This is a genomic window from Streptomyces sp. NBC_00820, from assembly GCF_036347055.1.
In the GTDB taxonomy this organism is placed as follows: domain Bacteria; phylum Actinomycetota; class Actinomycetes; order Streptomycetales; family Streptomycetaceae; genus Streptomyces.
Map to the genome: position 1 here is coordinate 7,261,850 of NZ_CP108882.1, position 56,963 is coordinate 7,318,812.

Genomic DNA, 56,963 nt, shown 5'->3' on the forward strand with positions numbered 1-56,963 from the left:
TTGCAAAATGATTAACTGGGCAAATGTTGAGGACTTCGGACTCCAACTCCAGCGCTATCGCAAAAGAGCGCAACTGAGCCAGAAGATCCTGGCCGACCTCTCCACAGTCAGTGTGCGCGCGGTGCGCAACCTGGAACTCGGCCAGGTCGCCGCCCCGCGCCGGGAAACCGTGCGGCTGCTCGCCGCCGCACTTCAGCTGACCACGCACGAGCGCCTCTCGTTCGAACTCGCGGCGGGCGGCGAGGTCGACGAGGCGCTCTTCGGGACCCTCAGTCTGCCGACCGACGTCCTGGCGCGCCCCCTCGTCGGGCGCAGCCGCGAACTCGACTCGCTCATGCGGCAGTTGCTGAACGACCAGCAGCGCATCACGGTCGTCTGCGGCTTCGCGGGCGTCGGCAAGACACATCTCGCGGTCGCGGCGGCGCGTTCCGTCCAGGCCACGACGGCCACGTCCGTCCTCTGGGTCCAGTTGCAGAAGAACGCCGACCGCGGACCGCTGCAGGCGGCGATCGCCGACCTGCTCGTCGGCGAGGGCGCCGGCGTCAACCGGCTCGCCCGGCAGATCGGTGACCGTGCCACACTGCTCGTCCTCGACGGCAACGACAGCGGCCAGGTCCGCCGTGAGACCGTGTGGACCCTCATCCGCGAGTGCCCCAACCTGAGCGTCCTGGAGACCAGCCGCGTCCCGCACGACGTCTCGGACCACCACAGGTTCCTGGTGGCGCCCCTCCCGCACTGGCGGACGGCAACCGCGCACAGCGACGCCCCGAGCGCGCCCGCGCTGGAGTTCCTGCTGCGGCGCTTCACCGACCTGCGGCCCAGCTTCCAGGCCGCGGACAGTGACGTGAAGAAGCTGGCGGAGGTATGCGGCAGGCTGGACGGCCTGCCGAGCGCACTCGAGTCCGCCGCCTCCTGGGCCACCGTGATCTCCGTCGACGAACTGGTGAGCATGGCCCGGGACGAGCCGGAAGCGCTCGCCAGCCACCCCGCGACGCGCACCGACCCCGTCTCGGTCGCACAGGGCGTACTGGGCCAGCAGACCCCCGTCACCCAGGACTTGGCACTCCTGCTCGCCGACTGGTCCGACGGATGGACCATCGACCAGGTCGTCCAGGAGTCGCGGCTCCCCAGGGCGCAGGCCGCCTGTGCCGTCCAGTCCCTGCTGCACGCCGGCCTGATCGTCGAACTGCCGTCGAAGCCGGGCGGCCCGGTCCGCTTCACCCTCCTCAACCTCGTCCGCGTCGCGCTGCGGGGCCGCTCTCCGCTCGTGCCCCGGCTCGCGCTCGCCGCGAGCTGACCACCGCCCGTCTTCCGCCGCAGAAAACGGAGTACACGCATGCGCTTTTGCACCATGTCCCTGGATGGCCAGGAGGACGTCGGAATCGCGGTCGACGGCGGGATCGTCCCGCTCGGCGTCCTCGCCGAACTGACCGGAACCACGCTCGGCCCCACGCTGCTCGACGTCATCGTGGGCGAGCAACTGGGGCGGATCCGGCAGGCGCTGGCCGATCCGGACATCCGGTCCAAGGCCGTACGGTCCACGGAGGCGGACTTCGGACCCATATACCGCCACCCGCCCAAGCTGTGGGGGGTCGGACTGAACTACCGGCGGCACGCCGACGACCTCGAGGTCGAACAGCCCACCGGCACCCCGGGGTCGTACCTGCGCCCGGACAACTGCGTCATCGGACATGGCGACGAGATCGTCCTGCCGGTCCAGTCGGAGCGTGTGACGGCGGAGGCCGAACTGGGTGTGGTGATCGGGCGGACCTGCCGTGACGTCGCACCGGAGGACGCCGAATCCGTCATCTTCGGCTACACGAGCCTCCTGGACATGACGGCGGAGGACGCGATCCGCATCAACCCGCGCTACATTCCCTGGTCCAAGGCGTTCGACACGTTCTGCAGCCTCGGCCCGTGGGTCGTGACCCCGGACGAGGTCGGGGAACTCTCCTCGATCCGCATCTCGACCGTGGTGAACGGCCGGACCATCGCCTCCAACCAGGTCTCGGCCATGATGCGCGACCCCTACTGGCAGGTCGCCCACTTCTCCGGCGGCATGAAACTCGACGCGGGGTCCGTCATCGCCACCGGGACCCCGGGGGCCGGCGTCATCCGGGACGGCGACGTCGTCGAAGCCGTCGTCGAACGGGTGGGGACCCTCCGGAACACCGTGCGCCAGGCCACCCGCTGACCGCAGGCACCGCAACCGGGCCGGCCGGTCGACTCCGCCCGGCCCGTGCCGTGTTCGGCCGCGCGCCCACCAGCCCGGCTGCGCGGCACCGGTCACTCGCGAGGCGACGAGCGGGCTACATCGGCTTTTCGTGACCGGGGCTGCCCGTGGCCGGGCCGGTGCGAGCCGAGGAAGCCGAGGAGGCGGAGGAGGAAGGCCTCTCCTCCTCGCCGCCGGGTGCCTCGGTGATGTCGAGGAACACGTGGTCGGCCTCCGGCCACTCGGCGCTGATCCGCCGCTTGAGCCGGACACAGACGAGCTCGACCTCCTCGCTGTCGAGCCCCGGAACCAGGTCGACGCGGGCGGCCACCAGTACCGAGTCCAGCCCCAGCCGCATCGTCAGCAGCGCGGCGACCTCGTCGATCTCGGACTGGGACGCCAGGAAGTCACCGATCCGGTCCCGCAGTTCCGTGTCGACCGCCTCGCCGATCAGCCGGTCCCGTGCCTCCCGGGCGAGCCGATAGGCCACGCACACCAACAGGATCCCGATGCCGATGGAGGCTCCCGCCTCCCACGCCACCTGCCCGGTCGCCATGTGCAGCGCGATACCGGCCGCCGCGAGGAGCACACCCGCCACGGCGGTCGCGTCCTCCGCGATCACCGTGCGCAGCGCCGGGTCCGACGTGGCCTCCCCGTGCCCGCGCGCCTGGTACAGGGCCCGGACCAGGGAGGCACCCTCGGCCAGCAGCGCGACCCCGAGCACCGCCAGCCCCGCCACGTACCCGTCGAACGACTCCTGCCGGTCCGCCCGCAGGGCCTGTACGCCCTGGTAGACCGAGAAGCAGCCACCCATGACGAAGATCCCCACCGCGGCCAGCAGCGCCCAGAAGTAGCGCTCCTTTCCGTATCCGAAGGGATGGCGGTCGTCGGCGGGGCGCTTGCTGCGGCGCACCGCGACAAGCAGGAACACCTCGTTCAGGCTGTCCGCGACCGAATGCGCCGCCTCCGAGAGCAGCGCGGGGGATCCGGCTAACAGTCCGGCCACCGCCTTGGCCGCGGCGATCAGGAGGTTGGCGCCGAGGGCGACCAGGACGGTGATCCGGGTACGTACGTCCCGGGCCGCGGAACTCCGCTCGTGTCGCTCGCCCGTCTCCGTCACCCGCGCAGCCCTCCAGCCTCCGGTACGGTCTTCAGCCCCCCGGTACGGTCTTCGCGTCCCGAGTCCCGCGTCCCGTGTCACGTCAGGGACGCGGCCATGTCCCGCGGTGCTCTCGGCCCATCGCTCCGGCGGGGAGCCGGCGCCGGCCGCCAGTGCCCCGCACCGGCCTCTCACCGCCGACTGCCCAGGTGGGCGCCGTTCATGCGGAGTCGCGGAACGGACCGCGGCCCGCCGGCGCCGACCCGCACCCACCGGGTCCGCCCGATTCCCATCGGTCGCGGTCCGGCCCGGGCGGTCCTTCCCGGGACCGGCGCGGGGAGGCCGCGGTGCGCGGGCGCGGCGTGAACGTGCGGGACCCTCACCGAGGGGAGAAACGCGGGAAGAGGCACACCGGCTCACCGCCGGCCGATCCGTCCTTTTTGCCGGCCGCACCATCGAGGGGGCCATCGAGGGGGAGTCCCTGTCCGCTCGGCGCACCCGCCTTGCCGCATCCGGAGCGGCCGCCCACCGGCCCAGCCGTTCCGCGGCGCGCACGCGCCCGCCGCGCGTCGGCACGCCGCGCTCGCCGTCGTCGGCGTGCGGCGGCGGACGGGTCCGCGGCGGGCCGGTCGGTGGCGGGCCCGACCGCGTCGCGCTCGGCGGTGTCCCGCAGCACCTCCTCGCGTATCCGGCGGCAGGACCGGCTGATCAGCCGCGACACGTGCATCTGCGAGATCCCGAACTCCTCGGCGATGCTGCTCTGGGACATGTCCTTGAAGAACCTCAGGTAGAGGATGGCGCGTTCGCGCTCGGGGAGCGCCGTCAGAAGGGGTTTGACGGCCTCGCGGTCCACGACGACGTCGAGGGCCGGGTCGGCCGTGCCGAGGCGGTCGCCGAGGCTCTGGCCGTCCACGCCGCGTGGCCCGACGTCGAGGGACAGCGCGCTGAAACTCTCCAGCGCTTCGAGACCGGCCCGGACGTCCTCCTCGCTCAGACGCGCGTGTTCGGCGATCTCGGCGACGCCGGGCAGCCGGTCCGAGACGCCCCCGGTCAGGTCCCGGCAGGCGGACCGCACGCGATTGCGCAGGTTCTGGACCCGGCGCGGCACGTGCAGGACCCACAGGTGGTCGCGGAAGTGCCGTTTGATCTCCCCGGTGACCGTGGGCACCGCGTAGCTCTCGAAGGCGTGGCCACGCCCGGGGTCGTAGCGGTCGACCGCCTTGACCAGGCCGAGTGCCGCGACCTGGCGCAGGTCCTCGTCGCTCTCACCGCGATCGCGGAACCGCCCGGCCAGCCGCTCGGCCATCGGCAGCCATGCCACGACGATGTCGTCGCGGAGCATGTCGCGTTGCCGGCCCTCGGGGAGCGAGGCGAGCCGGCGGAACGCCTCTTCCGTGTCGGGGGTGTCGTCGAACGGACGGCGATGCGCCGTCATACGGGTGCGCATGTGCCTCGCAACTCCTGTGCGTTGGGGTGAGCGGGCACCGCGGGAGTGCGGACGTGGTCCGGGCAGCCGTGTCCCGGCGACGCGTGCGTCGCTCCCACGGGCGTACCTGCTGTCGGCTGCCCTCGAAGGGGCGCCACAAACCCGCGACCGCGGTGCCGCACCGCGTTCCGGCGCGGCTTACCGTCCGTCCAGGTCGGCGACGAGAAGCCGGTAGCCGACGTCGAGTGTGCCGCGGTCGAGGAGGCCGGCGTGGCGTTCGTGCGCCGGATGCGGGAGGGCGCTCCTTGGCTGGGAGTGCGTGGACGCGGGCGGTGTTCTAGCGTCGAAGGTGAGGACAAGGCGGAACCGTGCCGAGCCGACCGGGCGTACGGCCCTCCGGCCGCCCCGTCGCGCCTGTCTGCTGCGACTGCCGCGCATGGCCGCGCGGCAGCCTCCCGCGCATGGCCCGGTGTCTCCCCTCGGTCCGTGCGCGACGATCGAGAGAGCAGGTGTGTCCCCATGCATCCGTCGGCTCGCGTCTCCAGCGCCCTCGCCGGACTGGCCTTCGCCCTCGGCGGCGTCTTCCTCGGCGCCCCCGCCGCCCACGCGGACATCCCCGCGTGCGAGAACCAGGTCGTGGCGGGCGGCGGCCAGATCACCGACGCCGTCCGGATGGCCTGCTACGTCGGCCTGGTCGGCGACTCCAGCAGGTGCGCCGAAGAGCTGACCCAGGCCGGAGTCGCGCCCGGCACCGCGGCCGACGCCTGCCGCCGGGCCGGCGAATAGGGCCACGGACGGTAGACGCGGGCTACGCGGGCGAAGGCGCGGGCGAGGCGGGAGACACCGAGGGCGAGACCGCGGGCGACACCGCGGACGAGACCGCGCGGACGAAGACGAGGGCCGCCGGGTGCGGCCCGGTCACGGCAGCGGCCGGTTCAGGCCTGGAACTCGGTGAGATCGATGGCGTGAACCTGCAGCGCGGTGCCGTACTCCGGGTGTACGGTCTCGCGCTCCGGCACCATGCCGAGCTTGCTGATGACGTTCTCGGAGGCGGTGTCCCCGAGCCGGCTGATGCTGATGACGCGGTCGAGGCCGCGGTCCTGGAGCGCGAACTCCAGTGTGGCCTGGGCGGCTTCGGACGCGTATCCCTGACCCCAGAACTGTGTGCCGAACCGCCAGCTGATCGCCACGTCGGGCATGACCTCCGGCAGGAACTCGGGCATGTACAGGCCCGTGAAGCCGGCCAGTTCACCCGAGGCCAGCAGCTCGACGGCGAAGAGCCCGAAGCCCTCCTCGTCCCACTCCTCCTCCCACCGCTCGATGTCCTCGGCCGTCTGGTCCAGGTCGCGCACCGAGCCGTCGTCGATCCAGTGCATGACCCGCGGGTCCGCGTTGATGTCCGCCATCGGCGCGAGGTCGTCGTCGCGCCAGCGACGGAGGAGGAGACGGGGGGTACGGATCTCGGTCATGACACCCATCCTGCCGCTGACAGGCGCTTTATCGGTAATCGGCGCCCGTCTCGCCGCGCGGCGGACAGGGTCGCCGCGCGGCGGAGCACGTCCCGGGGGACCGGCGCGCGGGGCCCGGTCCCCCGGTTTCGCGTTGCCCGCGGTCTACGGCTCGGTGCCCCAGACGAGGGTGCCGTTGACGTAGACGGTCACCTTGGGGGCGTCGGCGTAGGAGGTGCCGGTGCCGCGGCTGTAGTCGTCGGCCTCGCTGAAGCCGGACCAGTCCGACTTGGCCAGGCGCAGCTGGAGGTCACCGGTGCTCGCGCCGGCGCCCAGCGAGCCGGAGGCGAAGGTGACGTCGAGCGTGTGGTCGGCACCGGTGCGGGCGCTCGGCAGCGTCGTGACCGAAGTCCTCACGGCGGAGCAGCCGATCTGCGCGTAGTCGCACCACGTCTGGTATCCGGCGGACGCCGATTCACCGGTGAACCAGTAGCGGACGGTCACCTTGGTCAGGTCGACGGCGCCGGACCCCGAGTTGACGAGCTGGAGACCGGGCTTGATCTGGTTGTCGGTGGGGGAGGAGTCGTTGTTCTTGTACTGGGCCTTGAGGCCGTTGCCCCCTCCGCCCCCGCCTCCGCCGGAGGTCTTGGTGGTGGCGGAGACGGCCGTGGAGGCCGCCGATACGTTGCCGGCCGCGTCCTTGGCCTTGACGGTGTACGTGTAGGTGGTCGCCGCGGACAGGCCCGTGTCGGTGTACGAGGTACCCGTCGCGCTGCCGACCTTGGTGCCGCCGCGGTAGACGTCGTAGCCGGTCACACCGGTGTTGTCGGTGGCCGCGGTCCAGGTGAGGGAGACGCTGTCGGCCGTCGTCGCCGAGACGGTCAGGCCGGTGGGGGCGGTCGGGGCCTGGGTGTCGCCGCCTCCGCCGCCCGAACCGCTCAGGGGCGGGTAGGCGTTGGCGAGCAGCTGGCGGAACTGGGCCGAGAACCAGTGCCCCGCCAGAGGCGAGTTGGACAGGGCACCCGTCGGGTTGTTGCCGTTGCGCGCGTTGCCGGTGTACGTCGGGTCGCACATCCGGTCGAAGCCCTTGCCCTCGTCGTTGTCGACGGCCTGGCTGGCTCCGTCCGACTCGCCCGGCGGCTTGGCCCACACATAGGCGTCGATGCCGGTGTCGGGCGCGGTGGCGGGACGTTCACCGAGGCCGGCCCCGCTCTGGTTGCACCAGTTGCCGGCGTGGATGCGCCGGTCCACACGGCCGCCGTCGACGTAGGCGTCCACGCCGGTCGTCGGGCCGGGACCGGCCGGCCGGGCGGAGCCTCCCCAGCCGTTGCGGGAGGTGTCGATCAGCATGCCGGTGCCGCTGTCGAAACCCTGGGAGACGAGGGCGGAGCGCAGACCCTGCGCGTACGTCGTCTCGTCGTCGTACTGGTTCCAGTCGATCCACTTGGACTGGCGTACGGTCGTGCCGTTCACCGTGTCGGTGATCTTGACGTAGGGCTCGCGGGTGGGCGAGTAGTTGGCCGTGTTGACGATGAACCCCGTCACGTCGTTGACGGTTGCGCCACTGGTCGTCGCGGCCTTCTTGAACTCCTGGGCGGCCGGCACCAGGTTGCTGTCCCAGCCGAGCCAGCCGTGGTGGCCGGCGTCGATGTAGTTGTAGGCGTTGGACAGCGCGCCGAGCTTGTGCAGGGCGTAGCCGACGCCCTTCTCGTAGTTGCCGTTGGACTTCATGGTGGCGCACTGGGTCGTGGATCCCGCCGTGCCGCCGGCGTTGGTGACCAGGTTGGGGAGCGAGTCGGGCTCGATGAGGTTGACGATGCGCAGGCTCGCGTAGGCGGGGTCGGCGAGGATGGCGGCGATCGGGTCGATGTAGTCGGTCTCGTAGCGGCCCAGATCGTCGGGGCCCAGCTCGCCGTTGGAGGCGAGGGCCGCGCAGTCGCGCCCGGGCAGGTCGTAGATGACCAGCTGGACGAGGTTGGCGCCCTGGGCCTTGGCCGCGTCGAGGTGTGCCTTGAGCCCGCGCGCGTCGGAGGTGCCGGCGATCGCGGCGATGCGGTCGAGCCACACGAAGGTCGGCTGGTCGGCAACGGCCGAACCGCCCGGCTCCGCCGCGGCCCTGGCCGACCAGTCGGGGTTCACGTAGGGCTTGGCGCCTGCGTAGGGGTTGTCGAGCTTGGCGGCGGCCGACGCGGACTGCGGCAGCGTGGCCAGGGACAGCGCGCCGATCAGGGCGCCGGCGGCCAGCACGGCGGTCCGCCTCGGAGGGCGGCGGCGCGGGGCGGGATCGGGTCTGCGGGAAGGCATGGGGCGTCTCCTGGAAGTGACGGCGGGCGGGTGCGGATCGATGCGGATCGTGAGCACCTGGTCTTGCCCGGCGGGCCGGGATTCCGGCCCGCCGGGGACGAGCTGCGACCGTGCGTGAGAGACGTTCGACTGCGAAGGCCGTACGTGTGGGCCGGTGACGCGGCCGGGCAGGAGAGCGCCCGGCACCCGGGTACGGCCCGGAGATCGTCGTAGCGTCGCACCGACGGTGCCTGGCCGCGAACGTGAGCGGAGGACAGGGCACCTGTTTCATGGGAGCGCTCCCAAGGTGACGTGACCGCACGGGGCGTGTCAACACTCGTGTCAGCAGTGGCACTTCAGGAGGTGCGGCATCCCGGCCCGGCGCTTCCCGCGGGCCGCGGGACTTGCCGAGGTCAGGGCCATGATGCCGCCCCGGATGCCATCCGGACACCGCGCCGCCGCCGTATCGGCGTCACGCCGTCACGCCATTACCCGTCACGCCGTACCCGTCACGCCGTCACGCCGTCACCAAGGCGTCGGCTCCATCGAACCTTTCCCGTCAACTTCGCCCCTGCGGCCGGACCGTGACCGTAAGGGATTGACGTGTGCACGCATAGTGGCTTCCATGGGCGCAGTCCGGCTCTGACACGTCGGGCCCGCCCGGAGCGGGACACTCGGGGCCGGCCCGCGGGAGCGGTCACGCCGGACGACCACCGCGGAATCGACCCACGCGTACCGTGCATCCGCTCATGGGAGCGCTCCCATGCCGGGCGCGGTGCCGAGAAAGGACCTAGCCATGCGCCACCCGCCCGTACGCCGCCCCGGACACGCCCTGGTCCGGCGCCGGCCACTGGCACCTGTGCACGGGTGCCCCGAGCGGGTGGGCGGTGGGTGATCGGCTCGGTCAGTAGAGGCCGACGCTGTCCGGGTCGTACGTACTGTTCACGATGTCGTCGAGGAACGCGGAGAACCTCTTGGCCAGGACCAGGCCGACGCCGGATTCGTAGCGGAAGAGGCCGGGACGGAGGCTCTCGTCGAGACTGCTGTCGACGAAGAGGGCGTACGAGAAACGGTCGGGCGTGCGGCGAGAGCGGTCGGCCACCTGCCGGCGGACCCGGTGCGGCACCGCGGCGACGGGTGTCGCCGAGTCGCGCGTGAGGATCTCGATGGCGCACCCGAAGTTGACGATGAACCAGCCGGGTTCGGGGTCGATGGGCTGCCACCCGCCGTTCCGCCGCACCTCCAGCCCCGGTTCGAGTGAGCGCAGCACGGTGATCCAGCCGGATCTTTGTGTCTTCGCCGCACACACGAAGAGCCGATCAGCGATTCTCGGAACAGCGACTCGCCCGTATCGGAGCATGACGGAAAAGCCGCACTCCTGGTACGGCGAAAACACCCGGCCGAACTGGCTCAGTTGCCGCTACGGATGCTCGATCGCGTGTCGCCTCTTCTCCATGCGCGTAACCCGACAGCCAGTGCCGATCCGGAAACCAGGCACCCGGCCGCGGTTGTCAGCAGAACCGCCGTGGCGGTCGATCTCGCGGTGCCGGCATCGGTGCCGGCGACCTCTCCGGCGAACGCCACGCCCAGGCCGGCGGCCACCGTGATGATCGAGCATGGGCAGCGACACCGAGACGGCGCACAGCAAGGACGCGATGCCGAAGGTGACCAGCCCGAGAAACAGCACGCGACGTCTGCCGAACAGGTCGGCGAACCGGCCCGCGCCCAGCATGAGCGTCCCCGAGGAGAACAGGTAGGCGCTCACGATCCAGCCCAGGGACGGCCCCTGCGCGTCGAGGTCCTGACCGATACGGGGGAGTGCCAGGTTCAGGGCGAACCCCTCGAACAGCACGCAGAAGACGCCCAGGGTGACAGCGAAGAGTGCCATGCGCTCACTGCCGAGACCGACGGCGGGCTTGTCCGTCACCATGCGTGCCTCCTCGTGTGGGCGGTCTTTGTCGCTGCTCCCCGTCTTTCCGGTCCATGACTTCCGCGGCGAAGCCGGCCACGTCTTTCGGTGAGAGGCTCGCCAGATCCGCCCGCGCGCCCCACAGCGTGGGATCGATCTCCGCCGCGAACGAGGTGGCGCAGACGTCCACATCGGCCAGCGCGACCTGCTGGGCGAAGGCCGTGCTGATCGTGTGGTGCCGGGGTGATCCGGTCACCCACTTCAGCGGACTGAAGACGTTGTGCAGACCGATGACCTGCGGCCCCGAGCCGTCTGCTCGAACAGTGAGCGCCGCCAGGTGAGTGAGGCCGGTGTCGTTTCCGATGACGAGCCCCGCACCGCCGAAGAGGTCGACGCAGTCCGCGGCGTCGACCCCCAACGCCACCTCGACCGGAAGGGCCGCCGGAAGGTCCGCGGCCGCACGCCGGTCATTGGTGAGCAGGGTGAGGCGCAGGTCCGTGCCCGTCCGCTCCCTCAGCTCGCGGGCGACTCGGAAGAAGTTGCCCACGCCGTAGTCCTTGATGTCCGGTTTGCTGCTCGTGGCCACCAGCACGACGTGGCGGTCGTCGCCGTATCGGGACCGTGAGCGGTACCGCGGTGCGACGTCGCCGTCGCGGGGAAGGCGGACGCCCAGGTCCTGCTCCAGTTGGAGATAGTGCCGCATGGGCACATCGGCGTGAACGCGGACGCCCTCCTCGGTCTGGTCGAGCCACGCCGGCAGTGTGACCATCCGCCGGTCCGGCCTCTCGGCGACGTCACGCCACCGGGGAGGCACGACAGGACGAGCCTCCAGCGGCACGGGATGGGCCCCCGCGGTGGAGACGCCGGTCCCGGTGTGGTCGCCCGGGACGATCTCGAACTCCATCTCGCTTCGTTCCATGAGCCGCCCGTACGGACCGCGGTAGCGCACCGGCCCCGGTGCGGCACCGCCGCTTTCACAGGCCTCCAGCAGGGCGCGGACCACGGTCATCGACAGCAGGAAGTCACCCAGGAGAACCCGTTCCTCGGGGTGGAACGACGGCTGCCTGATGCGACTCAGGAACTCGACCGTCCAGCCCTCGGTGAGCACGCGCTCCAGCAGAGCGGTGGGACCGGCGGGCCCTTCCCCGGCCGAGCGGCGGTAGGGCAGCCGACGTCCCAGCGGCAGTACGTGCGCAGGAAGGTTCCGGGACCCCCCGCGCCGGCGGAACGGGCCGGCGGCCGACCGCTCCTCACTCTCCATGACGGCCCTCCCCGTACGACTTGAGGGTCAGCCAGCGTGGGATGCGCCGGAGCCCGCCCTCCACCTCGCCCACGAGCACGTCGTACGCGTCCGCGAGCTGGCGCAGCTGGTGTCCCGCGAGCTGGGCGCGTCGCTCGCAGTCGTCCAGCCGGGAGATCTGATCGGCGCGGACCCAGGCGATGCAGATCCGGTCGATGACGGATCCGAGCGTCTCCGTGTGGAGCACGCCCACCGGTTCCCGTGGAAGGCGCGGGGCGAGCTGGGCGTCGAGCTCGTCGATCAAGCGGGCGCGTGCGGTGTTCAGCCGGTCGATGCGGCGCTTGACAGCCGCCAGCACGTGATCGTCGCCGACCGCGGTCCTGGACAGGTCCTCGGCTTGCCACTGCTCGGCGTGCTGTCGGCGCAGGCGGTCCGCGACGGTCAGCACGGGGTCGTTGTCCGGGCCGCTGTCCGGGCCGCTGTGCGGGTCGGACCCGGACGAGGCGAACCGATCCATGAAACGCGACGACAGCGGGATACCGATGTCGGTCTTGACGCCCTTCTCGGGCATGAGGTCCTCCTTCGGGTGAGCGCGAGGGCACCTGCGGGGGAGGGGGGAACTGGTGAAAGACCGAAGATCGCGAGAGGAACGATCCCGCCGGAGTGACGGCGCCTGAACGGCTGCCGGAGAATCGGTGGACTGTGTCCGACCGAGGCGAACGGGCCACTGGAGCGGCTGTCGTCCCGCGATGCGCGCCGAGCGCGCCCGGGGAGCTCCAGGACTCGGCACGATGCTGGAGGCGAAGGCCCGCGGTGTCGACCGGTCGGTGCCCGCCAGTCACGACCTGGACGTGGTCCACCATGACGGACGGACCCCGGCTCACGTCCATGAGGCGAAGCCGTGCCCCTGACGGGCGCGGACGAGAAGGGCCCGGTCTTCCGCTGCCGCGGTCGGGTCGCCTGGCCGCCTGCGGTCAGCGCACTGACGGGCGCTCGTGAACGGCCCAGTGTTCGTCGGCGGTGAGGCCCATCAGCACGACGTCGTGGTAGCCGCCCGCGAAGAACTCGTGCTGTCGCAGTCGTCCTTCTTCGACGAAGCCGAGCTTGCGATAGAGGGCGAGCGAGGCGTCGTTGAACGCGTGGATCTCGACCTCGCACTTGTTGTACCGCTGTTCGGCGAACATATAGGTGAGGATCAGCGCGGTCGCTTCCGTGGCGTAGCCGTTGCCGCGACGGTCGCGGGCGATGACTGTCCCTGTCCTGAACCGTCCTGCGCGGGGGTCGGTCTCCCCGACCGTCACGGATCCGGCGAAGGCCTGATCGGCCACTGTCTCGATGACCAGCCGGAAGGCTTCGCCTCCTGGCGCGCGTCCGGCACGGTCGGCGGTCCAGGACCGGAAACCCTCCGCCGAGCGCGGTGGCTCGACGAGATCGGCGTTGCGCACGTCGACGGTGTGCTGGGCAAGCGCGCGGAAGCCTTCCCAGTCGTCCGGTTCGACGCCCCGCAGGCGCACCTTCCCGCCCACCCACATGTCGTTCATGACGCCCCCGATGCCTCCGTCGATGTGCCGGCCCCGGTGGCCGTGCACTACCGATGCGCCACGGCAGAGCCGTGCCCCGGCTCGGATGGTAAATGACCTTCGACAGGGGCGACTTGGCAACAGGAAGCGTGTCGGGAAAGTCCGCCGGCCGCGGGCACACCTGCTCGGACGACCCGCGACCCGATGTGCCACACTCACTGATCGTCAGGATCTATCGGCCACCATCGCGCGACGGAGTCCGCCATGACGACCGGCACCCCCATCCCCCGGCAGATCGACACCAGCACGGCTCACCCGGCGCGTGTCTACGACTGGCTCCTCGGAGGCAAGGACAACTACCCCGTCGACGAGGCGGTCGGAGGGAAGCTTCCCCCCGAGGCCCGTGACGCGGCCCGGCAGAACCGCGAGTTCATGCACCGCGCGGTCGCCTGGCTAGCCTCCCAGGGCGTCGACCAGTTCCTCGACATCGGTACGGGCATACCCACCGAGCCGAACCTCCACCAGATCGTCCAGCGGGTCCTGCCGACGGCCCGGGTCGTCTACACCGACAACGATCCGATCGTGCTGCGGCACGCGGAGGCGCTCCTCGTCGGCACGACGGACTACGTGGAGGCCGACGTCCGGAGCCCTGCCGGCATCATCGAACGCGCCCGGCAGACACTCGACTTCAGCCGGCCCATCGCCCTGTCCCTGATCGCGCTGATGCACTTCATCGGCGACGACCAGGAACCCCACACCCTCGTCCGGGACCTGCTGGCCGTCCTGCCCTCGGGCAGCTACCTCGTGCTCTCCCACGCGTCCTCCGACATCTACCCGGAGCTGGCGGAACAGGTCACGGCCGAGTACGCCAAGGGCGGCATCCGGCTGGGCTTCCGGGACCGCGCCGGTGTGCTGCGTTTCTTCGAGGGCCTGGAACTGGTCGGGCCCGGACTGGTGACCGCTCCGGAGTGGTACGGGGACGCCCCCGCTCCCGCCCCCGAGGGCAGCGGCATCTACGCGGCCGTCGCGCGCATCCCGTAGTCGCGGCGGATTCCGGGGCGACGGCGACAGACGTGCCGTCGCCTCTGCCAGGACAGTGCAACTCCGTTTCCGTACGCCGACGGTGCCTGCCATTTTGGTGCCGTGCGCCGAGGGTGTCCGTCATCGCGTGACGGGCGGGGTGGGGCCGGTGCGCCCCACTGTATTGACGTGAGCACGCCCGGTAGCTACGTTGCGACAGTGCTCCGGTCGGTCTGGTGTCCAGCGGCGGGAGCGGCGAGAAGGTTTCCGAGTTCACTGCAACGCTCACCGGGTCGAATGACCTCCGGTCACGGTCGGACAACGTTGTCACAATAGTGATCTCCGCATGAGCCGTCCCCTGGCTCGCCGGAGAGAACGAGTCGTGGGACAACGTTGTCGCGGTGCTCCGCGACGTGACGTACGCGGCGTGCCCTCTGCCGCCCGGACGCGCCATGTCCCCCCGGAGTCAAGGCTGTTGTCCCCGTCGCGGCACCCCGGCCCCTCGGTGTGCGAGTCGTCGGGCATCGGCGTGGAGCCCGTCCGTTTCGTACTGGCGTCCCGTCGAGTTCGGTGCACTGCCCGGTATTTCCCGCACACCCCACAGGAGGCAGATCGCCATGTCCTGGACCCCGGTCGGCGGTCGCCGGCCCGGCACACGCGGACGGCCGTCCCACGGCCGCCGTCTCCGTACGGCCCTGGGTGCCGCCGCGGGCGTCACGCTCCTCGGTGCGTACGCGTTCCCCGCTCCCGCCGCCTGGGCCGCGCCCGCGCGGGCGGCCGAACTCGTGTCGTCACCCGCGGACCTGGTCAACCCCTTCATCGGCACGTCCAACGACGCCAACGACTTCCCCGGCGCGGACGTCCCCTTCGGCATGGTGCAGTGGAGCCCCGACACCCCGTCACGGCCGCCGGGCGGCGGATACGAGTACAAGGACTCCTCGATCACGGGGTTCAGCCTCACCCACATCGCCGGACCGGGGTGCGGCGCCGCGGGTGACATCCCGGTGCTGCCCACGGTGGGAGCGGTGAACAACTCGGCGACGGACACCTTCTCGCACGCCAACGAGTCCGCCACGGCGGGCTCGTACAAGGTCGCCCTCGACAACAAGGTGACCACCGAACTCGCCACCACCACACGCAGCGGCATGGCGCGCTTCACCTTCCCCGCCACCTCCCAGGCCAATCTGCTCTTCAAGCTGACGAACAGTCAGAACGGAGGCAGCGCGACACAGTTCAACGTGGTCTCCTCCACCGAGGTCAGCGGACAGGTCACCAGCGGGAGATTCTGCGGCGCCGGGAACACGTACACCGTCTACTTCGACATGGTCTTCGACCGGCCGTTCGCCACCAGCGGCAGCTCGCTCGCCTCCGGCGCAAAGCGGCCCGCGCCGAGCGCCGCACCGGCCGGGAAGAACGCCGTGGACAAGCCCAACCACCCACGCCTGCACGGAACATCGCCGAAGCCGCGCACGGGGGCGGCGAAGTCCCGTACGGCCGCCCCCGCCGCCGCCTCGAACGGCCACGTCACCTTCGACACGACCGCCAACCAGGTCGTCCAGGCCAAGGTCGGCGTCTCCTACGTCTCCGTCGCGAACGCGGCAGCCAACCGCGGCGCCGAGAACCCCGGCTGGAACTTCGACAGCGTGCGCACCGCCGCCCACGACGCCTGGAACACCACTCTGGGCAAGGTGCTGATCGGCGGCGGAACGGGGGACCAGCAGAAGATCTTCTACACCGCCCTCTATCACTCCCTGCTGCACCCGAACGTCATCAGCGACACGAACGGCCAGTACTACGGCTTCGACGGCAGGACGCACCAGGTCGACGCCGGGCACGACGCCGCCTACGCCAACTACTCCGGCTGGGACATCTACCGCTCCCAGGCCCAGTTGGAAGCGCTGGTGAGCCCGCAGGTCGCCTCCGACACTGCCCAGTCGATGACCGACGACTACACCCAGACCGGGATCTTCCCCAAGTGGTCGGAGAACAACGGCGAGTCCTACGTCATGGTCGGCGACCCGGCCGCCGCGATCATCGCCGACTACTACGCCTTCGGGGCACGGAACTTCGACACCTCGACGGCGCTGGCCGGACTGCTGAAGCAGGCGAGCACCACGAACAACGACCGGCCGGGCCTGAACTACCTGGACAACCCCGGCTACGAACCCCACGACGGCAGCTACGGCTGCTGCAACTTCTACGGCCCGGTGGCCACGACCCTGGAGTACGACACCGCGGACTTCGCCCTCTCCGCCTTCGCCGGCGCCCTCGGTGACAGCCGCAGCCAGTCGACGTACGCCCATCGGGCGCAGGACTGGCGGGGCGTCCTCAACCCGGCCTCCGGATTCGTGCAGCCCCGCAACGCGGGCGGCACCTGGACCGGCGGCTTCGACCCCACCAGCGGCACGGACATGGTGGAGGCCGACTCCTGGATCTACACCGGGATGGTCCCCTTCAACGTGGCCGGCCTCGCCACCGCCAAGGGCGGCAACAAGGTGATGGGCGACTACCTCGACACCGTGCTGCGCAGTTACACCGGCGCCAACGGCTACGCCTGGGTCGGCAACGAGCCGAGCATCGAACTGCCCTGGGAGTACGACTACATCGGGATGCCCTACAAGACCCAGGCGGCCGTGCGCTCGGTCCAGGACCAGATCTGGTCGAACACCCCCGCGGGCCTCGCCGACGGCAACGACGACCTCGGCGCGATGAGCTCCTGGTACGTCTGGTCGGCGCTCGGCATGTATCCCATGACGCCCGGCACGTCCGATCTCGCCCTGGGCTCACCGCTGTTCACCCAGGCTGTGATCACGCTGCCCTCCGGCAGGACCTTGACGGTCAACGGCTCCGGCGCCGCCGACAACGCCCCGTACGTCCAGTCCGCCACGTTCAACGGGGCCGCGTGGAACAACGCCTACGCGCCCACGAGTGCGCTGACCTCCGGGGGAACCCTCGGCTTTACGCTCGGCACCACCGCCGACACCGGTTGGGCCACCGGCGCGTCGGCCGCGCCGCCCTCGTACCCCGGTGACACGGCCGCCCCCTCGAAACCGCGGGTGGGCCCGGTCACGTCCCAGGTGAGTTCCTCGCTGTGCGTCGACGACGCCAACTCGGGCACGGACGACCACACCGCGATCCGGCTGTGGACGTGCAACGGCACCTACGCCCAGGACTGGACGGTGGCGTCGGACGGCACCCTGCGCACGCTCGGCAAGTGCCTCGACGTGACGAACAGCGGGACGGCCGACGGCACCCTCGTCCAGCTGTACGCCTGCAACGGCACCGGTGCCCAGAAGTGGACGATCGGCACGGGCGGCTCGCTGACGAACACCAACTCCGGCCTGTGCCTGGACGATCCCAACTCGTCCACCACGGAGGGCACCCGCCTCCAGATCTACACGTGCAACGGCACCGCCGCGCAGAAGTGGACGCTCCCGCCGGCCTGACCCCCCGGCGGGCCCGCGCCGAAGCGCGCGCGTGGCACCGCGAACCCGCACCGCGAACCCGCACCGCGAACCCGCACCGCGAACCCGCACCGTGCACCCGCGGCCCCGCCCACCGGTGGGGCCGCCCCGGTGTCCGGTCAGCGCTCCAGGATGCGGCGGGCCGCCTCGGCCTCGGCCGCCGGCGGGGACAGCTCGTCGAGGGTGTCGAGCTCGGTGTCCGCTTCCAGCTCCCGTTCCCAGGCCGCCGCGAGCTGTTCCTGCTCCTCGCGCGGCATGGCGCCGATGGTCTTCCGGTGATCCGGGTCCAGGGCCGCGAGGAAACGTCCGACGGAATCCGTCACCATGTCGTGCTCCTTGTCGCCGGGAAACGCGTCACGTCCCCTTTCGGCCCAGCATGGCCAATTCCACCCCTCCGGGACGCCCGACACGGCTGAGGGACACCCGGACGTCCCATACGGCCCCGTCGGGACCGCAGTGGGGGGTGGAGCGGGGATGGAGCGGGAGGAGTGGTGCGCGGGCCAGGCGGCCGACGCGGCGCACGTCAGGCCGTGGGCAGCCATTGCGGGCGCTGGGAGCCGCGCGGGACGAGGAGTACACCTGTACGTTCCCTGCACACCCGCGCCCCCCGTCGGAGGTCTCGTTTCATGGACACCATGCTCGCCGGACGCCTTCACGTGCCCAGCGGAACGTTCCGCGTCGAAGAGGTTTCCGTGCCCGTCCCCGGACCGGGGGAGGTGCTGATCGAGGTCAAGGCCGCCGGAGTGTGCCTGTCGGACGTGCACCTGATCGACGGCAGCCTGAGGCCGTTCGGGGCCGCCGAGGAGCTGACCCTCGGTCACGAGGTCGCCGGTGTGATCCACACCCTCGGCCCGGGCCTCCTCGGCGACTGGGCCCCGGGCACGCGCGTGGCCCTGCAGGCCGGCCAGAGCTGCGGGGAATGCGCCGACTGCCGTCGTCGCCGTACACCGTGCCTGCGTTCCCGCACCCGCGGCGTCGACTACGACGGCGGCTGGGCCCAGTACGCGATCGCCCGCGAGGACACCCTCGCCCCGATCCCCGACCACCTGCCGTTCGACCAGGCCGCGATCATTCCGGACGCGGTCTCCACCCCGTACGCCGCCATCGTGGCCACCGGGGAGGTACGCCCGGCCCACGCCGTGGGCATCTGGGGCGCGGGCGGCCTGGGCGCGCACGGCATCAAGCTCGCCCGGCTGGCCGGAGCCGCACCGGTCGTCGCCGTCGACCCCCTGCCCGGCGCCCGCGAGCGCGCCCTCGCCTTCGGCGCCGACCTCGCTCTGGACCCGGCCGCCCCCGGCTTCGCCGAGTCGGTGCTCCGGGCCACCGAGGGCCGCGGCCTGGACGTCGCCTTCGACTTCGCCGGTGTGCCGGCCGTACGGGAACAGGCGGCCGGCGTACTGGCCCGGGGCGGCATCATGGTCCTGGCCGGGCTCACCCCCCAGCCGCTCACCGTCACCGGCGGCACCCGGTTCAGCTGGAACCGCAACCAGATCCGCGGTCACTACGGCTCCGCGCCCGAGCATGTCGAGCAGTTGATCCGCCTGGCCTCCGTCGGCCGCCTCGACCTGGCCGCGTCCGTCAGCGACCACCTTCCGCTGGCCGACGCGGCGGAAGCGGTGCGCCGGCTGGAGAACAAGGTCGGCGACCCGATCCGCCTGGTGCTCGTCCCCTGAGCGCGCACGCCCCGCTCGTGTGCCCTGTACACGGGCCGCTCGCGCGAGAAGACTGTGCCCTGCCGGTCGGCAGCATGGCCGGAATCGCCGTTCCCGTGTCACCTTTCGAGGAAGGCAGGTTCACCGCCGTGCTCTTGCGTCTGCCGACGTCCATATCCGAAGCACAGGCATGTCTCGCGGAGGGAGCCGTGCCGATCGGCGGGGCGACGCTCGTCTGGGCCACCTGGCAACGGGACGGCTTTCCCGAACTGGCCATGTCGTTGCGGGACGTACCCGAGGCCAACGTCGTCGGCCGTGAGACGCTCGGCGCCGCCGTGGTCCTGAACCGTGTCGACGAGCGGGTGCCGGACGTGCTGCGCCTGGCGGCCGGCACCGTCGGCACCGGTGCCGTGCGCCGGACGGCGACAGTGGGCGGCAACCTCGTCGGCAGCACGCTGCGCTGCCTGCTGCCCGCGGCGCTCGTCCTGGGCGTCAGGGCTACGGTGCTGGAACCGGACGGCGTCCACGAGACGGACCTGGCCGAAGTCGTGGCCAAGCGTCCCCTGTTGCTCAGCCTCCGCTGGCAGGAGCCGCTCGCGTGCGCGTACCGCAAACTGCCCGCCGACGCGGGCGGACCGCCGCCCCTCGTCGTCGCCTCGGCCCTGCACGCCGGCGACGGCACGGGTGACGGTCCTCGCCTTCGTGTCGCCGTGCGCGACGGCTACGACGTGCTCAGCGGCGACGCCACCTGTGGCACCGCCGCCGGTACGGACGCCGACACCGACGCCGAGCGGGTTCTTGACTCGCTGCGCGCCACGGCCCTCGGCGACCTGCCGGCCACCGCGTGGGAAATCGTCCGCGCTCAGGTCACCGGCCTCTTGGACGCCCGCGGCGAGGGCTGAGCGGCCAGGCACCGGGCACCGCCGCCGGGAGTGCCTGCGGTCACCCCCGGCACCGCCGTCGGGAGTGCCCGCGGGCGCGGTCACCACGGACCCCGACCCCACAGGCATGGTCTCCACAGACATGGTCTCCACGGAGCCGGCGAGAGCCCGCACAGGGCCGCCGGGTCCGTGGAGCGAACGTCCGTGGAGCGAACGTCCGTGGACGGCAGCGGGCGTCACATGAAGTTGCGGGTGTGCAGCGCGGAGAGCTCGGCCGCCTCGTCGTCGGGGAACCCCAGCCGCGACAGCCGGTGGCGGCGCCCCTCGTCCATGTCCGCCTGCAGCAGTCGTACCGCCTGCCAGCCCCGCGCGATCGCCGCGGGCTCCCACGATCCGGCGGCCAGCAGCACCAGGGCGTCGAAGACGTCCCGGTTGAGGCCGGCCGTCCCGATCAGCGCGTCGTGCCGCCGTTCCACCGCGGCCCGCAGCCGGCCCCGCAGCCCGGGGTCGACGCCCGCCCGGTGCTCCAGGTGACCGACCCCGAACGCGACATGCCGTGCCTCGTCCTGCCGGACCAGATGACTGATGCGGCGGGTGACCGGGTCCGGGGCGTGCCGCTCCAGGAACGACAGCAGGTTCAGGAAGCTTCCCTCGCCCAGCACCGACAGCAGGAACGAGGCGATGGAGAAGTCCGGTTCGGTCAGCAGGGTCGCGAGCGACGCCCTGCCGCCGACCGAGGAGGTGCCCATCGCGCCGTCGCGCAGCAGTGCCCGCTGGGTGAAGACCTCCACGTGCCGTGCCTCGTCGGCGGCCTGCACCGCGAGGAGCTGCAGCACCTCGCGGAAGTGCGGATGCACCTGCACCAGCAGCCGCCCGGGGATCACCAGGGCGGCCTGCTCGTTCTCCACCAGGTACGTCATGACCTGGACGACGGCCGCCTCCACCTCGTCCGGCAGGGTGAAGTCGGCGTCCCAGTCCACCGCCGCCCGCGGGTCCCACTGCGAGGCGGTCGCCTGCCGGTACAGGCGCGGCGCCAGATCCGTCCACGCGACGTCCCGGTCGACCACCGCGAACGGAACCTCGGGACCGCCCGCCTCCACCAGCGCCCCGCGCGCCGCGAGGCCCCAGTGGAGCGGGGCACGGTCGGCGATCTGCGCGGCCGCCGGGCCGCCGGCACGTTCCGCGCCGTGCAGACGGGCCCCCGCGAGGGGGCCCGCCCGCACGTACGCCACCACCGGCGCGGCCGACGGGTCCGCGGCCTCCAGCCGGTGCCCCTCGTGGCGGCACCAGGCGGCCAGGTGCGGCAGGAGCGCCGGATCCGTCCCGAGCACCTCGACCCCGCCGCCGGACGGTGTCTGCCGCAGGGCACGGCCGAGCAGCAGGTGTGCGCCCTGCTCGAAGCCCAGAGCGCCGAGGTCGACCCGCGCCGTGCCGGAGGTCATGGCCGATAGTCCTCGACGGTGATCCGGCCGCCCGCGTCGTAGAAACCCGTGGCGTCGACGGCCGCGGTCAGCTGTCCGAAGCCGGTCTCCCGTCCGGGCACCCACTGGGTGAGCCCCTCCAGGTCCAGCAGTCGGCGGACCTCCGGATCGCTGTACGACATGGAGAGCAGCAACTGGGTGAGCCGCTCGCCCGCTGCGGGGTCCAGGGCGGGGCCCGCCGCCAGCACGCAGTGGTCGTAGGGAGCCGTGCGCGTCAGCAGCCGGGTGCCGCCCGGGGGCAGGATGCCCTCCTGCCCGAACAGCAGGTGGTTCGCGTCGATCATGCACGCGGCGGCCGCTTCGCCCGCCATCAGGGCGCGTGCCGCGTCCCGCTCGCCGCCGATGTGGTCCCCGTGCAGCCCCACCCCGGTGTCGTGCCGGCGCACCTCGAAGTCGGTGCCCGCGACCAGGCCGAGGTCGGCCAGGTGCTGCAGCGGGATGAGGGTCGACTGCGGCGAGTCGACGGCGCCGACGGCCACCGTCCTGTTCTTGAGGTCGGCCGGCGAGCGCACCTCGCCGTCGGCCCGGACGACGACCACCGAGGTCAGGTCGCGGTCCGTGTCCCGCATGACCAGCGGCCGTACCGTCACTCCGGCCGCCTCGGCCAGCCTGCGGGTGCGCAGCCAGGCCAGCGGCGAGTGCCAGGCCGCGTCGATCCGGCCGTCGACCAGATCCTGCGCCTGCCGCTCGTACTGGGAGTAGAGCACGAAGTCGAAGGGCAGACCCTGCGCGAGCAACCAGGACCGGAAGCCGGACCAGATGGTCACGACCTTCGGGTCGTACGCGACGGCTCCAAGGACCAGTGGCCTCATCAGGCCTCCTCGAAGAGCGGCAGGCCCAGCTGCACGCGGCCGCAGAAGTCGTGCAGCGCCTCGGTGGTCGGGGCCATCACGCGGGCGGCGAGCGCGTCACGGAAGCGCCGCTCCACGCCCGTGTCGCGGCGGAAGGCGGAGCCGCCGCACAGCCGCATCGCGCCGTCCGCCACCTCGGCGGCGGTCTCCGCGGCGAGGGCCTTGATCTGCAGCACCCGCAGCGTGGCGTCGGGGCGCCCGTTCTCCATCGCGGAGAGCGTGTCCCGCAGCATGGCGCGCAGCGCGTCGGCGCGGAGCCGGAGCTCGGCGAAGCGGTTGCGCGTCATCGGCTGCTGGGCCAGCGTCTGGTCCAGGTGCTCCAGCCGGGTGTCCCGCAGGTGGGCGGCGGTGAGGTCGAGCAGTGTCTCGGTCACGCCGAGCGAGAACGCCGCGCTCAGCACCAGGAACGCCGGCAGCACCACTTCGAGAGCGGTGGTCAGACCCGCCCCGTCGGTGCCCAGCAGGGCGCTCACGGGGACGGCGACGGCCTTCGCGGTCATGGGGCTGGAGGCGTTGCCGCGCAGCCCGAACCCGTCGTAGTCGCCCCGCACTTCGAGTCCGGCGCCGCCACCGGACACCAGCCACAGCGACATCACGCCGTCCGTCCGCAACGGCTTGCTCGACCACACGTAGCTGTCGGCCTCGCCCGCCGAGGTGACCCACGACTTCTGGGCGTCCAGGCGTACCCCGTCCTGGCCGTCCGGCGTCGCGGTGCCCACCGGGGCCCAGAAGTGGCTGCGGGAGCCGCGCTCGGAGAACGCCAGCGTGCTCAGGTGCCGGCCCGCGGCGATGTCACGCCGCACCTCCTCGGGCGCGTGGCGGTCGAGGACGGTCACGGCCGAGTAGTGCATGAGCAGCACCATGGCCGTCGAACCGCACGCGCCCGCGAGCCGCTCGATCAACTGGGCGGCCTCGCGCAGTCCGGCGCCCGCCCCGCCGCTCTCCGGCGAGCTGAGCAGGCCCAGCAGCCCGGCCTCACCCAGCGCCCGGACTCCTTCCCTGGGGAAGCGCCCGGCGCGGTCCACCTCGTCGGCGAGCGGCCCGACGACGTCGTGGACCACGGCGTCGAGCGCGTCGGTCAGGAGGGTCGGGGATGCCACCACGGACGGTTGTGCGAGATCGTCCTTTGAATCGAACGAGTTCTTGAATGCCACCTTCAGCCCCTGGATTGGTTCTTGAATGCCACCTTTGATCCAGTGAAGCACTCCGATTCGCGTAGCGGGAGAAGCGCGCGCCATTGCGGCAAAGGAGTGAAGATCGGACGAATGCAGCGCCGCCTCGGCGACCTTGTCCCACCTCACCTTGCTCCCAGGTCACGCCCGTTGTCCCACCCGATGTCCCGCCCGTTGTGCGGCTGCGGCGGTCGCCCGCATCGAGGGCGCGCAAAGGCTGGTATAAGTGCTCAATTCGCTGCAATTCGTCCACAATGCGTACGGAGTTCCGCCCGGCGCGCATGCGCGGTGGCGCCGGGTCCCCGGCCCGTGGGCCCTTGACGCGCCGGCCCCCGACCCCGTCCGCCAAGGAAGGTGCAGGCCCCCCATGAACATGCCGGCGAGCCCGGTCCAGGACGGCGATCCGGTGTACCTGGACCACAACGCCACCACTCCCGTCGACCCCCGGGTGGTGAAGGCGATGCTGCCCTTCCTGACGAGCGGCTTCGGCAATCCGTCCAGTGAACACGCCTACGCCACCGGGCCCCGGGCGGCGCTGGCCCGGGCCCGCCGGCAGGTCGCCGCGCTCGTCGGGGCGGACGCCGAGGAGATCGTCTTCACCGGTTCCGGCTCCGAGGCGAACAACCTCGCGCTGCGCGGCGCCGTGCTCGCCGCGGGCGACCGCAGACGACGGGTGATCACACAGGTCACCGAGCACCCGGCCGTGCTGGAGACATGCCGCGCGCTGCACCGCCTGCACGGGGCGGAGGTGACGTACCTGCCGGTCGACGAGCGGGGCCTGGTCGATCCCGCCGACCTGGTCGAGGCGCTGGACGACCGTACGGCCGTGGTCTCCGTCATGGCCGCCAACAACGAGACCGGCACGCTGCAGCCGGTCGCCGATCTGGCCCGCCTCGCCCACGACCACGGCGCGCTCTTCCACTGCGACGCGGCCCAGGCGGCCGGCAAGGTCCCGGTGGACGCGCGTGCGCTCGGCGCGGACCTGCTGACCCTGGTGGGCCACAAGATGTACGCCCCGAAGGGCGTCGCCGCCCTCCTCGTCCGGACCGGCGTCCGCCTGGAACCCCTGGTGTACGGCGGTGGCCAGGAGCGCGGGCTCCGCGCCGGCACCGAGAGCGTCGCCCTCGCCGTGGCGCTGGGCACCGCCGCCGCACTCGCCGCCGAGGAGCTCGCGGACGGCGGCGCGCGGCAGGTCGGGGAACTGCGCGACCGCCTGCACCGAAGGCTCGCCCAGGAGTTTCCCGGGCGGGTCCACCTCAACGGATGCGACCGCCGCCGTCTGCCCAACACCCTCAACATCAGCATCGACGGCACCACGGGGCACGGCCTGCTGGCCGCCGCGCCGGCCCTCGCGGCCTCCACCGGCTCGGCCTGCCACAGCGGGGCCACCACGCCCTCGCCCGTGCTGAGCGCGATGGGCCTGGACGACACCCGGGCGCTGGCCGCCGTACGGCTGTCGCTCGGGCGCTGGACGACCCCGGCGGACGTCGACAGGGCGGCCGGGGCGCTGATCGACGCCGTGCACGCGCTCGCCCCGGCGGGGGCCGACGGCCACGGGGCCGGCCACGGGCCGGGCCGTGCGTCCGGCCACGAGGTCGGTCACGGGGCCGGCTACTGGTCCGCGACCCTCTGATTTGCGCTGCGTCTGCCTCGAGTTGCGGTGCGTCTGCGGGCCGGTAGCGTCGGGTGAAGGTGGGGGCCCTTGCGCGAAGGAGCGGGCGGATGGGCGTGAAAACTGGTGTGAAGCGGCTGCTGGAGATGTGGCCGATCTACCGGCAGGTCACCGGTGCCGACTGGCTGGGCCGCGGCCTGGCCGTGCAGTCGAAGCGGTCGAGGACGCTGCGGCCGCGCACCGAGGAGGCGGACCGGGTCGCACACTCGGTCTGCCCCTACTGCGCCGTCGGCTGCTCGCAGAACGTCTTCGTGAAGGACGAGAAGGTCATCCAGATCGAGGGCAACCCGAACAGCCCGGTCAATCGCGGCCGCCTGTGCCCCAAGGGGTCCTGCAGCAAGCAGCTCGTCACCGGACCGCAGCGGGAGAACCACGTCCTCTACCGTCCTCCGTTCGCCACCGAGTGGCAGCGCATGGACATGGACACGGCCATGGACATGGTGGCCGACCGGGTGCTCGACGCCCGGCGCCGGGGCTGGCAGGACACCGACGAACAGGGCAGGGTGCTCCGACGCACCCTCGGCTTCGCGGGTCTCGGCGGCGCGGCGCTGGACAACGAGGAGAACTACCTCATCAAGAAGTTGTTCACCGCCCTAGGCGCCATCCAGATCGAGAACCAGGCGCGTATTTGACACTCCGCCACCGTTCCCGGTCTGGGAACCTCGGTCGGTCGTGGCGGCGCTACCAACTACCCGGAGGACCTCACCAACTCCGACTGCATCATCATCATGGGCTCGAACATGGCCGAAGCCCATCCGGTGGCCTTCCAGTGGGTCACCGAGGCCAAGGTGCAGGGGACGAAGATCATCCACATCGACCCCCGCTTCACCCGCACCAGCGCGCACTCCAGCCAGCACGTGCGGATCAGGGTGGGCAGCGACATCGCCTTCCTCGGCGGAGTGGTCAACTACATCCTCTCCAACAACCTGCAGTTCGAGGAGTACGTGAAGGCGTACACCAACGCCACGTTCATGGTGAACGAGGACTACAGGGACACCGAGGACCTGGACGGCCTGTTCAGCGGCTACGACCCCGAGACCGGCAGCTACGACAGCACCAGCTGGGCGTACGAGACCGTGGAGAAGGGCACCGACGGACGCCAGGGCAGCACCCTCATCTCCGCGACGCCCGCGCAGGCGCGCGGCGGTCACGAAGCGCCCCCCGGACCGGTCGGCAAGATCGCGACCGATCCCACCATGACGCATCCGCGCTGCGTGCTCCAGATCCTCAAGCGGCACTACTCCCGGTACACGCCGGAGATGGTCGAGAAGGTCTGCGGCATCACCCAGCAGCAGTTCCTCGACGTGTGCCGCGCCTGGACCGAGAACTCGGGCCGCGAGCGCACCACCGCGCTCGTCTACAGCGTGGGCTGGACGCAGCACACCGTCGGCGCGCAGTACATCCGGGCCGGTTCCATCGTCCAGATGCTGACCGGCAACCTCGGGCGCCCCGGCAGCGGCGTCTTCGCCCTGCGCGGCCACGCGAGCATCCAGGGTTCGACCGACATCCCGACCCTGTACAACCTGCTCCCCGGCTACATGCCGATGCCCAACGTCACCCACCACACCCTGGAAAAGTTCGTGGACGACGTGCGCCACGTCTACCGCAAGGGCTACTGGTGGAACGCCGACGCCTACATGGTCTCCCTGCTCAAGGAGTACTGGGGCGACGTGGCCACCGCGGAGAACGACTTCTGCTACGACTACCTGCCACGCATCGACGGCGACCACGCGACCTACGCCACCGCCATGGACATGCTCGCGGGCAAGGTCTACGGCTACTTCCTGATGGGCCAGAACCCCGCGGTCGGCTCCGCGCACGGACAGCTGCAGCGGCTCGCCATCTCCAAGCTGGAGTGGCTGGTCGTCCGCGACCTCGCCATGATCGAGAGCGCGACCGTCTGGAAGGACTCCCCGGAGATCGAGCGGGGCGAGATCTCCACCGAGACCTGCCCCACCGAGGTGTTCTTCTTCCCCGCCGCCTCCCACGTGGAGAAGTGCGGCACCTTCACCCAGACCCAGCGCATGGTGCAGTGGCGCGACGTGGCCGTCGAACCCATCGACGACCGCCGCTCCGACCTGTGGTTCTTCTACCACCTGGGCCGGATCGTCCGCGAGAAACTGGCGAACTCCACGGACGAGCGCGACCGTCCGATCCTCGACATGTTCTGGGACTACGAGATGGAGCACGGCGACGAGCCCTCGGCCGCGGACGTCCTGCGCCACATCAACGGCATCGACCTGACCACCGGACGCACGGTGAGCAGCTACGAGGACCTCAAGAACGACGGCACCACCGCGTGCGGCTGCTGGATCTACACCGGCGTCTACGCGGACGAGCACAACCTCGCCAGGCGCCGCAACTCCCGCTTCGAGCACCCGATCTCGGACGGCGAGTGGGCCTTCGTGTGGCCGCTGAACCGGAGGATCCTCTACAACCGCGCCTCCGCCGACCCCCAGGGCAGGCCGTGGAGCGAGCGCAAGGCCCTCATGTGGTGGGACGAGGAGAACGGCGTGTGGGCCGGCGACGACATCGTCGACTTCCAGCGGCACAAGCCGCCGGACTTCCAGCCGGCGCCGGACGCGCACGGCCCGGCAGCGCTGGCGGGCGACGACGCGTTCATCATGATGGGCGACGGAAAGGCGGCGCTGTTCACGCCGACCGGCCTCGTCGACGGGCCCCTGCCCACCCACTACGAACCGGAGGAGTCGCCGGTCCGCAACGCCCTGTACGGGCAGCAGTCCAACCCGACCCGGACGATCTACAAGCGGTCCTACAACCCGTACAACCCCTCGCCGCCCCAGCCCCTCGGCGACACCTTCCCGTACGTGTTCACCGCGTCCCGCTACACCGAGCACCACACGGCCGGCGCGATGAGCCGCACCCTGCCCTACCTCTCGGAGCTGCAGCCCGGTCTGACCGTGGAGGTCTCCCCGGAGCTCGCCGCCGAGCGGGGCCTGCACCACATGGACTGGGCGCATGTGATCACCAGCCGGACCGCGGTGGAGGCCAAGGTGGTCGTCACCGACCGGCTGGCGCCACTGAACCTGGAGGGCCGCACGGTGCACCAGCTCTGGATGCCCATCCACTGGGGCAACCTCGGGATCACCACGGGCGACGTGACCAACGACCTGATCGGCCTGGTGCTCGACTCCAACGTGCTGATCCAGGAGAGCAAGGTGATCACCTGCGACATCCAGCCCGGCCGTCGCCCCCGCGGTCCCGAACTCCTGGCGTACGTCGACGAGTACCGGCGCCGCGCCGGCATCACCCTGGACACCGGAACCCACGAGCTGACGGTCGAAGATCCCGACGTGCCACCGCTGGGAACCGACGTGCATCCCCGGGGCACCGGCCACCCGGCCGCCCCGGACGGGCCGGAGGACTCCTCATGACCACAGAGAAGACAGCGAAGACAGAGAAGACCGAAGAGACGGAGACGAACGACAACAGTCTCTTCGGCCCGCTGGACGACCCGGCCGGTGACGCCGGCTACCCCGAGGACCACCCGCCGCGGATGGGGTTCTTCACCGACACCTCCATCTGCATCGGCTGCAAGGCCTGCGAGGTGGCCTGCAAGGAGTGGAACGGCGTACCGGCGGACGGCTTCCAGCTCCTGGGCATGTCCTACGACAACACCGGATCGCTCGGCGCCAGCAGTTGGCGGCACGTCGCCTTCATCGAGCAGGACCTGAAACTGGGCAGCCAGGACGCCGGTCTGGAAGGCCTGCCCACCGGGCCCTCCGGCGCCGGAACGGCGGCGCAGACGGTCGCCGGGGCGATCAGCAAGGGCCACCGGGCCGGCGGCGAACTGGGCACCGAGCCGGTGGACCTGGGCTTCCCCAGCTTCGACCTGCCCGGCGCCGGGAGCGGCGCGGAGACCCGCCAGGACTTCCGCTGGCTGATGTCCTCCGACGTGTGCAAGCACTGCACCCACGCCGGCTGCCTCGACGTCTGCCCCACCGGCGCGCTCTTCCGCACCGAGTTCGGCACCGTCGTCGTCCAGCCCGACATCTGCAACGGCTGCGGCTACTGCGTCTCCGCCTGCCCCTACGGCGTCATCGACCGGCGCCCCGACGACGGCAGGGCCTGGAAGTGCACCCTGTGCTACGACCGGCTCAAGGGCGGCCTGGAGCCGGCCTGCGCCAAGGCCTGCCCGACCGACTCCATCCAGTTCGGCGTGCTCGACGAACTGCGGGAGCGGGCGGACCTCCGCCTGGAGCAGATGCACGAGGCGGGCTTCGACTCGGCCCAGCTGTACGGCCGTGACCCCGAGGACGGCGTCGGCGGCGACGGCGCCTTCTTCCTGCTCCTCGACGAGCCCGAGGTCTACGGACTGCCGCCCGACCCGATCGTCACCACCCGGGACGTGGTGTCCATGTGGAAGCACGCCGGCGCGGCCGGTGCGCTCATGGTGGCGGCGACCGCCGCCGTGTTCTTCAAGGGAGTACGTCGATGACCAAGGGCGACGGCGCGCACGGCGAGCCGCACCACGGGCCGGGGGACGCCGACCCCACGGCCACGTTCTCCGCGCACGGCAAGGGCCACAAGGGCCGCAAAGGCCGTAAGGGGCACGGCGGCGAGGAGCTGATGGTCCCGGACGCCGACTTCAAGTCGTACTACGGGCGCCCCGTCCTCAAGCCGCCGGTCTGGGAGTGGATGGTCCCCGCCTACCTCCTCACCGGCGGACTCTCCGCGGCCACCATCATGCTGTCGGTGGGCGCCGACCTGACCGACCGCCCCGCCATGTGCCGGTCCTGCCGCATCGGCAGCTTCGGCGCGCTGCTCGCCAGCAGCTACCTCCTCATCGGCGACCTCGGCCGGCCGTTGCGCTTCCACCACATGATGCGCGTGGCGAAGCCGACCTCCCCGATGTCGATGGGCACCTGGATCCTGATGTCCTTCGGCCCGGGCAGTTCCCTGGCCGGCATCGTCGAACTCCTGCCGAAGTCCTGGCGCACCCGGGGCGCCCTCGGCACCACCCTCAAGTGGGTGGCCCGGGTGAGCGGCATCTCCGCGGCCGTCGTCGGCCCCGCGCTCGCCTCGTACACCGCCGTCCTTCTCGCCGACACCGCCGTGCCCGCCTGGCACGAGGCCTACCGCGAGCTGCCGTTCGTCTTCACCGGCTCCGCCGCCGCCAGCGGCGCGGGCCTGGCGATGATCTTCTCGCCGGTGTCGGAGGCGGGCCCGGCCCGCCGGCTGGCCGTCGTCGGCGCCGCGATCGAGATCGCGGCGGCCCTGCGCATCGACCACAAGCCGGAGTTCGAGCTCTCGACGTACACCCACGGCGAGCCGCACCACCTGCGCAAGCTGTCCGAGTACTTCACCATCGGCGGCGCGCTCACCGCGCTCACCTTCGCCCGGCGCAGCCGGGTCGTCGCCGCGCTCGGCGGCGTGGCCCTCCTCGTGGGCAGCGGATTCCAGCGCTTCGGCACCTTCGAGGCGGGCGTGGAGTCCACGAAGGACCCGATCTACGTGGTCAAGCCACAGCGTGAACGCCTCGACGCCCGCCGCAGGGAGCAGGAGGAGCGAGCACAGGCCGAGCGCGCGGCGCAGGAGGGACACGCGGAGCGGGGAGAGCAGGCGGAACAGTGACCTCGCTCCGGCGCGCGCACGGCTGACGTACGACCCCTTCACGGCCCGCGGAACCAGGCCTGTCAGGCCGCCCTCCGCGGGCCGTTCTCGGTGTGGCGCGGGTGACGGCGGGCGCCGGCCGTCCTAGCCTGGCAGGGGCTTCAGCCGACAAGGCCGGAACGAGGGTGCCCGAGATGGACCGCGACCACATCTCCGCCGCGGACGCCGCCTCGCCCGTCGACGAGCGGCGGCGGCTGCCACGCACCGACGTGCTCCTGGCCGACCCCCGGCTCGACGCGGCGGCCCACCGGCTGGGACGGGACCTCGTCAAGGACGTGGTTGCCCGGGTGCAGGCACGGGCCCGCGCCGGCGAGGTGCCCGTCGCCGAGATCGCCGACCGTGCCGTCGCCGCGCTGCCGGCCACCGCGTCGGCCCTGCGCCCGGTCATCAACGCCACCGGAGTGCTGCTCCACACCAACCTCGGCCGGGCCCCGCTCTCGGCGGCGGCCCGCGACGCCGTGCTGGCCGCCGCCGGCACCACGGACGTGGAACTCGACCTCGCCACCGGAGCCCGTTCCCGGCGGGGCCGTTCCACGCTCGACGCGCTGCTGCGTGCCGTGCCGGCCGCCGAGGCCGCCCACGTGGTCAACAACGGCGCGGCGGCGCTCGTCCTGGCCGCCACCGCGCTCGCCCAGGGGCGGGAGATCATCGTCAGCCGCGGCGAGATGGTGGAGATCGGGGACGGATTCCGCCTGCCCGACCTGCTGGTCTCCACCGGCGCCCGGCTGCGCGAGGTCGGCACCACCAACCGCACCACCCCCGCCGACTACGCCGCGGCCGTGGGCCCGGACACCGGCTTCATCCTGAAGGTCCACCCCTCCAACTTCCGCGTCACCGGCTTCACCCGGGAGGCGTCCGTGAGCGAACTGGCCCCGCTCGGCGTGCCCGTGGTCGCGGACATCGGCTCGGGGCTGCTCACCCCGGAGCCCGCGCTGCCCGCGGAGCCCGACGCGACGAGCCGGCTGCGCGCCGGGGCGTCCCTGGTCACCGCCAGCGGCGACAAACTGCTCGGCGGACCGCAGTGCGGGCTCGTGCTGGGCGACGCCGAGCTGGTACGGCGGCTGGCCCGGCACCCGCTGGCCCGCGCGCTGCGCGTGGACAAGCTGACCCTCGCGGCCCTGGAGGCGACCGTGCGCGGCCCCGTCCCCCCGACCCGCACCGCCCTCCACGCCGACGCCGCGGAGCTGAGACAGCGCGCCGAACGGCTCGCCGAGAAGCTGCGGGCGGACGGGCTCGACAGCCGTGCCGTCGACACCGAGTCGGTCGTCGGAGGCGGCGGAGCGCCGGGGGTGACCCTGCCGAGCGCCGCGGTCTCCCTGCCCGCCGCGTACGCGGCCCTGCTGCGCGGCGCGGACCCCGCCGTGCTGGCCCGCGTCGAGGACGGCCGCTGCCTGCTCGACCTGCGGGCGGTCCCGGTGGACGCCGACCCGCTACTGGCGGAGGCGGTGAGCCGGGTCGTACCGCCGCGGGAGCGGGCCGTACCAGCACGGGATCCGGCCGGGCCGGGAACGGGGAGCTGACCATGCACGTCATCGCCACCGCGGGACACGTCGACCACGGCAAGTCCGCGCTGCTGCGCGCCCTGACCGGCATGGAGCCCGACCGCTGGGCGGAGGAGCGGCGCCGGGGCATGACGCTCGACCTGGGCTTCGTGTGGACGCGGCTGCCCGAGGCGGGAGACCTCGCCTTCGTGGACGTACCGGGACACGAACGCCTCGTGGGCAACATGCTGGCCGGGGTCGGCCCGGTACCCGCCGTCCTCTTCGTCGTCGCCGCCGACCAGGGCTGGCAACCGCAGTCCGAGGAGCACCTGTCCGTCCTCGACGCGCTCGGAGTGCGGCACGGCGTCCTCGCCGTCACCCGCTGCGACCTCGCCGACCCGGACGAGGCACGCGCGCAGGCACTCGACCGGATCGCCGAGTCCTCCCTCGGCAAACCGCCGAGCGTGGCCGTCAGCGCGGTGACCGGCGAAGGCCTCGACGCGTTGCGTACGGCGCTGGTCCGGCTCACCGGCGAACTGCCCGCCCCGGACCCTGACGCGGACGTGCGGCTGTGGGTGGACCGCGCGTTCACGGTGCGCGGCCACGGCACGGTCGTCACCGGCACCCTGGGCGCGGGCACCCTGCGCGTCGGTGCCCGGCTCCAACTCGCCCGTGACGGTACGGTGTTGCGGGTGCGCGGTCTCGAATGCCTCAAGGAGTCACGGCAGGAGGCCGAAGCGGTCGCCCGGGTGGCGGTCAACGTGACCGGGCCGGGCGCCGCGAGCCTGTGCCGAGGCGACGCGCTGCTCACCCCGGACCGCTGGCTGACCACCGACACCGTGGACGTAAGGCTGCGGGGCGACCCGGCCCCTGATCTGCCGCGCGAGCTCACGCTGCACGCGGGATCGGCGGCGGCCGCGGTGACGGTGCGCCCGCTCGGCGAGGACACCGCGCGCCTGCGGCTGTCCGCGCCCCTCCCGCTGCGCGTCGGCGACACCGCGCTGCTGCGCGATCCCGGCCGGCACCGCGTTCCGGCCGGGATCACCGTGCTCGACGTCCGCCCCCCGCGGCTGACCCGGCGCGGCGCGGCGGCGGCCCGGGACCGCGAGCTGAGCCTGACGCCGGAACGCGCCGACGGGTCCGTGGAACTGCGCCGCCGCGGCCTGATCCGCCGCTCGGAGCTGCTCGCCATGGGCGTACGGCCGCCCGCCGAACCGGTCGCGGGGGAGTGGCTGGCGGACCCGGCCCACTGGGCGGCCCTGCGCGAGCGCCTCGGCGACGTGGTCGAGGAGCACGCCGCCCGCCACCCCCTGGAGCCCGGCATGCCCCTGGAAGCGGCCCGTCAGGCACTCGGACTGCCGGAACGCGGCCTCGTCGACGCGCTGCTGGCACAGACGCCCGGGCTGCGGCAGAGCGAGGGCAGGCTCTACGGCAGCCACGCCGGCCCCACGCTCCCGCCCCGGGCCGAGGCCGCCGTGGAAGCCGTACGCACGGGCCTCGCCCGCGCGCCGTTCCATGCCCCGCAGGCCGATCGCCTGCACGAACTGGGCCTCACACCCAAACTGCTGGCGGCAGCCGAAGCCGCGGGGGCACTCCTGCGGATCGGCAACGGCATCGTGCTGCTCCCGGGAGCGGACGCGCAGGCCGCGGCGGTGCTCGCCCGGCTGGAGCAGCCGTTCACCGCGAGCCAGGCCTGCCGGGCCCTGGACACCACGCGCCGGGTCGCCATCCCGCTGCTGGAGTACCTGGACCGGCACGGCCACACCGTCCGCGTGGACGGCGCGCTGCGCCGCTGCCCGGCCGACGACCGGGACGCGCGATGACGCGGCGCGGCGTGCGGCGGGGACGCTGCGTTCGGCGAAGACGCGGGGTTTGGCGGAGACGGATGGGAATCGAACCCACCTGCCCGAGTTGCTCGGACACCTCGGTTTTGAAGACCGGGAGGGCCACCAGGCACCCTTACGCCTCCCCGCGGACCCTTTGGGGCGATGCCCCGGCCACACGGCCATCGAACCGCTGCCCCGCGCGCGAGTCAACGCACCACACCACGCTTCCCTCCACAGACAAGGATCGATACGGCCATGACGGATACACGCACCGATGTCCGGCGGGAGCGGGAGACCGTCCGGCTCACGCAGTACGCCCACGGCGGCGGCTGCGCCTGCAAGATCCCCCCGGGCGAACTCGAGGAGATCGTGGCCGGACTGACGCCCTCGGGAGCGGCCGCCAGGGCCACGGGCGACCTGCTCGTGGGTCTCGACCACGGTGACGACGCGGCGGTCGTCCGGCTGCCGGGCGGCCCCGGCATGCCCGCAGCCGTCGCCACCGCGGACTTCTTCACCCCGGTGGTCGACGACCCCTACGACTGGGGCCGCATCGCCGCCGCCAACGCGCTCTCCGACGTCTACGCCATGGGCGGAACCCCGCTCGTCGCGGTCAACCTCCTGTGCTGGCCCCGCGACGTGCTGCCGTTCGCCCTGGCCACGGAGGTGCTGCGGGGCGGGATGGACGTCGCCGCGGAGGCGGGCTGCGTGGTGGGCGGCGGCCACAGCGTGGACGATCCGGAGCCCAAGTACGGCATGGCGGTGACCGGCACCGTCGACCCGGACCGTCTGCTGCGCAACGACGCGGGGCGGGCGGGGGTCCCCCTGTCGCTGACGAAGCCCCTGGGTCTGGGCGTGCTCAACAACCGGCACAAGACGACCGGCGAGGTCTTCCCGCAGGCGGTCGAGACCATGGTCGAGCTCAACCGCGACGCCGCGCGGGCCGCGCTGGCGGCGGGCGCGGTCTGCGCCACCGACGTCACCGGGTTCGGTCTGCTGGGGCACCTGTACAAGATGGCGCGGGCCTCGGGGGTGACCGCCGTCGTCGACTCCGCCGCGGTCCCGTTCCTCGACGGTGCCTGGGACGCCGCCCGGGCCGGACACATCAGCGGCGGAACCCGCCGCAACCTCGAATGGGTCTCCCCGCACACGGACTTCGGCGCCACCGACGAACTGACCCGGCTCCTCCTGGCCGACGCCCAGACCTCCGGCGGCCTCCTCGTTGCCGGCGAGGTGCCGGGCGCTCCGGTGATCGGGGAGCTGGTGCCGGCGGGGCCGCACCGGCTGGTCGTCCGCTGACAGGTGCTCAAGTCCCGCGTACTGCGGGAGTCCTAGGTACAAGGTCCCCTTTCCCGCCCCCGGCCGGCCTGTGATCCTTTCGAGCATGGCGGTGGTCTTCACCGACCGGGCGCACCGTGCGCCGCGTCGGGAAGTGGCCGTGAGGCAGCCACCACGGAACTCCACAGGCGGCAGGCGGTCGGATGAACTTCGCACAGCAACGGGTCGTCATCACGGGCGCCTCCCGCGACTTCGGCCGGACTCTCGCGATCCGGTTCGCCCAGCGGGGCGCCGAGGTCTTCGTGACCTCCCGCAGCCTGGAGGCGTCACGACGGGTGAGGGCCGAGATACGTGAACTCGGCCACGAACACGTGCACGCCTTCGCGTGCGACCTCTCCGAAGCGGCCTCGATCCGGCGGTTCGCCGCCGAGGTGGCGGAGCGCACCGACCAGGTGGACGTGCTGGTCAACAACGGCGCCCGCTGGCTGGAGGGACCGGAACTCCGCTCCGCCACCGACGAGGACGTGATCGACACCATAGCCACCGGAGCCACCGGAACCGTCCTGACGGTGAAGCACCTTCTGCCGCTGCTGCTCGCATCCGACAGGCCGGACGTGGTGAACCTGATCTCCGCCGCCGGACTTCCGGGCCACCACCGCTCCGACGCGCATGACGCCTTCTACGCGGCGAAGAGCGCACAGGCCGGCTTCGCCGAGATCCTCTCCAGGCGACTGCGGCCGCGCGGAGTGCGGGTGATCTCCCTCTACCCGCCGGACTTCCGCAACCCGGACCCCCTGTGCCCGGAGTGGGACGACACTCCTCGCGGCTCCGGGGACATGCTGACGGCCCACTCCGTGGCGGAGTGCGTCTTCTTCGCGCTCGGCCAGCCCCGGGACTGCTTCATCAAGTCGTTCCACTTCGAACAGGCCCCCTGACAGGGGGAGTCGGCGCAACGGCGAAGGTGTCCGTGCCCCTCGAGGGCCTTGTGAAGGGTCTTGTTCCGCCGGACGCCCCGGCGTTAGAGTTTGAGCGATTGCTCAAACCTCGCATCGGACACGCGCTCCAAAGCGGCACGGGAGCACACGCCGTACGGGGTCCGCTTTCCTCGTCCCCCGAGGAGGACGAATGACACGCGACGTCCGGCCGTGGTTCTGCGCCTGGTTCACCGTGGGCGCACTCGCCTCGTTCAGCCTTCTGAGCATCCTCACCGTGGGCCTCTACCTGTTGCCCGTCACCCTCGCGGCAACCGCCCTCCTGGCCTCCCGGCGCCGGTCCTCGGCCGGACTTGCGGGCCTGGTCTCCGGGACCGGAGTACCGCTTCTGTACGTGGCCTTCCTCAACCGGGGCGGCCCGGGGACGGTGTGCACCACGACGGCCGCCAGCCAGTCGTGCGTGGACGAGTACAACCCCTGGGTGTGGCTGGCGGCGGGGACGGCCCTCCTCCTCGCCGGGATCTTGCTCGGCGCGATCCGGCAGCGCGGCAGCGACAGCCGCTGACCGGCGGCGCGCTCACCTCGCGCGCGGAAGCCCGGCGCGGAAGACCGCTCCCTCGCCGGGAGCCCCGCCGACGGCGAGGGAACCGCCGTGCCGTCGGACCACGTCACGGGCGATGGCGAGTCCGAGACCGGCACCGCCCGAGTCCCGGCTCCGGGCCTCGTCGAGGCGGACGAACCGCTCGAAGACCCGCTCCCGGTCCTGCGGAGTGACACCGGGCCCGTCGTCGCGGACGGTGAGGACGACGTCGTCGCCCTCCACGGCCACGGTCACCGCGACGGCGCCCGCCGCGTGCCGTTGCGCATTGTCGCTTCCGTACGCCCGTGCCGCGGAAACGGCGGTCGGGGCGGTGACGCCGCCGTCGACAACCAGGTAGCCGTGGGAAACGGCATCTGACGGGCGAAGCAGCCCGACAGGCCTTGAGCACACCGGCGGAACACGCCGGATGACGGCATCGAGGGGCGGCTCGACCCGAGCCGCCCCTCAACCATGCGCCGAGCCCGCGTCCCTACCGTGTCCGGCCGAGGGAGCGCCGCGACCGGGCACCGCCATGTGCGGGAAGCACGGGACCGGTCGGGGCAACCCGATCGGTGGCCGGGGAATCCACCAGGCTCACAGCAGGACAGCCGAACATCCCCGTCAGCACACGTCGCTGACGCTCCGTCAGCGGTGCCAGAAAGACCGCCGCGTCGGCATCGGTACGCACACAGAGCGCGGCCGCTTCGCGCGCCTTCCCGTGGCTCAGAAGGGTCCGCGACGAATAGGGGAGGGCCATCTTCCCGGCGCCGCCGTCCGAGACACCCCGCCGCTGCACGATCCGGCCCACGACCCGCGCACCACGCCTCGTCATCTCCCGCGCCGCCGCGTCCATCAGCGCGGCGAAGTCCTTCTGCTTGCCCGAGAAGTAGCCGACGATCACGACATCGGCCCCCTCGACCACTGGGGCGGCCCGGGGCGCGGCCCGTACCGGCCCCACGCGACGGGCGGGGCGCCGGTCGCGCCTTCGGTCCTGCTGCATGGCTCAGAGGCTAGGGGGTGTCGTTTGGATCAGCTCGGGTCCGCGACGCCCGGCACGGCACCTCGCCGCGTTGTCGGATCAGCCGAGTACGTCCAGTACGCGGCAGATCCTCCGCCTTGCGAGGCACCGCACCGGACGCCGCGGCCTGATCCGACCTGATCCAAACGACACCCCCCAGCCGCGCCGCCACCCGCGGCGACACCCGTTATTCGCCTCCCCCTACCGCGCGCCCTCGCCGTCATCGTCTTGCCAGCGCCCGTTCGAGCGCGGTGACCGCGCAGGCGAAGGGACGGCGCGAGCCGAGTGCCGCCCGAGCGGCGTTGGCGCCGGGAGCGCCGTGGACGCCGCCGCCGGGGTGCGCGGAGGCCGAGGCCAGGTAGAGGCCGTGAATCGGTGTCTCGGGGCGGCCGGTGCCGGGGACGGGGCGGAAGACTGCCTGCTGGTGGAGGTTGGTGGTGCCGCCGTTGATGGCTCCCTCGTCCAGGTTGGCGTCGGCGGCCTGGAGGCCGGGCGGCGCCAGGACACGCCGGCTCAGGACCCGGTCGCGGAAACCTGGGGCGTACCGCTCGACCTGCTGCCCGACTGCCATGCTCGCTCTCCTCCTCCCGGCCGCGGCGGGTCACCTCACGCGGCCCTCGTCCGGTGCGGGCTCCTCCTCGTCGGGGAGGTGGACGTCGTCGACGGCGATGTTCACCTCGACGACCTCGAGGCCCGTCATCCGCTCCACCGCGCCGATCACGTTGGTGCGCACGTCAGCCGCCACGTCGACGATGGAGACGCCGTACTCGACGACGACGTCCAGGTCGATGGCGGCTTGGCGCTCACCGACCTCGACCTTCACTCCCCGGGTGACGGCGCCGCCGCTGCCGGGAACGTGTTCCCGCACGGCACCGAAGGCGCGCCCCATCCCCACCCCGCCCAGTGAGTGGATGCCCGGAATCTCGCGGGCGGCCATGCCCGCGATCTTGGCCACCACGCCGTCCGCGATGGTGGTCCTCCCCCTGGTCTCCGCCGGAGCCCCCGCTCCGGTACGGCCCTTCAGCGCGCTCACGCCCGCATCGGGACGGTTGCCCCGGCCGATGCTGGTGCTGTTCTCCGTCATGGCGGTTCGCCTCGATCGACAGGTGGGACACCGTGTGATGCCCGTCGGAAACGTGGACACTCTCCTGCGACCCCGGGAGCCGGCTCCTCCATACGCACACACGAGAGGCCACGCGTGCCGGGTGACGCACCTCGGGTACCCGTACGCCGGTGTCCGTGAACGGAGCCGCACGGCTCGCCCGGCCGCCGTACTCCACGCGATCACGAATCACCCGACCGTCCTCACGCTGGGTTCACGCCGGACTCACGCTGAGTTCCGATGGGTGGCCGTACATCCAAGTCCGGCCGGAGCGTCCCGACGCGGCACCTCGCCGCGTGCGGTCGCAGTCCGGTCGAGCGGGTGTTTGGCTGCTTACGGGGTCTTGTGACGGGGGTGGGGTCTTGTGACGGGGGTGCGGTGGACGGCCCGGTGCTCGACGGAGGTGGGCCGGCCGTCGCCGGTGAAAGGCTGAGGAGTCCGTGATGGCATCGCAGGGAAAGACGCTGGAAGGGAAGGCCGCCCTGGTCACGGGGTCGTCCAAGGGGCTGGGCCGGGCGATCGCACTGCGTCTGGCGGAGCGCGGCGCGGACGTCGTCGTGAACTACTCGCGCGACAAGGACGCGGCCGACGCGGTCGAGGCCCAGGCCAGAGAGCTCGGCGCGCGCACCCTCAGCGTGCAGGCGGCCGTCTCGGACCTCGCCTCCATCGAGGAGCTGTTCCGGAAGACCATCGAGACCTTCGGGAAGATCGACATCGTGGTGGCCAACGCCGGCAAGGAGAAGGTCAACATCCCGGTGACCGACGTCACCGAGGAGGACTTCGACGAACTCTTCCGCATCAACACCAAGGGGCCGTTCTTCGTGATGCAGGCCGCGGTCCGCCACATCGCCGACGGCGGCCGGATCATCAACATCGCCTCCAGCTCCACCTCACGCCCCCAGCCGGGCCTCGGCCTGTACGGCACCAGCAAGTCCGCGCCCAAGTACCTGGTCCGCGTCCTGGCCCAGGAGATCGCCCACCGCGGGGTCACGGTCAACTCGCTGGTGCCCGGCCCGATCGACGGCGCGGGGATTTTCACCGGTGTCGGTGACGACGACCCGTTCAAGAAGTCGCTGCTGGAAACCGCCCCGTTGGGCCGGCTGGCCACCCCGCAGGACGTCGCGGACGTCGCGGAGTTCCTGGCCAGCGACGGGTCGTTCTTCATCACTGGGGAGGAGATCCTGATGAACGGCGGCTCGAGCAACTGACCACCTGCGCCCGGGAATCGGCGTACGCGGGCACGGGCACGGGCAGCGGTGCGTGTGCGAGGACAGGCGCAGGCAGAGGCACAGGCGCAGGGAACACAGGGGCACGGGCAGGCACAGGCGCAGGCACCCGCTCGTGGTCAACGACTGCGCGGTGTCACGCAGGGGCGACGATTGGGTAGCTTCGGTCATGAGGACGGGCTCTGGCTCAACCTCCCTGACGTGGGCAAAGGGTGAGCGAAGGCTCGGAGGGCGGGTACGGCGTGGACGCGGCAGTGGCGGTCAGTCTGATCCGCATGGTCGCCGCAGACCGGGCCGCGGCGGCACCGTGGCAGCGTCCTTCCCAAGCCCGACTGGTGGAGCTGGGCCTGGACGCCCTGATGGCCGGCGTGGAGGCTCCCTCGCTTCCGTGGCTGGCCGGGCTCGGGCGCAATGAGTACTGGCAGGCCCCCGAGCTGTTCGACCTTGTGGTGGAGGAGTTGGGCCTGCTGCCGTCGGACTCAGCCGATCTTGCCGCGGCGCGATGGACCGCGGCCCGTTGGTGGGCCGGTCAGGTCGTGACGCGCCGGCTCGATCCGGTACGCGGAGCCGGCCTCATCTGGCTCGAAGCCGCAGCCGAACTCGACTACCCCGATGCCCTGCGACCCCTCGTCGATCTGGCGACGGCGATCGAGCCGGCGGACGACGAACCGCCACCGCCGTCCCGGCAGCAGGTCCAGGAAGCCGACATCATCGCCGCGGCACGAGACTTCCTCTCGACGGAAGCGCGTCCGGAACACGGCGTCTGATCCCGCTCAGCTGACGGGCGGACGGCGACCGGTCCAGGGGTGTGCGAGTTCGAGGGCGCGAGACACCTGGAGCAGAAGGTCCTCCCGCCACGGCGCGGCGACGAGCTGGACGCCGACAGGCAGACCGGTGCTGTCGTCGTGGTGGACGGGGAGCGAGATCGCCGGCTGGCCCGTCACGTTGAACACCGACGTGAACACCCCCATCGGGTAGCTGTTCCGCAGGGCCGCCAGGGGATCGACGTCGGTGCCCGGCCGCCAGGCGCCGACGAGCGGCGGGAGACAGGCCATCGCGGGCGTGACCAGGAGGTCGAAGCCCTCGACGAAGCCCTCGACCACGCGCCGCGACAACTGCTGGGTCTTCCTCACCCCTTGCGCGTAGGACCACGAGTCGATCGAACGTGCCGCAGCGCGCAAGGCACGGTTGTGGGGCTCGACACGGTCCGGGTCCGCGAGTGCGATCCCGCTGCCGCCGACGTTCCAGATGGTCGTGAACGCCGCCACCAGCTCGTCGGCCCGGGGAAGCGGCAGCCGAGTGTCGACGATGTGGTGACCGGCCGATTCGAGCGTCCGGAGCGTGACGGTGACGGCTTCGACGCACGCCGGGTGCACGTGAATCCCCTCGATCGGAGAGTCGGTGAGCGCACCGATCCGCAGCCCGGTCGGCGGGTCCGCCTTCATCGCGGCGGCGAAGGACCCGCGCGGGGCAGGGGGCGACCACCACGCGGCCGGATCGTGACGCGCGAGCACATCGAGGACGGCCGCGGTGTCCGCCACCGTACGGGTGAGCACACCGCTTGTGGCGAGACCTTCCGCGCAGACGGTCGCGTTGGTGACCAGACCGCGGGTGGGCTTGAGCCCGACGAGACCGTTGCACGAGGCGGGGATGCGGATCGACCCGCCGCCGTCCTCGGCGTGGGCGATGGGCGCCATCCCGGCGGCGACGGCAGCGCCCGCCCCGCTCGACGACCCGCCCGGCGTGCGATCCGGGTCCCAGGGGCTGCGCGAGATGCCCAGGGCCTCGCTCTCGGTGAAGGGCAGCGCACCGAACTCGGAGGTGGTGGTCTTGCCGAGCGGGATGAACCCCGCGTCCACGAACCGTCGTACGACCAGGTCCGAAGCCGCGGCAGGCTCATGACCGGCACCGGCGGACCCGTGGGTGGTGGGCCATCCGGCCACGTCGAGCAGGTCCTTGACCGGCAGCGGGACCCCGTGGAACGGCGGGAGGTCCTCGGCCGACCGGGCCCGCATGCCGGTCAAGCTACGCGACATTCGTCCAAGACGCGATGCCGCGTCCGCGACGACACTGACGGCCCGGTGATGCGGGGGACAACGGGGCGGTCATCTCGAAATGATCCTCTCGGTTCGCTGCCGGCCGGCCAACGCGTCCGGAGCGGCTGGTCGAAGTGACTGGTCGAGGCGGCCGATCGAAGCGGCCGGTCGAAGCGGCCGGTCGAAGCGGCCGGTCGAAGCGGCCGTCACGTTTCGGAGTGCCGGCCGGAGTCCGGGGACGGTGGGTCAGTCGCTGCCGGAAGTACGGGGATGCTCCATGCGGGCGAGCCACGTCGTCAGCAGCGTTTCCAGTGCCGCGGCCTCGGGGGGCGTCACCAGATCCAGCAGGCGCCGTTCGTTGCGCATGTGCTCGGTGAACGCCCGGTCGATCAGCTCCAGTCCGGGGCTGGTGAGGGCGATGATGCGGCCTCGTTGGTCGTTGCCGGACCGGCGGCGGGTGACGAGGCCGGCTCGCTCCAGACGATCGATTCTCTTCGTCATCGCACCGGTGGTGACCATGGTGTGCACGGCAAGCTCGCCGGGTGCGCGTTCATACGGCTCGCCCGCGCGTCGCAGGGCGCACAGGACGTCGAACTCGCCCTCGCTCAAGCCGTAGTGGCCGTAGACGAGACGGAGTTCTTCGCCCAGTCGGTCTGCCAGACGATGCAACCGGCCGATCACTCCTTGCGGGGTGACGTCGATGTCGGGTCTCTCGCGGCGCCACTCGGCCTGGATGCGGGCCACGTGGTCCGTCGTCGGTCGCCGTTCTTCCATGACCGACATAATAGCTTCCCGGGAAGCTATATTGCCTTCCGTGGAAGCTGACACGCGTTGGACAGTGCTGACGGCGGTCGCGCCGGTGGCCTGGGGGGCCAACTACTTCGTCACCCGTGAGTTCCTCCCGCCGGACCGCCCGCTGTACGGGGCAGCTCTGCGGGCGCTGCCCGCGGGGCTCGCCCTGCTGGCCCTGCGCCGGCGACGGCCTCGTGGAGTGTGGTGGTGGCGGTCCGCCGTACTGGGACTGCTCAATGTGAGCGTGTTCTTCGTCCTGGTCTATGCCGCCTCCCAACTGCTGCCGACGAGCGTCGCGTCGACGGTCATGGCGGCGTCTCCGCTGGCGATGATGTTCATCGCATGGCCCCTGGTGTCTGAACGGCCCCGGGGCGAGCACGTGTCCGGTGCCGTGATCGGACTCGCCGGTGTGTGCCTCATGTTGCTCACGGGGGCAGGGGCGACAAGCGTGCCGGGGATCCTTGCCTCGGCGGCGGCCGTACTGGTGTCGTCCTTCGGTCACGTCCTCACCAAGCGGTGGAGCGGGGACGCGACCGGCGCCGACATGCTCGCCTTGACCGCCTGGCAGCTCACCGCGGGAGGACTGTTCCTGCTGCCGGTCGCCGCAGTCGTGGAGGGCACTCCGCCCGCGCTCTCCACGCCTGTGTGCGTCGCGTTCTGCTACGTCTCCCTGGTGGCCACCGCGCTGGCCTTCACTGCCTGGTTCACCGGACTGCGGCATCTGCCCGCGGGCACCGTGGGACTGATCGGACTCCTCAACCCATCACCGGCGTACTGCTCGGCACGGTACTCGCCGCAGAGGCGCTGACTGTTCAGCAGGTGTGCGGACTGGGCATGGTCCTCGCGGGCGTCGCCCTGGGACGCCCCAGGCGCGCCGGCCGACGTGCCGGCCGACGTGCCGGCCGAGGTGCCGGTCATCTGGTGTTGGGCAGCGGGAACGGCGGGAACGGCAACTCCTCCCGTCCGAAACGGACTTCCTCCACGGCCTCGAAGGGTCAGTCCTGTCGACTGGAGTGAACGGCCGACAGGGGTGTGTCGACGAGGGCTGCCTGTGGCCGGAGCCGGTCGCAGACTGATCGCCGACGGGGGACGGGCGACTTCCGTGGCATGACGGTGGAGGGGCCGTGACTCCCACGGCCGGAACAGCGCAGGGTCCTCGTACCGAGAGGGAGGGACCGCCGCGACAGCCGACGGCCGCCCCGGCGGGCGGCAGCCCCGGGCCGCGCGGGCGCGGGGGACGCCCACGGGCGATCCGGGTGCCGGGGCCGCGCCCGGGCCGGCGGGACGTGGCCACGCGGGTCGCTCTGCGCCGCCACTTGCGGGCCACGGTGCCAGCGCGGCCGTACCTTCTGCGCGCGGCCACGTTTCCGCTCGCCGCCGCCGCCGCCGCCGCCGCCGTCGCGGCGCCGCTGGGCCCGCGGGTCGTAAGAGCCCCGTCAAGACCGTGGCGGTGGCCGTAAGGGGGCCGTCAACGAGTGGCCGTATCCGGCGGGCCAGGCGGTTTCCTTTAATCGTCCCTGTTTCGCACCCGAACCTCTTCAGGAGTTCACGATGGCCGATCTGGCCTTCGTCGTCATCACGCTCGCGGGCTTCGCGTTGGTGGCCCTTGTCGCCAAGGGGGTGACGAAGCTGTGACCGCCGAGAACATCGTCGGCCTCGCGGTGGCTGTCGCCCTGCTGGGCTATCTCGTCCTCGCCCTCGTCTTCCCGGAGAGGTTCTGAGAGCGGATATGGGTCCCGTACTCGCAGGCTTCCTCCAGCTGCTCGCCCTGACAGGCGCGCTGGCGCTCGCCTACGTACCCGTCGGCACCTGCATGGCCCGGGTCTACTCCTCGAAGAAGCACCTGCGGGTGGAGAGGTGGATCTACAAGGGCATCGGTGCCGACCCCGATGCCGAGATGACCTGGCCCGCCTACCTGCGTGGTGTCCTCGCCTTCTCGGCCGTCGGTGTCGTCTTCCTCTACCTGCTCCAGCGGCTCCAGGGCGTCCTGCCCGGCTCGATGGGCTTCGCCTCGGTCGACCCGGCGCAGTCGTTCGACACGGCCGTCTCCTTCGTGACGAACACGAACTGGCAGTCGTACTACGGCGAGCAGACCATGGGGCACGTCGTACAGACCGCCGGCCTGGCCGTGCAGAACTTCGTCTCCGCGGCCGTCGGTATCGCCGTCGCCGTGGCGCTGGTGCGGGGCTTCGCTCGCTCGCGTACCGGTGAACTGGGTAACTTCTGGGCCGACCTGGTGCGGGGCACCGTACGGATCCTGGTGCCGGGCGCCGTGATCGCCGCGGTGATCCTGGTCGCGTGCGGCGCCATCCAGAACTTCTCCGGCATTCATGAGGTCGGGCAATTCCTGAATGGGCACAGCGTGGGCGGCTCGCAGCAGTGGAACGGCGGTGCGGTCGCCTCGCAGGAGGCCATCAAGGAGCTGGGCACCAACGGCGGCGGCTACTTCAACGCCAACAGCGCCCACCCGTTCGAGAACCCGACGCCCTTCACCAACCTCTTCGAGATCTTCCTGATCCTCGTCATCCCCTTCTCGCTGACCCGCACCTTCGGTGTGATGGTCGGCTCGGTGAAGCAGGGGTACGCGATCCTCGCGACGATGTTCACGATCTGGCTCGGCTTCGTCGTCCTGATGATGTGGACCGAGTTCGCCCACCACGGCCCGGCGCTCCAGGCGGCCGGCGGCGCGATGGAGGGCAAGGAGACCCGCTTCGGGGTCGGCGCTTCCTCGATCTTCGCCGTCTCCACGACCCTCACCTCGACCGGCGCGGTGGACTCCTTCCACTCGTCCTTCACCGGACTGGGCGGCGGCATCACGCTGCTGGGCATGATGCTGGGCGAGATCGCGCCCGGCGGCACCGGCTCCGGCCTCTACGGCATGCTGATCATGGCCGTGATCGCGGTGTTCATCGCCGGTCTGATGGTCGGCCGCACGCCCGAGTACCTGGGCAAGAAGATCGGCGCCCGCGAGATGAAGCTCGCCGCCTGCTACATCCTGGTCACCCCGGCGCTGGTGCTCGTCCTCACGGCCGCCTCCATGGCTCTGCCGACCCCGCCGCACTCCATGCTCAACTCCGGCGCGCACGGCTTCTCCGAGGTGCTGTACGCCTTCACCTCCGCGGCGAACAACAACGGCTCGGCCTTCGCCGGACTGAACGCGAACACCGACTGGTTCAACACCATGACCGGACTCGCGATGCTGCTCGGCCGGTTCCTGCCGATGGTGTTCGTCCTGGCGCTGGCCGGCTCGCTCGCCGGGCAGCGGCCCGTCCCGGTCACGGCCGGCACCCTGCGCACCGAGAAGCCGCTCTTCACCGGCCTGTTGACCGGCGCGATCCTGATCATCACCGGTCTGACGTACTTCCCGGCCCTGGCACTGGGCCCGCTCGCCGAGGGGCTGGCGTCATGACCACCCGAACGGAAGACCACGAGGACTCGATGTCCACAGCCACTCCCGCCCGGGCGCCGCACAGCGACGTACCCACCGGGCACAAGCCCGCCGAAGGACGCGTCGGCGCGGGCCTGTTCGACCCGGCGCAGCTGATCAGGTCGCTGCCGGACGCCTTCCGGAAGCTCGACCCGCGGGTGATGGTCAAGTCGCCCGTGATGTTCGTGGTGTGGATCGGTTCCGTCCTGACCACCGTGTTCTCCTTCAAGGACCCCGGCGACTGGTTCGGCTGGGGCATCAGCGCCTGGCTGTGGCTCACCGTGATCTTCGCCAACCTGGCGGAGGCGGTCGCCGAGGGCCGCGGAAAGGCCCAGGCGGACACCCTGCGCAGGGCCAAGACCGACACGGTCGCCCGGCGTCTGGCGGGCGACACCGAGGAGCGGGTGCCCGGCACCGAGCTGAGGATCGGCGACCTCGTGGTCTGCGAGGCCGGCGACGTCATCCCGGGCGACGGCGACGTCGTCGAGGGAGTCGCCTCGGTCGACGAGTCCGCGATCACCGGTGAGTCGGCGCCCGTCATCCGCGAGTCCGGCGGCGACCGCTCCGCCGTGACGGGCGGCACGAAGGTGCTGTCCGACCGGATCGTCGTCCAGGTCACGACGAGGCCCGGCGAGACCTTCATCGACCGGATGATCAGCCTCGTCGAGGGCGCGGCGCGGCAGAAGACGCCGAACGAGATCGCCCTGAACATCCTGCTGGCGTCCCTGACGATCGTGTTCCTGCTGGCGTGTGCCACGCTGCCGCCGTTCGCGGACTACGCGGGCACCCACCTGACCATGGTCGTGCTGGTGGCCCTGCTGGTCTGCCTGATACCCACGACGATCGGCGCGCTGCTCTCCGCGATCGGCATCGCCGGCATGGACCGCCTGGTCCAGCGCAACGTCCTGGCCATGTCCGGCCGCGCGGTCGAGGCCGCCGGCGACGTCTCCACCCTGCTGCTGGACAAGACCGGCACCATCACCCTCGGCAACCGCCAGGCCTCGGAGTTCGTACCCGTACGCGGCACCACCGAGGCCGAGGTCGCCGACGCCGCCCAGCTGTCCTCGCTCGCCGACGAGACTCCCGAGGGCCGCTCCATCGTCGTCCTGGCGAAGGAGAGGTACGGGCTGCGCGAACGCCACCAGGGCGAACTGGCCGGCGCCGAGTGGATCGCCTTCACCGCCCAGACCCGCATGTCCGGCGTGGACGTGGACGGCCGCAGGATCCGCAAGGGCGCGGCAGGTTCGGTCATCGCCTGGGTCGAGGAGCGCGGCGGCACGGTGGCCGGGGACGTGGACCAGGTCGCCGACCGCATGGCCGAGGCCGGTGGCACCCCGCTGCTCGTCGCCGTCGAGGACGCGGACGGTGCGCGAGTCCTCGGGGTGATCCACCTCAAGGACATCGTCAAGGACGGCATGCGGGAGCGCTTCGAGGAGCTGCGCCGCATGGGCATCCGAACGGTCATGATCACCGGCGACAATCCGCTGACCGCCAAGGCGATCGCCGAGGAGGCGGGCGTCGACGACTTCCTCGCCGAGGCCACCCCCGAGGACAAGATGGCTCTCATCAAGCGGGAACAGGCCGGCGGCAAGCTCGTCGCGATGACCGGCGACGGCACCAACGACGCGCCCGCGCTGGCCCAGGCGGACGTCGGCGTCGCGATGAACACGGGGACGTCGGCCGCCAAGGAGGCCGGCAACATGGTCGACCTCGACTCCAACCCGACCAAGCTCATCGAGATAGTCGAGATCGGCAAGCAACTCCTCATCACACGAGGAGCGTTGACGACCTTCTCCATCGCCAACGACGTGGCGAAGTACTTCGCGATCATTCCGGCGCTGTTCGCGGCGGTCTACCCGGGCCTGGACAAGCTCAACATCATGCGCCTGTCCTCGCCCGACTCCGCGATCCTCTCCGCCGTCGTCTTCAACGCGCTGATCATCATCGCCCTGGTGCCGCTGTCCCTGAAGGGCGTGCGGTACAAGCCGGTCAGCGCCGACAAGTTGCTCCGCCGCAACCTCGGCATCTACGGCGTCGGCGGCCTGATCGCCCCCTTCGTCGGCATCAAGATCATCGACCTGCTCATCTCCCTCATCCCCGGGCTGTAATTCCCTGAAAGCGTGCTGAACGCCATGAACAACTCCGTAACGAACACGGCCCGGTTGCTCGGGGCGGGCCTGCGCGCCCTCCTCGTGCTGACCCTCGTGACCGGCGTCGTCTACCCGCTGGCCGTCACCGGCATCGCCCAGGGGCTGTTCCGCGACAAGGCGAACGGCTCCGAGATCACGGCGGACGGCCACGTCGTCGGCTCGTCCCTGATCGGGCAGCCGTACGACCTGCCGCTGAAGAAGGGGCAGCAGACCCCGGACCCGGACCTGAAGTGGTTCCAGGGCCGCCCGGCCAACGGCCTCGGCGCCAACAGCGTCAACACGCGGTACAAGCTGATCCTGTCCGGTGCCACCAACCTCGCCGCCGACAACAAGGACCTGCTCCAGCAGATCGAGGACGCCAAGGCCGCCGTCGTCAAGGACAACTCGGTGCCCGGCTACACGGTCAGGCCCTCCCAAGTGCCCGCCGACGCCGTCACCTCCTCCGGCTCCGGCCTCGACCCTGCCATCTCCCCGCGGTACGCGGACCTCCAGGTGCACCGTGTGGCCGCGCGCAACGGCCTGTCCGTCGCCCAGGTGGAGAAGCTCGTCGACGGCCACACCGAGGGCCGCACCCTCGGCTTCATGGGGGAGCCCCGAGTGAACGTCCTGGAGCTCAACATCGCGCTCAGGGACCTCGTGGCGACGCGCTGACGGGATGACGCGATATACGTGGGAGTCGGCCGGCCGGGAGTCACCCCGGTTCCGTCGGCTCCCGCCGGCCGTGCTGCCGGCTCCCGCCGGCCGTGCCGCCGGCGAGGAGCGGACGGTGGGGCCGCGCTGTTTCAGACCCGGGTGAGCCGGTGCAGCGCCCAGTCGACCATGGGGGCGTAGAGCAGAGGCACCGGACCGGCCGCCGTCAGCTCCACGACAACCCGTGTGCCTGTTCCGTGCGGCGTGAGCGTGTGCCCCACCCTCACGGGGATGCCCAGGAACACGAGCTGCCAGGTCCAGGTCCCCTTCGGCTCGTCGACCTCCGTGACCAGGAAGCGGCCGCGCAGCACACCCGCCACCAGGACCACACCTCGCGCGCCCGGCCGGATCCGGTCGCCCTCCGTCTCGACGGCGCGCAGGTGCGGGGCCCAGTGAGCCCATCGGCCGTACTGTGCGTACCGCTCCCAGACCACACCGGGCGCTGCCGGGCCCTCGACCGTGACGGTGTGCCGCATGACTGTCCTCCCAGCGGTGTCGGCACCAATCTAGGGCGGCACGCGGAGATACGCGCGGCGGGTGGACCGTCCACGAGCACGGCTGCCGCCACGGAAGCCGGCATCGCTGTAGACGCCACGGCGACGCCCGATTCAAACGTGCGGGGGAGGGGGGACTCGGCTATCGGCGTGCCGCTTCACAGCCGCCGGACGCGCAGCACGCCGGTCAGCATCGGGAGGGTGAACTCGCCGCGGGCGGTCTCCGGTCTGCTCGCGAGGAAGGCGCGGATCCGGTCCAGCGCGGCCTCTTGTTCCTGGTCCGCCATGACCAGCATTCCCGCGCGCGTCGCGAGGGTCGCCACGAGGGAGTCGGCGGTGCGGCGCTGGCCGTGCGGGAACTCGGCCTGTTCCGGCGAGCCGAACCGGGCGGCCGCGCCAGTCTTCGGAAGGTGCGCGTCGGCCGTCTCGGCGCGCCAACTGGCCGGCGTGTCACGCGGGCCTACGGCAGCGCTCCCGCCGACCCGCGCGAGCCCGGCAACCCACTCGACATCGTCGTCCATGACGTTCCACAGGCCGGCCAGGACCCCGCTGGGTGCCAGAACCCTGGCGATCTCGGGTCCCGCGACGGACATGTCGAACCAATGCATGGCGTTGCCGGCCAGCACGGCATCGACGGATGCGTCCGGCAGTGGTATCGCCTCGGCACTACCCGACAGGGCACGGACACCCGGCAGGGAGCGGCGCAGCTCGGCCAGCATCGCCGGGTCGGGCTCGACCGCGATGACTTCGGCGCCCAGTGCGACCAGCGTGGCGGTCAGCTTGCCGGTTCCGGCGCCGAGGTCGAGGACACGTGGGCCGGGCGCGGGTTCGAGCGCCCAGTGCACCGCGGCCTGCGCGTAGTCCGGACGGTGCTCGGCGTATGCGGACGCCGCCGCGCCGAACGACGAGGCGTGAAGGAGCCGTTCGTAGCGATCCACACGCGTACGCTAGCGGCGCTGCCGCCGCTCATCCACCCCGCGTCACCGCTTTCCCGCGTCACCGCTTTCCTGCTTCAACGCCTCACCGCATCGGTGTTGGCCACCCGAGTGACCTCGGCGCCGTCCTCCGATCCGCACGGTGGAGCCGGAAGAGGTGGTCGCAAACACCGAAGCCCTCGGCGGGCCCTCGCGGGTAGTGCCACCGCCGGCCCCGACGGGGGCGGCACGCGCAGCCGTCGTACGCGCTCACACGCTCGTACGGCCGGGTGACGCAGGCCGGGCCTACTCGATTCCGGGAGCCGTTCCCGGAAGTCCCGCTTGACTTCGAGCGCACTCGAATCCGTAGCGTTCCGGGTATGAGTACTTCTGCACAGCACAAGATCGGTTCGGGTTTCGGCGCCGACAGCACCGCCGACGACGTCCTGCGGGGCATCGACCTCACCGGCAAGCTCGCGATCGTCACCGGCGGCTACTCGGGCCTCGGCCTGGAGACCACCCGTGCACTGACCAAGGCGGGCGCCCACGTCGTCGTCCCGGCCCGGCGCCCCGACACGGCCCGCGAGGCGCTGGCCGGACTCGACGGAGTCGAGGTGGACGAGCTCGACCTCGGTGACCTGGACAGCGTGCGCGGCTTCGCAGAGCGGTTCCTGGCCTCCGGACGCACCATCGACTTCCTGATCGACAACGCCGGCATCATGGCCTGCCCGGAGACCAGGGTCGGGCCCGGCTGGGAGGCGCAGTTCGCCACCAACCACCTCGGCCACTTCGCCCTCGTCAACCGCCTGTGGCCGGCGCTCGCGCCCGGCGGCGCCCGTGTCGTCTCCGTGTCCTCCCGCGGCCACCACCTCTCGCCCATCCGCTGGGACGACGTCCAGTGGACCGAGGGCTACGACAAGTGGAAGGCGTACGGCCAGGCCAAGACGGCGAACGCGCTGTTCGCCCTCCACCTCGACACCCTGGGCCGGGACGCCGGTGTCCGCGCCTTCTCGCTCCACCCGGGCGGCATCATGACCCCGCTCCAGCGGCACCTGCCCAAGGAGGAGATGGTCGAGCGCGGCTGGATCGACGAGCAGGGCAACCCGCTGAACCCCGCGGGCTTCAAGACCCCGGAGCAGGGCGCGGCCACCCAGGTCTGGGCAGCCACCTCGCCGGGACTCGACGGCCTGGGCGGCCTGTACCTGGAGGACTGCGACGTCGCCGAGCCCGCTCCCGCGGACGGGACATGGGGCGGCGTGAAGGACTGGGCGACCGACCCCGAGCAGGCGGCCCGCCTCTGGACGCTGTCCGCCGAGCTGACGGGCGTGAACGCGTTCGCCGGCTAGGACCTGGCACAACGCGGACGCCCGCAACCCCGACGTACGGGCCGCCCAGCGCAGGCTGCGGTGCGGCGGCTTCGGTCCGTGTCCGGCGCCGAGATCTCCGCGAGTTCGTCGAGCGCCGTGTACGTCCTGGAGGACGGTGTGGCGCTCATCAGGTCCGATGCCAGGGCCGTCGAGCCGGAACCGCTCGCGGCGACGGCCCGTCTCCCGCTCGCCGCAGGGAAGGTGAGCGACCTGGACGACGACTCGATCATCGTCAACGAGGAGTGGGAGAAGCACACCGTGGGCGAGCGGGTGGACGTGTGGCTCGGCGACGGGACGAGGAAGTCCCTGAAGATCGCCGCGGTCATGACCATCGGCACCGGCGACAACGGCGTCTACGTCACCCCGCGCAACGCCCCCACGGCGCCCGTCGACCGGGTCGACGTACGCCTCGCGGGCGGTGCCGACGCGGGCGCCGTGGCCGCCGGTCTGCGCGACGCGGTACGGGCGTCGGGCGGGGAGGTCCACACCAGGGACGCCTGGGTGCGGGCGACGTACCCCGAGACCGACCGGACGACCCGGATGGGCTTCTTCCTGGTCCTTGGGATCGCCCTCCTCTACACCGGCATCTCGCTGGCCAACACGATGGTCATGGCGACCTCCGACCGGGTCCGCGAGTTCGCTGTGCTGCGGCTGGCCGGCGCCACCAGGTGGCAGGTGTTGCGGCTGGTGGGTGCCGAGGCGCTGATGGTGGTCGTGGTCGGCGGGCTGCTGGGAGCGCTGGTCGCCGGGCTCGACCTGGCGGGCATGTGGAGCGCGCTGGGCCTGCTCTCGGTGCGGACGTCCATCGAGATCCCGTGGGCGACGCTCGCGGCGGCCATGGGCGCCTGCGCGGTGCTCGCCGTGATCTCGGCGGTCGTTCCCGCCGGACTTGCCCTGCGCCGCAGGGCGGTGGAGGTGGCGCGCACACCGGAGTGACCTTTCCGACCCGGGCGCCGGCACGGCGTCCCGCCGCGGTGTGCAACGGCCGCGTACCCCGCTGTCCCCGCTCTTGCCTCACCTATCGAGATTCGATAGATTCCAATCGTTGTTCGATAGAAGGAAGAGTCATGGGGAAACTGACAGTGCATGCGCTGCGCGCCGTGCTCGTGGTGATGCTCGCCGGCATGGTGTTCGTACAGGCGTTGATGGTGTGGGCGTTGGCCACCGATCCGGAGGACGGGACGACGCTCCCGCTGACCCCGCTCCGCGTGATCGTGATCCTGGGCGCCGTGACGGTCCAGGTCGTCCAGGTCTGCGTATGGCGGCTGGTGGCGATGGTGCAGCGCGGAACCGTCTTCTCCCATGCCGCCTTCCGCTACGTGGACGTAGTGATCGGCGCGGTCATGGCGGCCGCCCTCCTGCTGTTCTCGATCCTTCTGGTGGCGGGCCCGGTGATGGAGCCGCCCGGGATCCTCTTCGTCGGCGGGGCCGGCGTGGCGGTCCTGGGCGTTGTGCTCATCGTGCTCGTGCTGCGGATGCTGCTCGCCCAGGCCGTGGCACGCGACGCCGAGGCGGCCCACATGAAGGCCGAGTTGGACGAGGTGATCTGATGCCGATCGCCGTCGACATCGACGTGATGCTGGCCAGGCGGAAGATGTCCGTGGGCGAGCTGGCGGACCGCGTGGGGATCACCCCCGCCAACCTCGCCGTGCTCAAGAACGGCCGCGCCAAGGCGGTGCGCTTCGCGACCCTCGCCGCACTCTGCGAGGTGCTCGAGTGCCAGCCGGGCGACCTGCTGCGCTGGGAGGCCGAGGCCGAGGCCGCGGGCGAGGCCGCGGGCGAGGCCGAGGGTGAGTCCGCCGCGGGCGGATGACCTTGCCCGAGGGTCAGGGCTTCGGCGCAGCCCTGACCGGTGGTGGCAGGGCCTGGGTGTAGTCGCTCGGTGCCCGGTTCGAGGCGAGCCGGGGTGTCCGTGAAAGCGGTGGCCCCGCCCGGGGCGGTGGATCGCGCGGAGCGGTCCAGGCGCCGAGCGCGGTCCGCGCCGGCCCCGGGCGTTCGGCGGGGCTGTGCGGATCAGGCGGTGAGGTACTTCCGGAAGAAGTCCACCAGCTTCGTGACGACCGTGGGCACGTACTCCTCCCTGTCGTAGAGGCCGATGTGGGGTGCCGGGTGGACCGTCGGGCCACCTCCAACGCCCCGGACCCCGTCAGGCGAGCCCTGCCATCAGCTCGGCGAAGGCACCGGCCGAGGCGGAGGAGCGGCAGAGGCGGTCCAGCCGTGCTCGTGCCAGTCTGCGACGGAAGGGGCCGGCGGCCGAATCGTCGCCGGAGTCGTGGAGCATCTCGGTCATCCAGCGCGAGAACTCCTGATAGTTCCAGGTGCGGTCCAGGCACGTCCTGGAGTAGGCGTCCAGGCCCGACTCGTCCGCGTGGTCGACGAAGTCGCGGATGGCGCGGACGAGCACCTCGGCGTCGTAGAGGGCGAGGTTCATCCCCTTGCCGCCCACGGGGGACACCACGTGGGCGGCGTCACCGGCCAGGAGGAGCCTGCCGTAGCGCATCGGCTCGTGGACGACGCTGCGCAGCGGGAACACCTCCTTCTCGGTGACCGGCCCGGCCGTCAGGCCCTCGTCGCCCAGCCGGGTCCGCAGCGTCCGCCATATCCGGTCGTCGGGCCAGGCGTCCTCACGGTCGCCGGGGAGGCACTGGAGGTAGAAACGGCTCGCGCGGGGGCCGCGCGCGAAGTGTCCGGCGAAGCCGTCATGGCTGATCGCCATCAACGGGTGGGGCGGGGGCGGCACTTCGGCGAGCACGGTCAGCCACGAGATGCCGTGGTCGAACGGGTAGGCCGTGAGTTCGCCCTCGGGCACCGAGGCCCGGCTGACGCCTCGGTCGCCGTCGCACCCGGCCACGAAATCGCACGCGATCTCGTGCGTGACCCCGTCGGTGTCGCGGTAGCGGACCACCGGGCGCTCTCCGTCGAGCCCCTCCAGGGTGATGTCGGACGCCTCGAAGCGCAGGTCGCCGCCATCGTCGAGGAACGCCGCCGTCAAGTTGGCGACGAGCACCTGCTGGGGGCACAGCAGCGGCCGGGGGCCGTCATCGGCTCCGTACCGCAGCAGGCGGGACCGGCCGTCCACCCGGATCTCCAGGCTGTCGTCGGACGGCGCGCCGCCCAGGACGCGAGCGCCCAGCCCCCACTCCTGGAACATGCCCACAGCGCGCGTCTCGACGATGCCGGCTCGCTGCCGCCGCTCCACGTGGGCGCGGGACCGCCGTTCCAGCACGACGCACGGGACACCGACGCGGAGGAGCAGATTGGCCACGGTCAGACCGGCCGGCCCGGCCCCCACGACCACCACGGGGGTGCTCTCTCGCACCAGTTGTCCCACGTCGGCTCCCTCCGCGCGCTGACCAAGCTCCGGCCCCAACTTACGGCAGTGGCAGGGCTGTCGGGAGGATCAGTGCCGGCCTTCTGCTGGCAGGAGCCAGGGCGCCGGGACGTGGTCGGTGCGGGGGCGCGGGTGTCGCACAATCCGTTGCCGCTACTGCTGTCCGCGCCGGCGCACAGGACCACGCCCAACTGTCACCAAGTGCGGCCCGCGTCGATCAGCGCGTCGCGGACTCGGGTGACGTCGGGGTTGTCCGGGCGGCCGGGGCGTTGGACGAGATAGCCGGTGTTGATGGGCGGGTCGTCGGGTTCGTGCAGGAGGACGAGGGCACCGGAGGCGAGTTCGGCCTGGCAGAGATAGCGCGGCAGGACCGTGAAGCCCGCTCCCGCGGTGACCGCCGCGAGGACTCCACGCAGGTCGGGGACGGTGACGGCGGCGGGGCAGGACAGCCGGGCGCCGAAGACGTGGCGCCAGTAGCGGCGCGCGATCGGCACGTCCTCGGCGTACGTGACCAGGGGGACGGTGTGCAGCGCCCCCGGACCTTCCTCGGCAAGACGTTCCTTGACGCGGTCGGCCCAGACCGGGGCGGCCACGAGGACGAACTCCTCGTCCATCAGCGGTACGGCGACCAGGGTCCGCCCGCGTGGGCGGAAGGTGGCGATGGCCAGGTCGTGGCGGCCGGCGCGCAGCTCCTCGAGGAGGGGGGCGGTCAGACCCGGTGCGACCCGCAGTCGTACGCCTTCGGCGACCAGTGGGGCGAGGGCGGGCAGAACCCGCGTACAGAGGAGTTCGGCGGGGCCGGCCAAGTGGACGGGCAGCGCCCGTACGCCAGGTGAGTCGTCGTGCCCGCTCGCGGCGGCGAGCGCGTCGAGAGGGGCGGCGACGCGGGCCGCGAGGTCGTGGGCGACGGGCGTCGGGGCGACGCCGCGCGGCAGGCGTTCGAACAGTTCGCGGCCCGTCTGGCGCTCCAGGGAACGGATCTGAGCGGTCACCGTGGACTGCGAGAGTCCCAGGGGCCCGGCGGCAGCCGTGAAGGAACCGGAGCGGTAGACCTCCAGGAAGGTGCGCAGCAGGTTCAGGTCCGACAGGGGAGCGGTGCCGGAGGGCGACACCGGTGCCGCGTCGCCGGAGTTCGTAGGTGCCACGCGGGAAGCGTATCCATTCTCCTGCGGCCGGGCGTGGTGGGGCGGGGTGGGGAGTGGCGGGGCCGGCCTGGACGGGGGGACCGGTCCGCGTGAGCTGTTCCCGCGCGTGGTCCGCGTGACCGGTCCGCGTAAGCCGTTCCCGCGCGTGGTCCGCGTGACCGGTCCGCGTAAGCCGTTCCCGTGAGTCGTGCCGCGTAAGCCGTTCCGTTGAGG

The 56,963-nt window shown here is 71.7% G+C and carries 46 protein-coding genes, 1 tRNA gene and 4 pseudogenes; 27 read left to right on the forward strand and 24 right to left on the reverse strand.

Going from position 1 to position 56,963, the window contains the following annotated elements:
* Positions 1 to 7 precede the first annotated feature (7 nt).
* Together OIB37_RS32385 and OIB37_RS32390 are read left to right on the forward strand one after the other, a co-directional pair.
* Positions 8 to 1,297 carry a helix-turn-helix domain-containing protein gene (locus OIB37_RS32385; RefSeq protein WP_330461158.1) on the forward strand — a complete coding sequence of 430 codons (1,290 nt, stop codon included), beginning with the start codon at positions 8 to 10 and terminating at the stop codon, positions 1,295 to 1,297.
* 39 nt (positions 1,298 to 1,336) lie between these two features.
* Positions 1,337 to 2,194, forward strand: coding sequence for a fumarylacetoacetate hydrolase family protein (locus OIB37_RS32390; protein WP_330461159.1), 858 nt, complete (start codon positions 1,337 to 1,339; stop codon positions 2,192 to 2,194).
* A 115-nt stretch (positions 2,195 to 2,309) separates the two neighbouring features.
* On the opposite strand, the gene OIB37_RS32395 is transcribed toward OIB37_RS32390, so the two are convergent.
* Both OIB37_RS32395 and OIB37_RS32400 read right to left on the reverse strand, forming a co-directional pair.
* On the reverse strand, positions 2,310 to 3,272 hold the full coding sequence (locus OIB37_RS32395; protein ID WP_443058295.1) for a cation diffusion facilitator family transporter: 963 nt from the start codon (positions 3,270 to 3,272) through the stop codon (positions 2,310 to 2,312).
* A 697-nt stretch (positions 3,273 to 3,969) separates the two neighbouring features.
* Positions 3,970 to 4,758: pseudogene (locus OIB37_RS32400) on the reverse strand (SigB/SigF/SigG family RNA polymerase sigma factor); the annotation flags it as partial.
* Between the two features lie 498 nt (positions 4,759 to 5,256).
* On the opposite strand from OIB37_RS32400, the gene OIB37_RS32405 reads away from it, so the two are divergent.
* Complete coding sequence (locus OIB37_RS32405; protein ID WP_330461161.1) at positions 5,257 to 5,523, forward strand: hypothetical protein; 267 nt, start codon at positions 5,257 to 5,259, stop codon at positions 5,521 to 5,523.
* A gap of 149 nt (positions 5,524 to 5,672) precedes the next feature.
* Here the strand turns inward: OIB37_RS32405 and OIB37_RS32410 are convergent, their stop codons facing one another.
* From OIB37_RS32410 to OIB37_RS32440, 7 genes are all read right to left on the reverse strand, one after another.
* Positions 5,673 to 6,206 (reverse strand): GNAT family N-acetyltransferase, encoded by a 534-nt coding sequence (locus OIB37_RS32410; protein WP_330461162.1) that lies wholly within the window; start codon positions 6,204 to 6,206, stop codon positions 5,673 to 5,675.
* A gap of 144 nt (positions 6,207 to 6,350) precedes the next feature.
* Entirely contained in the window at positions 6,351 to 8,489 is a 2,139-nt protein-coding gene (locus OIB37_RS32415; protein WP_330461163.1) for a glycoside hydrolase family 6 protein, read from the reverse strand.
* A gap of 883 nt (positions 8,490 to 9,372) precedes the next feature.
* Positions 9,373 to 9,828, reverse strand: a complete 456-nt coding sequence (locus OIB37_RS32420) for a 2OG-Fe(II) oxygenase family protein (RefSeq protein WP_330462056.1) — start codon at positions 9,826 to 9,828, stop codon at positions 9,373 to 9,375.
* Positions 9,829 to 9,888: 60 nt separating this feature from the next.
* A complete protein-coding gene (locus tag OIB37_RS32425; RefSeq protein ID WP_330461164.1) occupies positions 9,889 to 10,398 on the reverse strand; it encodes an MFS transporter in 510 nt (169 codons plus the stop codon).
* Positions 10,361 to 11,638 (reverse strand): glycosyltransferase family 9 protein, encoded by a 1,278-nt coding sequence (locus OIB37_RS32430; protein WP_330461165.1) that lies wholly within the window; start codon positions 11,636 to 11,638, stop codon positions 10,361 to 10,363. The genes OIB37_RS32425 and OIB37_RS32430 overlap by 38 nt, the downstream gene beginning before the upstream one ends.
* Positions 11,628 to 12,188, reverse strand: coding sequence for a DUF4254 domain-containing protein (locus OIB37_RS32435; protein ID WP_330461166.1), 561 nt, complete (start codon positions 12,186 to 12,188; stop codon positions 11,628 to 11,630). The genes OIB37_RS32430 and OIB37_RS32435 overlap by 11 nt, the downstream gene beginning before the upstream one ends.
* Positions 12,189 to 12,591: 403 nt before the next feature.
* Entirely contained in the window at positions 12,592 to 13,158 is a 567-nt protein-coding gene (locus tag OIB37_RS32440; RefSeq protein WP_330461167.1) for a GNAT family N-acetyltransferase, read from the reverse strand.
* A gap of 243 nt (positions 13,159 to 13,401) precedes the next feature.
* Here OIB37_RS32440 and OIB37_RS32445 point away from each other — a divergent pair, with 243 nt between their 5' ends.
* Both OIB37_RS32445 and OIB37_RS32450 read left to right on the forward strand, forming a co-directional pair.
* A complete protein-coding gene (locus tag OIB37_RS32445; protein ID WP_330461168.1) occupies positions 13,402 to 14,178 on the forward strand; it encodes an SAM-dependent methyltransferase in 777 nt (258 codons plus the stop codon).
* Between the two features lie 596 nt (positions 14,179 to 14,774).
* The gene (locus OIB37_RS32450) at positions 14,775 to 17,603 is read left to right on the forward strand and encodes a lectin (RefSeq protein ID WP_330461169.1); all 2,829 of its coding nucleotides are present in this window, start codon (positions 14,775 to 14,777) and stop codon (positions 17,601 to 17,603) included.
* Positions 17,604 to 17,740: 137 nt separating this feature from the next.
* Here the strand turns inward: OIB37_RS32450 and OIB37_RS32455 are convergent, their stop codons facing one another.
* On the reverse strand, positions 17,741 to 17,947 hold the full coding sequence (locus tag OIB37_RS32455; RefSeq protein ID WP_330461170.1) for a hypothetical protein: 207 nt from the start codon (positions 17,945 to 17,947) through the stop codon (positions 17,741 to 17,743).
* Between the two features lie 300 nt (positions 17,948 to 18,247).
* On the opposite strand from OIB37_RS32455, the gene OIB37_RS32460 reads away from it, so the two are divergent.
* Positions 18,248 to 19,294: a zinc-binding dehydrogenase gene (locus OIB37_RS32460; protein ID WP_330461171.1), complete on the forward strand. Its 1,047-nt coding sequence runs from the start codon at positions 18,248 to 18,250 to the stop codon at positions 19,292 to 19,294.
* A gap of 128 nt (positions 19,295 to 19,422) precedes the next feature.
* On the forward strand, positions 19,423 to 20,175 hold the full coding sequence (locus OIB37_RS32465) for an FAD binding domain-containing protein (protein WP_330461172.1): 753 nt from the start codon (positions 19,423 to 19,425) through the stop codon (positions 20,173 to 20,175).
* 215 nt (positions 20,176 to 20,390) lie between these two features.
* Here OIB37_RS32465 and OIB37_RS32470 read toward each other — a convergent pair whose 3' ends face one another.
* From OIB37_RS32470 to OIB37_RS32480, 3 genes are read right to left on the reverse strand one after another with little or no spacing between them, the layout of a single operon-like run.
* A complete protein-coding gene (locus tag OIB37_RS32470) occupies positions 20,391 to 21,596 on the reverse strand; it encodes a ferritin-like domain-containing protein (protein ID WP_330461173.1) in 1,206 nt (401 codons plus the stop codon).
* Positions 21,593 to 22,447 (reverse strand): phosphate/phosphite/phosphonate ABC transporter substrate-binding protein, encoded by an 855-nt coding sequence (locus tag OIB37_RS32475; protein WP_330461174.1) that lies wholly within the window; start codon positions 22,445 to 22,447, stop codon positions 21,593 to 21,595. The genes OIB37_RS32470 and OIB37_RS32475 overlap by 4 nt, the downstream gene beginning before the upstream one ends.
* Complete coding sequence (locus OIB37_RS32480) at positions 22,447 to 23,586, reverse strand: acyl-CoA dehydrogenase family protein (RefSeq protein WP_330461175.1); 1,140 nt, start codon at positions 23,584 to 23,586, stop codon at positions 22,447 to 22,449. Before OIB37_RS32480 ends, OIB37_RS32475 begins: the two co-directional genes overlap by 1 nt.
* Before the next feature lie 439 nt (positions 23,587 to 24,025).
* Between OIB37_RS32480 and OIB37_RS32485 the strand changes: the two genes are divergently transcribed.
* The 6 genes from OIB37_RS32485 to selB all read left to right on the forward strand — a co-directional run bounded on the left by OIB37_RS32485 (position 24,026) and on the right by selB (position 34,268).
* Positions 24,026 to 25,291 carry a cysteine desulfurase family protein gene (locus tag OIB37_RS32485; RefSeq protein ID WP_330461176.1) on the forward strand — a complete coding sequence of 422 codons (1,266 nt, stop codon included), beginning with the start codon at positions 24,026 to 24,028 and terminating at the stop codon, positions 25,289 to 25,291.
* A gap of 89 nt (positions 25,292 to 25,380) precedes the next feature.
* Positions 25,381 to 28,725 carry a formate dehydrogenase gene (fdh, locus tag OIB37_RS32490; protein WP_330461177.1) on the forward strand — a complete coding sequence of 1,115 codons (3,345 nt, stop codon included), beginning with the start codon at positions 25,381 to 25,383 and terminating at the stop codon, positions 28,723 to 28,725.
* Positions 28,722 to 29,789, forward strand: coding sequence for a 4Fe-4S dicluster domain-containing protein (locus OIB37_RS32495; protein ID WP_330461178.1), 1,068 nt, complete (start codon positions 28,722 to 28,724; stop codon positions 29,787 to 29,789). The genes fdh and OIB37_RS32495 overlap by 4 nt, the downstream gene beginning before the upstream one ends.
* Entirely contained in the window at positions 29,786 to 30,925 is a 1,140-nt protein-coding gene (nrfD, locus tag OIB37_RS32500; protein WP_330461179.1) for an NrfD/PsrC family molybdoenzyme membrane anchor subunit, read from the forward strand. Before OIB37_RS32495 ends, nrfD begins: the two co-directional genes overlap by 4 nt.
* Positions 30,926 to 31,098: 173 nt before the next feature.
* Positions 31,099 to 32,484 carry an L-seryl-tRNA(Sec) selenium transferase gene (gene selA / locus OIB37_RS32505; protein ID WP_330461180.1) on the forward strand — a complete coding sequence of 462 codons (1,386 nt, stop codon included), beginning with the start codon at positions 31,099 to 31,101 and terminating at the stop codon, positions 32,482 to 32,484.
* A 2-nt stretch (positions 32,485 to 32,486) separates the two neighbouring features.
* Positions 32,487 to 34,268 (forward strand): selenocysteine-specific translation elongation factor, encoded by a 1,782-nt coding sequence (gene selB, locus OIB37_RS32510; protein WP_330461181.1) that lies wholly within the window; start codon positions 32,487 to 32,489, stop codon positions 34,266 to 34,268.
* A 50-nt stretch (positions 34,269 to 34,318) separates the two neighbouring features.
* Here selB and OIB37_RS32515 read toward each other — a convergent pair.
* Positions 34,319 to 34,414 (reverse strand) — tRNA-Sec (locus OIB37_RS32515).
* A gap of 112 nt (positions 34,415 to 34,526) precedes the next feature.
* Between OIB37_RS32515 and selD the strand changes: the two genes are divergently transcribed.
* From selD to OIB37_RS32530, 3 genes are all read left to right on the forward strand, one after another.
* Positions 34,527 to 35,567, forward strand: coding sequence for a selenide, water dikinase SelD (selD, locus tag OIB37_RS32520; protein ID WP_330461182.1), 1,041 nt, complete (start codon positions 34,527 to 34,529; stop codon positions 35,565 to 35,567).
* Positions 35,568 to 35,749: 182 nt separating this feature from the next.
* The gene (locus tag OIB37_RS32525) at positions 35,750 to 36,481 is read left to right on the forward strand and encodes an SDR family oxidoreductase (protein WP_330461183.1); all 732 of its coding nucleotides are present in this window, start codon (positions 35,750 to 35,752) and stop codon (positions 36,479 to 36,481) included.
* Positions 36,482 to 36,671: 190 nt separating this feature from the next.
* Positions 36,672 to 37,043: a hypothetical protein gene (locus OIB37_RS32530; protein ID WP_330461184.1), complete on the forward strand. Its 372-nt coding sequence runs from the start codon at positions 36,672 to 36,674 to the stop codon at positions 37,041 to 37,043.
* A 12-nt stretch (positions 37,044 to 37,055) separates the two neighbouring features.
* Here OIB37_RS32530 and OIB37_RS32535 read toward each other — a convergent pair whose 3' ends face one another.
* The 4 genes and pseudogenes from OIB37_RS32535 to OIB37_RS32550 all read right to left on the reverse strand — a co-directional run bounded on the left by OIB37_RS32535 (position 37,056) and on the right by OIB37_RS32550 (position 39,160).
* Positions 37,056 to 37,469 (reverse strand): ATP-binding protein, encoded by a 414-nt coding sequence (locus tag OIB37_RS32535; protein WP_443058232.1) that lies wholly within the window; start codon positions 37,467 to 37,469, stop codon positions 37,056 to 37,058.
* 79 nt (positions 37,470 to 37,548) lie between these two features.
* Positions 37,549 to 37,959 (reverse strand): hypothetical protein, encoded by a 411-nt coding sequence (locus tag OIB37_RS32540; RefSeq protein WP_330461185.1) that lies wholly within the window; start codon positions 37,957 to 37,959, stop codon positions 37,549 to 37,551.
* Between the two features lie 337 nt (positions 37,960 to 38,296).
* Positions 38,297 to 38,641: pseudogene (locus OIB37_RS32545) on the reverse strand (NAD(P)/FAD-dependent oxidoreductase); the annotation flags it as partial.
* A gap of 36 nt (positions 38,642 to 38,677) precedes the next feature.
* Positions 38,678 to 39,160, reverse strand: a complete 483-nt coding sequence (locus OIB37_RS32550; RefSeq protein WP_330461186.1) for an Asp23/Gls24 family envelope stress response protein — start codon at positions 39,158 to 39,160, stop codon at positions 38,678 to 38,680.
* Between the two features lie 461 nt (positions 39,161 to 39,621).
* On the opposite strand from OIB37_RS32550, the gene OIB37_RS32555 reads away from it, so the two are divergent.
* On the forward strand, positions 39,622 to 40,386 hold the full coding sequence (locus OIB37_RS32555; RefSeq protein WP_330461187.1) for an SDR family NAD(P)-dependent oxidoreductase: 765 nt from the start codon (positions 39,622 to 39,624) through the stop codon (positions 40,384 to 40,386).
* Positions 40,387 to 40,616: 230 nt separating this feature from the next.
* Positions 40,617 to 41,171, forward strand: a complete 555-nt coding sequence (locus OIB37_RS32560) for a hypothetical protein (RefSeq protein WP_330461188.1) — start codon at positions 40,617 to 40,619, stop codon at positions 41,169 to 41,171.
* Positions 41,172 to 41,177: 6 nt separating this feature from the next.
* Here OIB37_RS32560 and OIB37_RS32565 read toward each other — a convergent pair whose 3' ends face one another.
* Positions 41,178 to 42,419: an amidase gene (locus OIB37_RS32565; RefSeq protein WP_330461189.1), complete on the reverse strand. Its 1,242-nt coding sequence runs from the start codon at positions 42,417 to 42,419 to the stop codon at positions 41,178 to 41,180.
* Between the two features lie 267 nt (positions 42,420 to 42,686).
* On the reverse strand, positions 42,687 to 43,214 hold the full coding sequence (locus OIB37_RS32570; RefSeq protein ID WP_330461190.1) for a MarR family winged helix-turn-helix transcriptional regulator: 528 nt from the start codon (positions 43,212 to 43,214) through the stop codon (positions 42,687 to 42,689).
* Here OIB37_RS32570 and OIB37_RS32575 point away from each other — a divergent pair.
* The 5 genes and pseudogenes from OIB37_RS32575 (at position 43,213) to OIB37_RS32595 (ending at position 49,460) form a co-directional block, all read left to right on the forward strand.
* Positions 43,213 to 44,249 (forward strand): annotated as a pseudogene (locus OIB37_RS32575) (EamA family transporter). The gene OIB37_RS32570 and the pseudogene OIB37_RS32575 sit on opposite strands and share 2 nt — an antisense overlap.
* A 614-nt stretch (positions 44,250 to 44,863) precedes the next feature.
* A complete protein-coding gene (gene kdpF / locus OIB37_RS32580) occupies positions 44,864 to 44,953 on the forward strand; it encodes a K(+)-transporting ATPase subunit F (protein WP_330461191.1) in 90 nt (29 codons plus the stop codon).
* A gap of 8 nt (positions 44,954 to 44,961) precedes the next feature.
* Positions 44,962 to 46,641 (forward strand): potassium-transporting ATPase subunit KdpA, encoded by a 1,680-nt coding sequence (gene kdpA, locus OIB37_RS32585; protein WP_330461192.1) that lies wholly within the window; start codon positions 44,962 to 44,964, stop codon positions 46,639 to 46,641.
* Positions 46,638 to 48,767: a potassium-transporting ATPase subunit KdpB gene (gene kdpB, locus OIB37_RS32590; protein ID WP_330461193.1), complete on the forward strand. Its 2,130-nt coding sequence runs from the start codon at positions 46,638 to 46,640 to the stop codon at positions 48,765 to 48,767. Before kdpA ends, kdpB begins: the two co-directional genes overlap by 4 nt.
* Before the next feature lie 24 nt (positions 48,768 to 48,791).
* Complete coding sequence (locus OIB37_RS32595; protein WP_330461194.1) at positions 48,792 to 49,460, forward strand: potassium-transporting ATPase subunit C; 669 nt, start codon at positions 48,792 to 48,794, stop codon at positions 49,458 to 49,460.
* 131 nt (positions 49,461 to 49,591) lie between these two features.
* Here the strand turns inward: OIB37_RS32595 and OIB37_RS32600 are convergent, their stop codons facing one another.
* Together OIB37_RS32600 and OIB37_RS32605 are read right to left on the reverse strand one after the other, a co-directional pair.
* Positions 49,592 to 49,975 (reverse strand): SRPBCC family protein, encoded by a 384-nt coding sequence (locus OIB37_RS32600; RefSeq protein ID WP_330461195.1) that lies wholly within the window; start codon positions 49,973 to 49,975, stop codon positions 49,592 to 49,594.
* Between the two features lie 176 nt (positions 49,976 to 50,151).
* Positions 50,152 to 50,931 (reverse strand): class I SAM-dependent methyltransferase, encoded by a 780-nt coding sequence (locus OIB37_RS32605; protein WP_330461196.1) that lies wholly within the window; start codon positions 50,929 to 50,931, stop codon positions 50,152 to 50,154.
* Positions 50,932 to 51,287: 356 nt separating this feature from the next.
* Between OIB37_RS32605 and OIB37_RS32610 the strand changes: the two genes are divergently transcribed.
* The 4 genes and pseudogenes from OIB37_RS32610 (at position 51,288) to OIB37_RS32625 (ending at position 54,087) form a co-directional block, all read left to right on the forward strand.
* Positions 51,288 to 52,253, forward strand: a complete 966-nt coding sequence (locus tag OIB37_RS32610) for an SDR family NAD(P)-dependent oxidoreductase (RefSeq protein ID WP_330461197.1) — start codon at positions 51,288 to 51,290, stop codon at positions 52,251 to 52,253.
* A 54-nt stretch (positions 52,254 to 52,307) separates the two neighbouring features.
* Positions 52,308 to 53,210 (forward strand): annotated as a pseudogene (locus OIB37_RS32615) (ABC transporter permease); the annotation flags it as partial.
* 131 nt (positions 53,211 to 53,341) lie between these two features.
* On the forward strand, positions 53,342 to 53,824 hold the full coding sequence (locus OIB37_RS32620; protein ID WP_330461198.1) for a DUF2975 domain-containing protein: 483 nt from the start codon (positions 53,342 to 53,344) through the stop codon (positions 53,822 to 53,824).
* The gene (locus OIB37_RS32625; protein WP_330461199.1) at positions 53,824 to 54,087 is read left to right on the forward strand and encodes a helix-turn-helix domain-containing protein; all 264 of its coding nucleotides are present in this window, start codon (positions 53,824 to 53,826) and stop codon (positions 54,085 to 54,087) included. The genes OIB37_RS32620 and OIB37_RS32625 overlap by 1 nt, the downstream gene beginning before the upstream one ends.
* Before the next feature lie 333 nt (positions 54,088 to 54,420).
* Here the strand turns inward: OIB37_RS32625 and OIB37_RS32630 are convergent, their stop codons facing one another.
* Both OIB37_RS32630 and OIB37_RS32635 read right to left on the reverse strand, forming a co-directional pair.
* Positions 54,421 to 55,605 (reverse strand): 4-hydroxybenzoate 3-monooxygenase, encoded by a 1,185-nt coding sequence (locus OIB37_RS32630; RefSeq protein WP_330461200.1) that lies wholly within the window; start codon positions 55,603 to 55,605, stop codon positions 54,421 to 54,423.
* 194 nt (positions 55,606 to 55,799) lie between these two features.
* Positions 55,800 to 56,750, reverse strand: a complete 951-nt coding sequence (locus tag OIB37_RS32635) for a LysR family transcriptional regulator (RefSeq protein ID WP_330461201.1) — start codon at positions 56,748 to 56,750, stop codon at positions 55,800 to 55,802.
* Positions 56,751 to 56,963: the final 213 nt, after the last annotated feature.

Bases quoted from the DNA above. Each gene is read 5' to 3' on its own strand.
- selA (WP_330461180.1), top strand. From the start codon at position 31,099: ATGGACCGCGACCACATCTCCGCCGCGGACGCCGCCTCGCCCGTCGAC.
- OIB37_RS32595 (WP_330461194.1), top strand. From the start codon at position 48,792: ATGAACAACTCCGTAACGAACACGGCCCGGTTGCTCGGGGCGGGCCTG.
- OIB37_RS32550 (WP_330461186.1), bottom strand. From the start codon at position 39,160: ATGACGGAGAACAGCACCAGCATCGGCCGGGGCAACCGTCCCGATGCG.
- OIB37_RS32405 (WP_330461161.1), top strand. From the start codon at position 5,257: ATGCATCCGTCGGCTCGCGTCTCCAGCGCCCTCGCCGGACTGGCCTTC.
- nrfD (WP_330461179.1), top strand. From the start codon at position 29,786: ATGACCAAGGGCGACGGCGCGCACGGCGAGCCGCACCACGGGCCGGGG.
- OIB37_RS32415 (WP_330461163.1), bottom strand. From the start codon at position 8,489: ATGCCTTCCCGCAGACCCGATCCCGCCCCGCGCCGCCGCCCTCCGAGG.
- OIB37_RS32555 (WP_330461187.1), top strand. From the start codon at position 39,622: ATGGCATCGCAGGGAAAGACGCTGGAAGGGAAGGCCGCCCTGGTCACG.
- OIB37_RS32435 (WP_330461166.1), bottom strand. From the start codon at position 12,188: ATGCCCGAGAAGGGCGTCAAGACCGACATCGGTATCCCGCTGTCGTCG.
- OIB37_RS32565 (WP_330461189.1), bottom strand. From the start codon at position 42,419: ATGCGGGCCCGGTCGGCCGAGGACCTCCCGCCGTTCCACGGGGTCCCG.
- OIB37_RS32495 (WP_330461178.1), top strand. From the start codon at position 28,722: ATGACCACAGAGAAGACAGCGAAGACAGAGAAGACCGAAGAGACGGAG.
- OIB37_RS32440 (WP_330461167.1), bottom strand. From the start codon at position 13,158: ATGAACGACATGTGGGTGGGCGGGAAGGTGCGCCTGCGGGGCGTCGAA.
- OIB37_RS32470 (WP_330461173.1), bottom strand. From the start codon at position 21,596: ATGACCTCCGGCACGGCGCGGGTCGACCTCGGCGCTCTGGGCTTCGAG.
- OIB37_RS32420 (WP_330462056.1), bottom strand. From the start codon at position 9,828: ATGCTCCGATACGGGCGAGTCGCTGTTCCGAGAATCGCTGATCGGCTC.
- OIB37_RS32390 (WP_330461159.1), top strand. From the start codon at position 1,337: ATGCGCTTTTGCACCATGTCCCTGGATGGCCAGGAGGACGTCGGAATC.
- OIB37_RS32445 (WP_330461168.1), top strand. From the start codon at position 13,402: ATGACGACCGGCACCCCCATCCCCCGGCAGATCGACACCAGCACGGCT.
- OIB37_RS32530 (WP_330461184.1), top strand. From the start codon at position 36,672: ATGACACGCGACGTCCGGCCGTGGTTCTGCGCCTGGTTCACCGTGGGC.
- selD (WP_330461182.1), top strand. From the start codon at position 34,527: ATGACGGATACACGCACCGATGTCCGGCGGGAGCGGGAGACCGTCCGG.
- OIB37_RS32525 (WP_330461183.1), top strand. From the start codon at position 35,750: ATGAACTTCGCACAGCAACGGGTCGTCATCACGGGCGCCTCCCGCGAC.
- OIB37_RS32430 (WP_330461165.1), bottom strand. From the start codon at position 11,638: ATGGAGAGTGAGGAGCGGTCGGCCGCCGGCCCGTTCCGCCGGCGCGGG.
- OIB37_RS32410 (WP_330461162.1), bottom strand. From the start codon at position 6,206: ATGACCGAGATCCGTACCCCCCGTCTCCTCCTCCGTCGCTGGCGCGAC.
- selB (WP_330461181.1), top strand. From the start codon at position 32,487: ATGCACGTCATCGCCACCGCGGGACACGTCGACCACGGCAAGTCCGCG.
- OIB37_RS32610 (WP_330461197.1), top strand. From the start codon at position 51,288: ATGAGTACTTCTGCACAGCACAAGATCGGTTCGGGTTTCGGCGCCGAC.
- OIB37_RS32460 (WP_330461171.1), top strand. From the start codon at position 18,248: ATGGACACCATGCTCGCCGGACGCCTTCACGTGCCCAGCGGAACGTTC.
- OIB37_RS32600 (WP_330461195.1), bottom strand. From the start codon at position 49,975: ATGCGGCACACCGTCACGGTCGAGGGCCCGGCAGCGCCCGGTGTGGTC.
- kdpB (WP_330461193.1), top strand. From the start codon at position 46,638: ATGACCACCCGAACGGAAGACCACGAGGACTCGATGTCCACAGCCACT.
- OIB37_RS32570 (WP_330461190.1), bottom strand. From the start codon at position 43,214: ATGGAAGAACGGCGACCGACGACGGACCACGTGGCCCGCATCCAGGCC.
- OIB37_RS32455 (WP_330461170.1), bottom strand. From the start codon at position 17,947: ATGGTGACGGATTCCGTCGGACGTTTCCTCGCGGCCCTGGACCCGGAT.
- OIB37_RS32385 (WP_330461158.1), top strand. From the start codon at position 8: ATGATTAACTGGGCAAATGTTGAGGACTTCGGACTCCAACTCCAGCGC.
- OIB37_RS32450 (WP_330461169.1), top strand. From the start codon at position 14,775: ATGTCCTGGACCCCGGTCGGCGGTCGCCGGCCCGGCACACGCGGACGG.
- OIB37_RS32620 (WP_330461198.1), top strand. From the start codon at position 53,342: ATGGGGAAACTGACAGTGCATGCGCTGCGCGCCGTGCTCGTGGTGATG.
- OIB37_RS32625 (WP_330461199.1), top strand. From the start codon at position 53,824: ATGCCGATCGCCGTCGACATCGACGTGATGCTGGCCAGGCGGAAGATG.
- kdpA (WP_330461192.1), top strand. From the start codon at position 44,962: ATGGGTCCCGTACTCGCAGGCTTCCTCCAGCTGCTCGCCCTGACAGGC.
- OIB37_RS32475 (WP_330461174.1), bottom strand. From the start codon at position 22,447: ATGAGGCCACTGGTCCTTGGAGCCGTCGCGTACGACCCGAAGGTCGTG.
- OIB37_RS32425 (WP_330461164.1), bottom strand. From the start codon at position 10,398: ATGGTGACGGACAAGCCCGCCGTCGGTCTCGGCAGTGAGCGCATGGCA.
- OIB37_RS32485 (WP_330461176.1), top strand. From the start codon at position 24,026: ATGAACATGCCGGCGAGCCCGGTCCAGGACGGCGATCCGGTGTACCTG.